The 57,671-nt window shown below is 49.5% G+C and carries 51 protein-coding genes (2 of these 51 cut by a window edge); 24 read left to right on the top strand and 27 right to left on the bottom strand.

What is annotated here, in order from left to right:
• The 4 genes from murA to JS578_10950 all read right to left on the bottom strand — a co-directional run.
• Positions 1-1,285 carry the 5' portion of a UDP-N-acetylglucosamine 1-carboxyvinyltransferase gene (gene murA, locus JS578_10935; GenBank protein ID QRX63366.1) on the bottom strand. The gene continues 23 nt to the left of window position 1, outside the view, so only the first 1,285 of its 1,308 coding nucleotides appear in the window; its start codon is at positions 1,283-1,285; its stop codon lies beyond the left edge, outside the window.
• A gap of 38 nt (positions 1,286-1,323) precedes the next feature.
• Positions 1,324-2,322: a UDP-N-acetylmuramate dehydrogenase gene (gene murB / locus JS578_10940; GenBank protein ID QRX63367.1), complete on the bottom strand. Its 999-nt coding sequence runs from the start codon at positions 2,320-2,322 to the stop codon at positions 1,324-1,326.
• On the bottom strand, positions 2,319-3,032 hold the full coding sequence (locus tag JS578_10945) for an SAM-dependent methyltransferase (GenBank protein ID QRX63368.1): 714 nt from the start codon (positions 3,030-3,032) through the stop codon (positions 2,319-2,321). The genes murB and JS578_10945 overlap by 4 nt, the downstream gene beginning before the upstream one ends.
• A 67-nt stretch (positions 3,033-3,099) precedes the next feature.
• Positions 3,100-3,660: an NUDIX hydrolase gene (locus JS578_10950; protein ID QRX63369.1), complete on the bottom strand. Its 561-nt coding sequence runs from the start codon at positions 3,658-3,660 to the stop codon at positions 3,100-3,102.
• Between the two features lie 130 nt (positions 3,661-3,790).
• Here JS578_10950 and JS578_10955 point away from each other — a divergent pair, with 130 nt between their 5' ends.
• Positions 3,791-5,215, top strand: coding sequence for an rRNA cytosine-C5-methyltransferase (locus tag JS578_10955; protein QRX63370.1), 1,425 nt, complete (start codon positions 3,791-3,793; stop codon positions 5,213-5,215).
• A 27-nt stretch (positions 5,216-5,242) separates the two neighbouring features.
• Positions 5,243-6,376, top strand: a complete 1,134-nt coding sequence (locus JS578_10960; protein QRX63371.1) for a HAMP domain-containing histidine kinase — start codon at positions 5,243-5,245, stop codon at positions 6,374-6,376.
• 14 nt (positions 6,377-6,390) lie between these two features.
• On the opposite strand, the gene JS578_10965 is transcribed toward JS578_10960, so the two are convergent.
• Positions 6,391-7,074 carry a hypothetical protein gene (locus JS578_10965; GenBank protein ID QRX63372.1) on the bottom strand — a complete coding sequence of 228 codons (684 nt, stop codon included), beginning with the start codon at positions 7,072-7,074 and terminating at the stop codon, positions 6,391-6,393.
• 249 nt (positions 7,075-7,323) lie between these two features.
• Between JS578_10965 and JS578_10970 the strand changes: the two genes are divergently transcribed.
• The 3 genes from JS578_10970 (at position 7,324) to rny (ending at position 9,721) form a co-directional block, all read left to right on the top strand.
• Entirely contained in the window at positions 7,324-7,614 is a 291-nt protein-coding gene (locus tag JS578_10970) for a hypothetical protein (GenBank protein QRX63373.1), read from the top strand.
• A gap of 19 nt (positions 7,615-7,633) precedes the next feature.
• A complete protein-coding gene (locus JS578_10975; protein QRX63374.1) occupies positions 7,634-7,936 on the top strand; it encodes a cell division protein ZapA in 303 nt (100 codons plus the stop codon).
• A 255-nt stretch (positions 7,937-8,191) separates the two neighbouring features.
• Entirely contained in the window at positions 8,192-9,721 is a 1,530-nt protein-coding gene (gene rny, locus JS578_10980; protein ID QRX63375.1) for a ribonuclease Y, read from the top strand.
• Positions 9,722-9,794: 73 nt separating this feature from the next.
• Here rny and JS578_10985 read toward each other — a convergent pair whose 3' ends face one another.
• The 3 genes from JS578_10985 to JS578_10995 are packed head-to-tail and all read right to left on the bottom strand — an operon-like array spanning position 9,795 to position 14,407.
• Positions 9,795-11,135, bottom strand: coding sequence for a glycoside hydrolase family 57 protein (locus JS578_10985; protein QRX63376.1), 1,341 nt, complete (start codon positions 11,133-11,135; stop codon positions 9,795-9,797).
• 20 nt (positions 11,136-11,155) lie between these two features.
• The gene (locus JS578_10990; protein ID QRX63377.1) at positions 11,156-12,412 is read right to left on the bottom strand and encodes a glycosyltransferase family 4 protein; all 1,257 of its coding nucleotides are present in this window, start codon (positions 12,410-12,412) and stop codon (positions 11,156-11,158) included.
• A gap of 54 nt (positions 12,413-12,466) precedes the next feature.
• On the bottom strand, positions 12,467-14,407 hold the full coding sequence (locus JS578_10995; GenBank protein ID QRX63378.1) for a glycogen debranching enzyme family protein: 1,941 nt from the start codon (positions 14,405-14,407) through the stop codon (positions 12,467-12,469).
• A 176-nt stretch (positions 14,408-14,583) separates the two neighbouring features.
• Between JS578_10995 and JS578_11000 the strand changes: the two genes are divergently transcribed.
• The 5 genes from JS578_11000 to JS578_11020 all read left to right on the top strand — a co-directional run bounded on the left by JS578_11000 (position 14,584) and on the right by JS578_11020 (position 19,320).
• On the top strand, positions 14,584-15,237 hold the full coding sequence (locus JS578_11000; GenBank protein ID QRX63379.1) for a rhomboid family intramembrane serine protease: 654 nt from the start codon (positions 14,584-14,586) through the stop codon (positions 15,235-15,237).
• Between the two features lie 96 nt (positions 15,238-15,333).
• Positions 15,334-16,233, top strand: coding sequence for a diaminopimelate dehydrogenase (locus JS578_11005; GenBank protein ID QRX63380.1), 900 nt, complete (start codon positions 15,334-15,336; stop codon positions 16,231-16,233).
• A gap of 35 nt (positions 16,234-16,268) precedes the next feature.
• Positions 16,269-17,168, top strand: a complete 900-nt coding sequence (gene lgt / locus JS578_11010) for a prolipoprotein diacylglyceryl transferase (protein QRX63381.1) — start codon at positions 16,269-16,271, stop codon at positions 17,166-17,168.
• 91 nt (positions 17,169-17,259) lie between these two features.
• Positions 17,260-18,495 carry an FprA family A-type flavoprotein gene (locus tag JS578_11015; GenBank protein ID QRX63382.1) on the top strand — a complete coding sequence of 412 codons (1,236 nt, stop codon included), beginning with the start codon at positions 17,260-17,262 and terminating at the stop codon, positions 18,493-18,495.
• Positions 18,496-18,510: 15 nt separating this feature from the next.
• Entirely contained in the window at positions 18,511-19,320 is an 810-nt protein-coding gene (locus JS578_11020) for a glucosamine-6-phosphate deaminase (protein QRX63383.1), read from the top strand.
• 94 nt (positions 19,321-19,414) lie between these two features.
• Here the strand turns inward: JS578_11020 and JS578_11025 are convergent, their stop codons facing one another.
• Both JS578_11025 and JS578_11030 read right to left on the bottom strand, forming a co-directional pair.
• A complete protein-coding gene (locus tag JS578_11025; protein ID QRX63384.1) occupies positions 19,415-19,990 on the bottom strand; it encodes a DUF4126 domain-containing protein in 576 nt (191 codons plus the stop codon).
• Between the two features lie 45 nt (positions 19,991-20,035).
• Entirely contained in the window at positions 20,036-20,371 is a 336-nt protein-coding gene (locus JS578_11030) for an N-acetyltransferase (protein ID QRX63385.1), read from the bottom strand.
• Between the two features lie 175 nt (positions 20,372-20,546).
• Between JS578_11030 and JS578_11035 the strand changes: the two genes are divergently transcribed.
• Positions 20,547-21,365 carry an esterase family protein gene (locus JS578_11035; GenBank protein QRX63386.1) on the top strand — a complete coding sequence of 273 codons (819 nt, stop codon included), beginning with the start codon at positions 20,547-20,549 and terminating at the stop codon, positions 21,363-21,365.
• A 27-nt stretch (positions 21,366-21,392) separates the two neighbouring features.
• Here the strand turns inward: JS578_11035 and JS578_11040 are convergent, their stop codons facing one another.
• The 6 genes from JS578_11040 to JS578_11065 all read right to left on the bottom strand — a co-directional run bounded on the left by JS578_11040 (position 21,393) and on the right by JS578_11065 (position 29,521).
• Positions 21,393-24,647, bottom strand: coding sequence for a UvrD-helicase domain-containing protein (locus JS578_11040; protein QRX63387.1), 3,255 nt, complete (start codon positions 24,645-24,647; stop codon positions 21,393-21,395).
• The gene (locus JS578_11045; protein QRX63388.1) at positions 24,625-24,963 is read right to left on the bottom strand and encodes a translation initiation factor; all 339 of its coding nucleotides are present in this window, start codon (positions 24,961-24,963) and stop codon (positions 24,625-24,627) included. Before JS578_11045 ends, JS578_11040 begins: the two co-directional genes overlap by 23 nt.
• A gap of 5 nt (positions 24,964-24,968) precedes the next feature.
• Positions 24,969-26,786 (bottom strand): Na/Pi cotransporter family protein, encoded by a 1,818-nt coding sequence (locus tag JS578_11050; GenBank protein ID QRX63389.1) that lies wholly within the window; start codon positions 26,784-26,786, stop codon positions 24,969-24,971.
• A 143-nt stretch (positions 26,787-26,929) separates the two neighbouring features.
• A complete protein-coding gene (locus tag JS578_11055; GenBank protein QRX63390.1) occupies positions 26,930-27,385 on the bottom strand; it encodes a hypothetical protein in 456 nt (151 codons plus the stop codon).
• A 26-nt stretch (positions 27,386-27,411) separates the two neighbouring features.
• Complete coding sequence (locus JS578_11060) at positions 27,412-29,100, bottom strand: bifunctional metallophosphatase/5'-nucleotidase (protein QRX63391.1); 1,689 nt, start codon at positions 29,098-29,100, stop codon at positions 27,412-27,414.
• A 58-nt stretch (positions 29,101-29,158) separates the two neighbouring features.
• Positions 29,159-29,521 carry a hypothetical protein gene (locus JS578_11065; protein ID QRX63392.1) on the bottom strand — a complete coding sequence of 121 codons (363 nt, stop codon included), beginning with the start codon at positions 29,519-29,521 and terminating at the stop codon, positions 29,159-29,161.
• A gap of 159 nt (positions 29,522-29,680) precedes the next feature.
• Between JS578_11065 and JS578_11070 the strand changes: the two genes are divergently transcribed.
• The 5 genes from JS578_11070 (at position 29,681) to JS578_11090 (ending at position 34,826) form a co-directional block, all read left to right on the top strand.
• Positions 29,681-31,351 (top strand): nucleoside kinase, encoded by a 1,671-nt coding sequence (locus tag JS578_11070; protein QRX65000.1) that lies wholly within the window; start codon positions 29,681-29,683, stop codon positions 31,349-31,351.
• 5 nt (positions 31,352-31,356) lie between these two features.
• Positions 31,357-32,742, top strand: a complete 1,386-nt coding sequence (mnmE, locus tag JS578_11075) for a tRNA uridine-5-carboxymethylaminomethyl(34) synthesis GTPase MnmE (GenBank protein QRX63393.1) — start codon at positions 31,357-31,359, stop codon at positions 32,740-32,742.
• A 125-nt stretch (positions 32,743-32,867) separates the two neighbouring features.
• A complete protein-coding gene (locus tag JS578_11080) occupies positions 32,868-33,143 on the top strand; it encodes a beta-lactamase family protein (GenBank protein ID QRX63394.1) in 276 nt (91 codons plus the stop codon).
• A gap of 337 nt (positions 33,144-33,480) precedes the next feature.
• A complete protein-coding gene (locus tag JS578_11085) occupies positions 33,481-34,002 on the top strand; it encodes a transposase (protein QRX63395.1) in 522 nt (173 codons plus the stop codon).
• Positions 33,921-34,826, top strand: coding sequence for an IS3 family transposase (locus tag JS578_11090; protein QRX65001.1), 906 nt, complete (start codon positions 33,921-33,923; stop codon positions 34,824-34,826). The genes JS578_11085 and JS578_11090 overlap by 82 nt, the downstream gene beginning before the upstream one ends.
• 357 nt (positions 34,827-35,183) lie before the next feature.
• Here JS578_11090 and JS578_11095 read toward each other — a convergent pair whose 3' ends face one another.
• Positions 35,184-36,359, bottom strand: coding sequence for a 3-phosphoglycerate dehydrogenase (locus tag JS578_11095; GenBank protein ID QRX63396.1), 1,176 nt, complete (start codon positions 36,357-36,359; stop codon positions 35,184-35,186).
• Positions 36,360-36,594: 235 nt separating this feature from the next.
• Here JS578_11095 and JS578_11100 point away from each other — a divergent pair, with 235 nt between their 5' ends.
• From JS578_11100 to JS578_11125, 6 genes are all read left to right on the top strand, one after another.
• Positions 36,595-37,446, top strand: a complete 852-nt coding sequence (locus tag JS578_11100; protein QRX63397.1) for a LytTR family transcriptional regulator — start codon at positions 36,595-36,597, stop codon at positions 37,444-37,446.
• Between the two features lie 182 nt (positions 37,447-37,628).
• On the top strand, positions 37,629-38,741 hold the full coding sequence (locus tag JS578_11105) for a nitronate monooxygenase (protein QRX63398.1): 1,113 nt from the start codon (positions 37,629-37,631) through the stop codon (positions 38,739-38,741).
• Between the two features lie 267 nt (positions 38,742-39,008).
• Positions 39,009-40,118: a pyruvate dehydrogenase (acetyl-transferring) E1 component subunit alpha gene (gene pdhA / locus JS578_11110; protein QRX63399.1), complete on the top strand. Its 1,110-nt coding sequence runs from the start codon at positions 39,009-39,011 to the stop codon at positions 40,116-40,118.
• Positions 40,115-41,092: an alpha-ketoacid dehydrogenase subunit beta gene (locus tag JS578_11115; GenBank protein QRX63400.1), complete on the top strand. Its 978-nt coding sequence runs from the start codon at positions 40,115-40,117 to the stop codon at positions 41,090-41,092. Before pdhA ends, JS578_11115 begins: the two co-directional genes overlap by 4 nt.
• An 11-nt stretch (positions 41,093-41,103) precedes the next feature.
• Positions 41,104-42,414, top strand: a complete 1,311-nt coding sequence (locus JS578_11120) for a 2-oxo acid dehydrogenase subunit E2 (protein QRX63401.1) — start codon at positions 41,104-41,106, stop codon at positions 42,412-42,414.
• 154 nt (positions 42,415-42,568) lie between these two features.
• Positions 42,569-43,228, top strand: coding sequence for a DUF4919 domain-containing protein (locus JS578_11125; protein ID QRX63402.1), 660 nt, complete (start codon positions 42,569-42,571; stop codon positions 43,226-43,228).
• 245 nt (positions 43,229-43,473) lie between these two features.
• Here the strand turns inward: JS578_11125 and JS578_11130 are convergent, their stop codons facing one another.
• From JS578_11130 to JS578_11165, 8 genes are all read right to left on the bottom strand, one after another.
• Entirely contained in the window at positions 43,474-45,024 is a 1,551-nt protein-coding gene (locus JS578_11130; GenBank protein QRX63403.1) for a 4Fe-4S dicluster domain-containing protein, read from the bottom strand.
• Positions 45,025-45,131: 107 nt separating this feature from the next.
• Positions 45,132-46,070: a DUF362 domain-containing protein gene (locus JS578_11135; protein QRX63404.1), complete on the bottom strand. Its 939-nt coding sequence runs from the start codon at positions 46,068-46,070 to the stop codon at positions 45,132-45,134.
• A gap of 78 nt (positions 46,071-46,148) precedes the next feature.
• Positions 46,149-48,035: a TonB-dependent receptor gene (locus JS578_11140; GenBank protein ID QRX63405.1), complete on the bottom strand. Its 1,887-nt coding sequence runs from the start codon at positions 48,033-48,035 to the stop codon at positions 46,149-46,151.
• Positions 48,032-48,433 carry a phosphoribosyltransferase gene (locus tag JS578_11145; protein QRX63406.1) on the bottom strand — a complete coding sequence of 134 codons (402 nt, stop codon included), beginning with the start codon at positions 48,431-48,433 and terminating at the stop codon, positions 48,032-48,034. The genes JS578_11140 and JS578_11145 overlap by 4 nt, the downstream gene beginning before the upstream one ends.
• A gap of 4 nt (positions 48,434-48,437) precedes the next feature.
• A complete protein-coding gene (locus JS578_11150) occupies positions 48,438-48,947 on the bottom strand; it encodes an ECF transporter S component (GenBank protein ID QRX63407.1) in 510 nt (169 codons plus the stop codon).
• Between the two features lie 157 nt (positions 48,948-49,104).
• Positions 49,105-52,491, bottom strand: a complete 3,387-nt coding sequence (locus JS578_11155) for a DUF1080 domain-containing protein (GenBank protein ID QRX63408.1) — start codon at positions 52,489-52,491, stop codon at positions 49,105-49,107.
• Between the two features lie 16 nt (positions 52,492-52,507).
• The gene (locus tag JS578_11160) at positions 52,508-53,761 is read right to left on the bottom strand and encodes a Gfo/Idh/MocA family oxidoreductase (GenBank protein ID QRX63409.1); all 1,254 of its coding nucleotides are present in this window, start codon (positions 53,759-53,761) and stop codon (positions 52,508-52,510) included.
• Positions 53,762-53,980: 219 nt separating this feature from the next.
• Positions 53,981-55,339 (bottom strand): Gfo/Idh/MocA family oxidoreductase, encoded by a 1,359-nt coding sequence (locus JS578_11165; protein QRX63410.1) that lies wholly within the window; start codon positions 55,337-55,339, stop codon positions 53,981-53,983.
• A gap of 415 nt (positions 55,340-55,754) precedes the next feature.
• Here JS578_11165 and JS578_11170 point away from each other — a divergent pair, with 415 nt between their 5' ends.
• Together JS578_11170 and JS578_11175 are read left to right on the top strand one after the other, a co-directional pair.
• Entirely contained in the window at positions 55,755-56,240 is a 486-nt protein-coding gene (locus JS578_11170; protein ID QRX63411.1) for a DUF4230 domain-containing protein, read from the top strand.
• Between the two features lie 272 nt (positions 56,241-56,512).
• The gene (locus tag JS578_11175; GenBank protein QRX63412.1) at positions 56,513-56,839 is read left to right on the top strand and encodes a hypothetical protein; all 327 of its coding nucleotides are present in this window, start codon (positions 56,513-56,515) and stop codon (positions 56,837-56,839) included.
• Between the two features lie 18 nt (positions 56,840-56,857).
• Here JS578_11175 and JS578_11180 read toward each other — a convergent pair whose 3' ends face one another.
• The gene (locus tag JS578_11180) at positions 56,858-57,403 is read right to left on the bottom strand and encodes a GNAT family N-acetyltransferase (GenBank protein QRX63413.1); all 546 of its coding nucleotides are present in this window, start codon (positions 57,401-57,403) and stop codon (positions 56,858-56,860) included.
• A gap of 4 nt (positions 57,404-57,407) precedes the next feature.
• Positions 57,408-57,671, bottom strand: the end of a protein-coding gene (locus JS578_11185; GenBank protein ID QRX63414.1) for a DsbA family oxidoreductase. 468 nt of this gene lie beyond the right edge of the window; the window shows 264 of its 732 coding nt (coding positions 469-732); the start codon falls outside the window, past its right edge; its stop codon occupies positions 57,408-57,410.

A 57,671-nucleotide genomic window follows, 5' to 3' on the forward strand; every position in this document is an offset into this window, starting at 1 on the left:
CTCCCAATGCATTCAATCGGCGGTCTATCTGCTGATAACCTCTGTCAATCTGGTCGATGTTGTGAATGGTGCTTTTCCCTTTTGCACTCATTGCTGCAATCAGCAGGGAGATACCGGCACGGATGTCGGGCGAGGTCATGGTCGTCCCTTTCAGGTAAAAAAGGTTGTCCAGGCCAATCACCACTGCCCGATGAGGGTCGCAGAGGATGATCTGCGCACCCATGTCGATCAGCTTGTCGACGAAAAAGAGACGGCTCTCGAACATCTTTTGATGGATCAGCACGCTCCCTTTGGCCTTGGTAGCCACCACCAGCATCACACTCAGCAGGTCAGGGGTTAATCCCGGCCAGGGGGCATCTGCGATAGTGAGGATGGACCCGTCGATGAATGACTCAATGGTATAACTTTCCTGACGGGGGATGAAAAGATCATCTTCCTGTTGTTCAATGGTGATGCCGAGTCGGCGGAAACTATCCGGAATGATTCCCAGGTTGGCTACAGAGGTGTCCTTGATGGTGATCTCAGAGGCGGTCATGGCTGCCATGCCGATGAAGCTGCCAATCTCAATCATGTCCGGCAGAAGACGGTGGCGGCAACCTGACAGTTGTGAGACACCCTTTACCGTCAACCTGTTGGAACCGATACCCTCAATGCGTGCGCCCATGCGCACCAGCATACGGCTCAGTTGCTCCACGTATGGCTCACAGGCCGCGTTATAGATGATGGTCTCCCCCTCTGCCAGTACAGCTGCCATCAGTAGGTTGGCGGTGCCGGTCACCGATGCCTCATCGAGCAGGATATAGGAGCCGTTTAGTTTTGATGCGGTGAGGGTGAAGAGTTTTTTTTGCTCGTTGTAGATCATGTGAGCTCCCAGTTTCATGATACCATTGAAATGGGTGTCGAGCCTACGGCGTCCGATCTTGTCACCACCCGGTTGGGGGACTACCGCCTCTCCAAATCGGGCGAGCAGGGGACCGATGATCATGATGGACCCGCGAAGAGAAGCACTCTTTCGCATGAAGTCATCAGACTGGATGTAGGCGAGATCGATCCGATCGGCGCGGAAAGCGTAGGCGCTCTCGTTGAGCCTTTCTACATTTACACCCATCTCCTGCAGCAACCGTATCAGGTTGTTGACATCCAGGATGTCGGGAATATTTTCAATTATGACCTCTTCACTTGTGAGCAGTGTTGCGCAGATCACTTGTAACGCCTCATTCTTGGCTCCTTGCGGGGTGATGGTTCCGCTTAAACTGTGTCCGCCTTCAATGATAAATGATGCCATATTCAATCGTTTTTTTCTGTTCTTCTCTGTTCATCCGGTTAAAAAATCCATACTTCAGGCACCAGCATCACTCCATACTGCCGGAATACCTCCTGTTGTAGCTCTTTTATGAAAGCTGCTATCTCTTTGCCGTTGTCGGTCCCATAGTTGACAATGATCAAGGCATGCTTTTCATAGACTCCCACAAGCCCTTTTCGCATCCCCTTAAAACCTGCTTTTTCTATGAGAAAAGCTGCCGATGTCTTGTATTGGTTGTCGCCGAACGTATAGAGTGGCATGTCGGGCAGTAATTGTAACAGGGCATCCTTTTCCTGTATCGTCAACAGTGGGTTTTTAAAGAAACTACCGGCATTGGGCAATATCTCAGGGTCAGGCAGTTTACGGGTGCGGATACGGATGATTGCTTCCCGTACCTGAGTGAGGGTAGGGTTTGTAATACCATCAAGCTCACGGCTCAGGTCGGCATATCTCTCGCGGTAGGAATAACTCTTTTCCAGACGAAAGCGTACGGAGGTGATTAGGTAGTGTTGCGTCTGTTTGAAGAGACTGTCACGGTAAGAGAAGTTGCACTGTTCCGGGGTGAAAGATTTCATTTTGCCTGTCTGCAGATCCACCGTGTTGACCAGTGTGATGCACTCACTTACCTCCCTGCCGTACGCTCCTATATTCTGTACAGGACTTGCCCCAACGGAGCCGGGGATTAACGACAAGTTCTCAAGACCTGCATACTCTCTTGCAACAGCCCACTCAACCAGTTTATCCCAATCTTCCGCAGCACCTGCCTCCAGCTCCACCTTCTCTTCATCCTCATGAACAAGGTGAATGCCTTTTATGGCAGGTCTGATGATCAAACCATCGAAATCTTGGGTGAAGAAGAGGTTGTATCCGGCACCCAGGACCAGCTTTTTTTCCAGAGGAAAGCGGTTAAATATCACAGACAGCTCTTCTGAACTCTCCGGTTCAGCGAAAAGTCTGGCAACCGCTTTTGTCTTGAAAGAGTTGTAGGGCTGTAACTGTATGTTTTGCTTAATATTCATGATCCTTTATAAATCAGAAAGACACAGGGCTTTTTATGCATCTCAGGTAGTTTACCTTTCCATTCTTTCACACTTCGTGTGACAATGTATTCATCTTTACACGAAATATTCATTGCAATACAGAGTTTCGTTGCCGGATTACAGTGCTGTAGAATGTCTGCAGCCATTTTATGGTTCCTGTAGGGGGTCTCAATGAATAGCTGTGTCTGATCTTCACTGTAGGAGCGTGCTTCCAGTTGCTTGATCCTTCGGGCTCTATCATTTTGATCGATGGGCAGATAGCCGTGAAAAGCAAAGCTCTGACCGTTGAAGCCGGATGCCATCACCGCCATCAGAATGGAGGAGGGGCCTACCAACGGAACAACCTTATATCCTTTTTGCTGGGCAATAGCCACCACATCAGCTCCTGGATCCGCCACGGCGGGGCATCCCGCCTCGGAGATCACGCCAACACTTTCACCTTTTTTCAAGGGTATCAGGTAGTCTGAGATGCTGTCTTTGTCAGTGTGCTTGTTCAGTTCATAAAAGGTAAGAGCGTCAATCTCTATGTCAGGGTTGCACGCTTTCAAAAAGCGACGTGCCGAACGCACATTCTCCACGATGAAATGTTTCAGATGAGATATCACCGTCATGTTGTAGGATGGGATTACTTGATCAACTGGGGTATCACCCAGCATCACCGGTATCAAAAAAAGTGAGGGTTTGTCCATTTCGCTTGCAGACCTTTTGTCTACAAAAATAGACAAAATAAGGATAAGAAACGAGGCTCAGCCTATTCTATTTCTCTTGCATCGCTATATATCTCCACAATGGTGCTGCCATCGTTGCCTGGATGATCTGATCGCTTACAAGAAGTGCCTTCACCTCATCGAATGAAAAGAGATGCACCGTGATGTCTTCCGACTCTTCCAGTGCCTGATCGCCGGTTTTCTCCACACCTTCGGCGATAAAACACCAGGAGTAGTTGTTGGCAGCGCTGGCATTGGGGGCTACACGCATAAATTCCTTCCAGTGGCCCCCGCTGTAACCGGTCTCTTCCAGCAGCTCTCTCTGTGCAGAGGCAAGTGGAGAGAGATCATCCTCTTCACACACACCGGCACACAGTTCAAAGCAGGTTTTGCCGATACCGGGGCGGTATTGTTCCACCAATATAAACTTGCCTTTCCTCGTGATGGCGATGATATTTACCCAGTCGGGGTATTCCAGAACATAGTAATCCGGTACCACATTGCCGTTGGGCATTTCCAGTTTCTCTTTTCGCACAGTGAGCCAGGGCCTCTTGTGCAGGTATTCACTTTCCAGCACTTTCCAGGGAAGGGGGGATGAATTCTTATTCATTGCACACAATTTTCAATGATGATTGGATAAGATGAGACAAAGATAGCTTTTATTGACGACGTGTAATAGGGAATCATTTCAAAACGATTCTGCAAAAATCCTTTATCTTTGCAGGTAAAAGATCTGCTCAATGAAACTCCCTGAAGATTTCATTCTCTCCATGCGGTCGTTACTAGGGGATGAATCGGCGCAGCTGTTTGAGGCACTGGAAAGCGAAGCACCAGTAACCATTCGGCTGAACCCGTACAAGTTGAAAAGAAATCCATTGGATTTCAATCTGGCTCTGCAACCGGTACCGTGGTCGGATTGGGGCTTTTACCTGAAGGAACGTCCGGCCTTCACCTTCGATCCACTCTTCCATGCCGGCTACTATTACGTGCAGGAGGCCTCCTCCATGTTCGTGGAGCAGGTGGTGCGGCAGCTGGTAAAGGAGCCGGCAATTTGTCTGGATCTTTGTGGTGCTCCAGGCGGAAAGTCGGTCAGCCTGTTGTCGGCATTGCCGGAGGGAAGTCTGCTGGTGAGTAACGAGTTGGTCAGACAACGGGCAAACATTTTGTCAGAGACATTGACGAAGTATGGAGTCTCGACCAGTGTGGTTACAAATAACCATCCCCGTGATTTCAATGCTTTTCCGGAACTGTTCGATCTTATTCTGGTAGATGCTCCCTGTTCGGGAGAGGGTATGTTTCGCAAGGATCCAGTAGCCATCGAGGAGTGGTCGACGCAGAACGTGGCGATGTGTGCTACACGGCAAAGGGATATCCTCGCTGATGTGTGGTCCTCACTGAAACCGGGAGGGGTGCTTGTGTACAGCACCTGTACCTTTAACAAATTCGAGAATGAGGAGAATGCACTCTGGGCGGCACACAGTCTGGGTGCATCGTTTGTTGAGGTAGAGATTAAAGAGGAGTGGGGAATCACTCCCTCCTTTGTTCACGATGCGATCTGTTATCGTTTTTTTCCGAACAGGACAATCGGGGAGGGGTTGTTTGTTACCCTCTTGCGAAAAAGAGATTCAGCTGAACCTGAAATTGATCAGAAGGCTCTTCACTCCGTTAAAAAAGGAAGACAGAAACCTTCTCCATTTATGAAAGATATCACTGACTTTGCCACATGGGTGATCAATCCGGAGCGGTTCAGATTCATAGAGTCCGACAATCGCATCTCAGCCCTTCCCGTGACTCATGTGGAAACAATGCTCCAGTTGAAAGAGCGCTTAAAGGTTCTCTCCATGGGTATTTCAATCGGAGAGAGGAAAGGAAAAGACCTGATTCCCTCTCATTCACTTGCGATGAGCAGTGAGCTGAATCGAGAAGCATTTGTCTGCTACGAACTGTCATACAGCCAAGCAGTGGCTTTTCTGCGAAAGGAGGCCATCACACTTTCGGATGCAACGAGGGGATTTGTTCTGCTCACCTATCACCATGAACCAATTGGATTTGTTAAGAACATCGGAATCAGGGCGAACAACCTTTATCCGAACGAGTGGCGCATACGAAGCAGTTACTTGCCGGAGACGAAACCGGAAATATTGACCGACCGTTCAGCTAACTGAAATTATTGATTATTGATTTAAAACGCGATGGTTCCCCGGAAAACTCTTACTTATCTTTTTGTGATCCTTGCAACGTTTGTAGGGGTACTCTCCCTGTTGCTGTCAGGTATGCTGGTAAAGGAGTTGTCGCAGGAAGAGAGGCAGAAGATGGAGGTTTGGGCCAAGGCTGCGGAGTCGATTTCACGTGATGAGCCTGACGCAGATATGTCGCTGGTGTTGAGTATCCTGCAGGGTAACAGCTCCATTCCTGCAATACTGCATGATGAGCAGAGTGACAGGTTGGTGTCTCACAACATCCGTTTACCGAAAGAGGATACTGCTGCCGTGCTTCGTGAAAGGATGGTACAGTTTAGCCGCAGACATGAACCTGTGAAGCTTACAGAGCTGAATCAAACACTCTATTTTGATGACTCCTATACGTTAAAGCAGTTGCAGCTTTTTCCCTATATACAACTTTTTGTCATTGCCCTTTTTGTAGCCCTCGCCTTTTTTGCGTTGAACCGCTCACAGCGGGCCGAGCAAAACAGTGTATGGGTGGGATTGTCGAAGGAGACAGCCCATCAGCTGGGAACACCCATCTCTTCACTTGTGGCATGGACGGAGTATATGAAACTGAAAGAGATGGATGCAGAGCTGTTGGCCGAGATTGAGAAAGACACAAACCGTTTGCAGATGATTGCGGAACGCTTTGCCAGGATTGGCTCCGCAACCGACCTGCAGGTGACAGACGTGCGGGAGGAGGTGAAAGAAACACTCTCTTACCTTGGAAAAAGGTTGTCAGATAAGATCACTTTTTCGTTGTTGTTTCCCTCAGAACCTGTTCTGGTATCAATCAACAAACCACTTTTCGGCTGGGTGATTGAAAATCTCACGAAGAATGCAGCGGATGCCATGAGAGGAGAGGGAGCAATCACATTTAGTCTCACTGAGAAGAAAAACCGGGTTATGTTTGATGTCACAGACAGTGGCAAAGGTATCCCACGAGCAAATCAAAAAAAAATATTCACCCCCGGTTACACCACCAAAGAGCGTGGGTGGGGACTTGGCTTAGCGCTCGTGAAAAGGATTGTGCAGGTGCAGCACAAAGGTGAAATATTCGTGTTGAAATCGGAGCCGGGAAAAGGTGCTACTTTCAGGATCATCCTTAGAAAAACAGAATGAACCCTAATCCTTGATCATGGTTTCATCTCAATTGAAGCGAATGTGACTTCAACAGATGTTGCATCGACAAACCTATTCAGGAGGTTGATGGAATATGCCACCGCCTCCTGCAGGCCCTCCTTACCGGAGTAAGCGTTAATGATCATCAAGAGGTGGGCCGTGTTGGTTGTGATTTTTGTGCGCTCTTCATCACTTGTGGGTGTGCCGATACTGCCCTTGTCGTCGCGGTAAACCGGCAACCCTTCAATATTCAGCAGACCACGGCCGATAGCCTCGAACCGTTCATTGGCTTCACCCACACCGAGTATCAGGTTACCTCCAATCCTGTCAAGATCGAATCCGCCAATCGAGTAACCTGTTTTCAGGGAAACAAGGTTAATCAGATCCACTAAAGTGTTGATCTGATATAACTCCTGTCCTTTCAAAATGCGTCTGCAAAGTGCTTCCGCAGAGGGGCGGTAGCGATTGGGGTCCTTTCCCAATCGCTTGTATGCTTCGCGGGTGGCACGAATGGCAGGGTGTAGCTTAACCTTTTCCATACTGTTAGATGAGGCAAACTGTGCTGAATAGTGATTGATCTCTTTCCACAACTCCTCGTTGTAGTCATTGTTCTTCACCTTGCAGGAAATCGCTGCCAACCGAAAATCAGGACAAGCTCGAAGAATTGCGTCGCTGATCTCAAAAACGATTTTTCTCATGTTTTTCTTATTTGCATCTATCCTTAAAAGAAGACCAAAGATACAAAATCTCAACCACAAGAGCAGAAAATGGCCATAAAGGGATGAATGTTTGAAAAATAAAAAGATTTCACTTGTAAAATTCTTTCACAATTCTTATATTTGCCTGAATTTTTGTTTTCATGCGATTATTTCATTTGTTCACTTTTTGGTGTTTGGAACTCGCAGGCATGATGTTCTGTAGTGGAATAATTTAGAGGCACGTTTCATATGACAGATGATAATAAGAAGCTGCTGGTCGATCTGGAAGTACGTATCAAACAGGTGATGTTCTTGTGTGATTCGCTGAAAGAGGAAAACGCTTTGCTGAAAACAGAGCTGAAAACCAGGAAACAACAGATCGATGAAGCTGTCTTTGATCTGAATCGCCTGAAAACAAAATATGACAGTCTGAAGGTTGCACGAACAATCACAGCGGCTTCAGTTGATGTGAATGCTGCCAAACAGAGACTGTCAAAACTGGTGCGAGAAGTTGATAAATGCATAAATTTATTGAAATAACCTTTTAAAAATTTATGTGATGGGCGACGAAAAGTTAATATTGACATTGGAGATAGCCGGCCAGAGATATCCCTTGAAAATCAGGAGATCCGAGGAGCAGGCTTATCGTGATGCCGCCGCCAGGATAAACAGAAAGATAAACCAATACCGCGTTGCCTACGGAGGAGAAAAATCCGGAATGACGACACAGGACTTTGTGGCGATGACAGCCATACAGGCATTGGCTGAGAATTTTTCTCTCGGTGATAAAAATGATACGAAACCCTTTGAAGAGAAGATTGGGTCGTTGATCAACGACCTGGATCATTATCTTAAGCATTGACTCATCTTGCTGTTTATCAGAAGTCGACAGACGCACCCTTTCTGGTTGGATGGACGATCCGCCCGGATGAGTGCGTTTGATGTTTTTAGTGAATGGGTAAGGTTTCGCCGTTAACTCCTAAGATGGAATGTGGTGGTGATGACCAATGGAAAAGAAGAATTATTGAGACAAGTCATATAACAAGAGAACAGAACATTTCCGAAAGGCAACGGATTGTTGCTTGGAGGAGAATATTAATCATTAATAAAAATTTGTATGGAAATAGTTATAGGGATTATCGGACTGATTGCCGGAGCGGTGATCGCCTGGTTCCTGACCGGTAAGGCTGCTAACTCCCGCGCACAAAAAATATTGAGCGATGCGGAGAAGGATGCCGATGTGATCAGGAAGAAAATGCTGTTGGAAGCTAAGGAAGAGACCATGGCTTTGAAAGCTGAGGCGGAGAAGCAGGCCAATGCCAGGGTATCGAAGATACAGGTGACAGAAAACAGGCTTAAACAAAGGGAAATGTCGCTCAACCAGAAGCAGGAGGAGCTCAACAAGAAGTCTACTGAACTTGACGAGATCAAGCAGAACATCGTCAGTCAGCAGGAGTTTCTGGAAAAGAAAAACAGCGAAATGGAACGTCTCCATCGTCAATCTGTTGAAAAGCTGGAGACAATCTCAGGACTGTCGGCCGAAGAAGCAAAAGAGAGACTGGTTGAATCGCTCAAAGAGGAAGCCAAGACCGGAGCCCAGTCCTATATCAACGACATCATGGAAGAGGCCAAGATGACTGCCAACAAGGAGGCAAAGCGCATCGTGATCCAGTCTATCCAGCGTGTGGCCACTGAGACCTCCATCGAGAACTCAGTCACTGTCTTCCACATCGATTCGGATGAGGTGAAAGGACGTATCATCGGTCGTGAAGGACGTAACATTCGTGCATTGGAAGCAGCTACAGGCGTGGAAATCGTGGTGGATGATACTCCTGAGGCGATTGTTCTCAGTGGTTTTGATCCTGTGCGACGTGAAATCGCCCGTCTTTCACTTCATCAGCTGGTGGCTGATGGACGCATTCATCCCGCACGTATTGAGGAGGTGGTGTCGAAGGTGAAGAAACAGATTGAAGAGGAGATCATTGAAACAGGAAAGCGAACAGTGATCGATCTGGGCATTCATGGCCTTCACCCCGAGCTTATCCGCATGGTGGGTAAGATGAAGTATCGTTCTTCATATGGCCAGAATCTCCTTCAACACTCCCGTGAGGTAGCCAATCTCTGTGCCATCATGGCTTCCGAACTGGGACTCAATCCTAAGAAAGCGAAACGTGCCGGCCTGCTGCACGACATCGGCAAGGTGCCTGATGATGAACCTGAGTTGCCGCACGCGGTGCTGGGTATGAAGCTGGCAGAGAAGTACAAGGAGAAACCGGATATCTGCAATGCCATTGGTTCGCACCATGACGAAGTGGAGATGAACACCTTGCTGGCTCCCATTGTTCAGGTGTGTGATGCCATCTCTGGTGCACGCCCCGGAGCGCGCAGGGAGATTGTGGAGGCTTACATCAAACGTCTGAATGACCTTGAGAATCTGGCGCTCTCTTATCCCGGTGTGGTGAAGACCTATGCGATTCAGGCTGGACGTGAGTTACGCGTGATCGTAGGTGCTGATAAGATTGATGATCAGGATACTGAAAAGCTGTCTGATGAGATTGCACGTAAGATCCAGACCGAGATGACCTATCCCGGCCAGGTGAAGATCACTGTGATCCGTGAAACCAGAGCGGTCAGCTATGCAAAATAAATGGTTTGCACAAGATTCAACCAATCAAAAAAAGGAGCTTTCGGGCTCCTTTTTTTGATTGGTGATATTTACTCTATTTTTCTTTTTCAGCTTTCTGACTTTTCCCTCTCGCCACCAGGAGATCCTCATTGCTGCCAATCACGGTCTTCAGCTCCAACTGAAGCCGTTTAATTTCCATCTCCTGATTGTGGATGGTGGTGAGCAGCGCATTCAGTTCTTCATTGTCGACCGTGTCGGGGTACTGTGCCCTCACACGGGCAATGAAATCGCTCAGCACATTCATGTAGTTGTTGAATGCGTCGTAGGGCGACATGTAGGGACTGAATTGGCTCTGCCCCGTGCCAAAATGTTTGGTCGACATGTAGTAGAAGTGATCGCTTGACTGGAGGTAGATCCAGTCTTGTTTGAGTCGCCTGTCGGTGCAGAGTCTTACCCTTTCGCCCACCTCGTAAAGTGATTTGAGCGCACTCTGTTGTAGCTTGTTGCCCAACCAGGCACTCACATCACGTTCTTCGTCCGACCAGGAGATGGTGTTGGGTACGAGCATGGTGCCAATGGCTTCGTGACTGTCAAGGGCTTCACCCGGTGTGGTGAACCCAATGCCGTTCTCTATCGCAAACCGAGGAAGTGCTTTGAAAAACTCAAAGATACCGGTGTGTGCCGGCTGTAGATTGCCCAATGTCTCATAGTTCATGAAGAGGTTGATCAGTTCCTCGTCGGGAGGAGTGGCTGCAATCCACGAAATGAATTTCTCTGCAGTAAGCGGATACTCGTTCCAACTGTAATTGGAGAAGCGATAGGTGATGTCATCGCTGAAACGGCTGTTCTTGAGCAACAGCTTCATCTCCGGACGAGTGGCAGCCTGATAGACGTAATTGGGACTCTTCCATCCCAGCACATGTTTGGCTCCTTCTGTGATCATCCTGGTATAACCCATGTCGTAGACCATTTCGGCAATCTCGTCGGAATAGATCAGTTCCGTATTGCGTACCACTGTGGGCTTTATACCAAAAAGCATTTCGATGCGTTGAGCATGCTGTTGTACCTGATTGCGAAATTCCTCCGGATCGAAGAGGCTCGAGAGTGAGTGGGCGTAGGTCTCGGTCAGGAATTCCACATGACCGGTTTTTGCGAGTTCACGGAAACCATCTATCACCTCGGGTGCAAAGATCTCCATTTGTTCCAGCGCTACTCCGGAGATGGAAAAGGTGACCTTGAACTTACCCTTGTACTGATTCACCAGATCCAGCAACATCCTGTTAGCCGGTATGTAGGAGCGGGCAGTAATTTGTTGGAGGATCTCCTCATTGGCATAGTCGTCGAAGTAATAGTGATCTCTGCCAATATTGAAAAAACGATACCTCTTCAACCGGAAAGGCTGGTGAATCTGAAAGTAAAAGCAAATATTTTTCATATGATGTTGTATTTGTTTGTCTACATTAGACTGTCGTAGATGTGACGAATCTTCAGTCCGGCATCTTCCCATTTGATGTTGTCCACCTCAATCTTTCCTTCTTTCTTGAGATGTTCCGCCATGGCGGGATAGGTGCAGATCGAATAGATGGCGTCGGCCATCGCGTCTACATCCCAGTAGTCGGTTTTGATCACATTGTGCAGGATCTCAGAACAGCCTGATTGGTATGAGATGATGCTCGGAACGCCACATTGCATCGCCTCGAGGGGTGAGATGCCAAAAGGTTCAGATACTGAGGGCATCACATAGACGTCGCTCGATTTAAGCATCTCATACACCTGTTTGCCACGCAGGAAACCTGTGAAATGGAACTTGTGGGCAATCCCCCTATCGGCTACCAATCGGATCATCTGATCCATCATATCCCCGCTGCCGGCCATCACGAAGCGGATGTGATCAGTCTTGCGGATCACCTGGGTGGCTGCATCCACAAAAAACTCCGGCCCTTTCTGCATGGTAATCCTTCCAAGAAAGGTTACGACCTTCTCCGATACGCCTGATTGACGTTCAATGGCATCTATCTCAGGACTGAGGGGGTCTACTGCATTGTGTACGGTAGTTACCTTCCAGTAGGGTTGGTGGTAGTTTTCGATGACGGTCTTACGCGTCAGATCGCTCACACATACAATGTGGTCGCAGTTGTCCATTCCATCCTTTTCAATATTGTATACTATCGGGTTGGGTTTCCCACGGCTCCGGTCAAATTCGGTGGCATGTACATGGATGACCAGTGGTTTACCGGTTACACTTTTTGCATGCAGACCTGCCGGATAGGTGAGCCAGTCGTGGGCATGGATGATATCAAAGGCGTAGGATCGGGCAATCACACCTGCAACAATGGAGTAGTTGTTGGTCTCCTCCAGGATGTTGTTGGGATATCTGCCGGAGAACTCAAGACAACCCAGATCGTTGGTGTGCATGTAGCTGAAATCTGCATAGATATGGTCTCGCAGTTGAAAATAATCTTTCGGATCCATGAACTTCTCCAGGCGTGCTTGTGCTCTTTCCCAGTTAATGTCGTGCCAGACGATGGGGGTGTTGTTTGCCCCTATGATTTTAAGGAAGCTTTGGTCTTCATCCCCCCATGGTTTGGGAATCACGAAGGTGATCTCCATATCCTCTTGTTGTGCCATCCCCCTTGTAAGCCCGTAACTGGCTGTTCCGAGGCCTCCCAATATATGTGGCGGAAATTCCCAGCCAAACATTAATGCCTTCATGCGTACTTTTTTTATGATTGTAGAAGTCGTTGCCGACTCAATCTGTTCGGTTCTTTACTTGTATTTATTGATGATTCTTTGTGCTCTCAACAGTTCCGCGACACTCATAGCAAATGAATATCCACCGTGTGCCATGAAGGGCGGGTTGGAGTCATAAAACTCGGAGATGGTGCCGATGCAGTCGTTTTGCATCTCTCCCTCCATCTCCACCATGATCCGGTCTGCCAACGACAGGCCACTCCTTTGGAACAGCTTGAGATAAGCTTCTATGTAATGGCCCACTAGCCAGGGAAAGGCCATCCCGTTGAAATAGGCTGTTTTTTTCTCCTTCTCATTTCCCCGGTAGTGAGGGTGAAAACGAGAACTCTTGGGGGTCAGTGAGCGGATGCCACAAGGAGTAAGAAGCTCCTTGGTGACAAAATCGATTACCGATTTCTTTTGGTATCTTTCCAGTGGTGAATAGGTGAGAGAGATGGCAAGAAGCATATTGGGACGTACATCCGGATCCTTGAAGTTGCCATCTACGTAATCATAAAGATATCCCGCATCGTTCATGAATTTCTCCTTGAACGAGTTGCCCGCAAGCCGTGCTTGCTCTTCCAGTAAAGCTGCCTCTTCCTCGTTACCGGCATTGCGTGCGATCTCTTCGGCGAACTTCAGGGCATTGTACCATAGTGCGTTGAATTCCACCAGAAATCCCGATCGGGGTATGACAGGCTTGCCATCATGTAGAGCATTCATCCAGCTTACTGCGACATCCCTTCCGTAGGTGCTGAGCAGTCCTTCCTCCTCTTGGTATGCCAGGTTGGGATGCTTTCCTGCTGACAGATAATCAATGATCTCGAATAGAAATGCTGAATACTTTTCTCTGAAACTTTCTCGCTGCTCATTGTGGTATTGTTGAAGCGCCCATACTACCCACAACAACACATCCGGATCATCTATCTGCTTGAGGAAGCTTTTGGAAGGTTTGTTATTCATGAAGTTCCTGAGATGTGGAATCGCGGTATCCATGATTTTCTCAAAGTCATCAGATTTGTCAATTGCCAGCGTGCAGCCGGGAAGAGCAATAAACTGATCCCGTGCCCGTACTTTGAACCAGGGATATCCTGCCAGGAGGTAATGTTCATTCTTGCCGGGGATATAGTAAAACTGGTGACTTGAATTTTTCAGGCAGTTGAAGAAACTTGATCTGGGTGTCCGTTTCTGGATCTCGAATTCATATTCACCAGCCAGATTGGCAGGATCTACCATCATATCTCCTGCTGAGAAGATGATCGATTCGTTCTTCTCTATCGACATCTCAAAATATCCCGGTACATAAAGATCTTCCTGGTAGGTATCCCCGTTAAGCAGGTCCTGCAGGTATTCAATATCCTTGTACCAATCGGGATGATATACAAATTCCGGTTTCTTGCTGAACTGCATGTATAATTCAGGGTATCCGAAATACATGCAGGTGCTGATGCCATTCTCTACCTCCCTGAAAGAGCGGTCCACCTGGTCGTTCTCCCGTGTAAGCTGTGATATCTTGCGGAACGCCAGGAAGGGGCGAAAGCGGATGGTGGTAGGAGAGTGGGCATCCAACAGGGTATAACGGATCATTATCCGGTTCTCCTTCGAGGAGAACATCACCTCTTTCGAGAGAATCACCCCCCCGATGCGGTAAATGGTCTTTGGTATACTGTCAGAGTTGAACTCCCTGATATATTTATGCCCCTTTGGACTGTAATTATCGCCGGCATACCGGTGAATGCCCAGGTTAAACTCAGCCCCGTGCTGGATCACTGTTTCGTCGAACGAGGAGAGGATCAGATGGTTCTCATCGTCCATGTAGGGTACAGGCATCACCAGTAATCCCTGGTACTTGCTGGTATTACACCCCGAAATCGAGGTGTTCTGGTATGCGCCTTTACGGTTGGTCCTTAATATATTCCGGTAGAGGGAATATTCAAGGTTAATCATCAGCTCTTTGTCAAATTTAAGATAACTCATCGCCAGTAACAATTTAGGGTAGGGTGCCTTCCGTTGAATTCCTGCGAAAGATAATAAAATTGCCTCTATCGAACAAACGAAAAAAAGAATTAATTGATTAATCCCGGTCTAATTTACTCAACTGCGGAAATGTTAGTACTTTTGTTGCTGATCAGTTTGAACAAGAACCATTGAAAATGGAGCAGCTGGAAACAGATAAGGTGACACTGGTAAAGAGACGGATATGGCTTGCATCAATCCCGGCCATCCTTTTTTTGGCTCTTTTATGGTTGATATTCCTGGTAGGTCAGACCCTCCTTGACCAGCATGAAATCATGCAATTGGGAGTCACACCCGGAGAAATGAGAGGTCTTTGGGGAATCTTCTTTTCCCCTTTGCTACACACGTCATTCTCTCACCTTTGGTCAAACAGCCTTTCATTGTTCATCCTCACATGGTTTCTCTTTTATTTTTACAGCAAGATAGCCTTTAAAGCCTTTGTAGCCATGTGGTTCATCAGTGGAATGATCACCTGGCTGATTGGCAGGAATGCACTCCACGTGGGTGCCAGCGGACTCATTTTTGGGATGCTTTTCTTCCTGTTCTTCAGTGGCATCATCCGTAAATATACTCCGTTGATAGCGGTATCCCTTATTGTGGCTTTTATTTACGGAGGCTCTGTTTGGAGCATCTTTCCGGTTACAGAGTTGGTCGATCCTTCAATATCCTGGGAAGGCCATCTCTCCGGGGCACTCACCGGATTGATCATGTCAATTGTTTATCGCAAGGAGGGACCTCAAAAACCGGAGGTGGTATGGGATGAGGAAGAGGAGATTGAAGATGATATTTGATTTGAGAAATGGGATTTAGGAATAATGCACATTTTTCCCTATTTTTGCAGGATTAAGATTGACAATCAAAACAACAATTACAAATATTTGATCAATATGTCAGAAAAAATCAGAGCTGCCGTAGTAGGTTACGGTAACATCGGAAAATATGTGGTGGAAGCACTAGAGACAAGCCCCGACTTTGAAATAGCGGGCGTGGTAAGACGTGATGCAACAGAAATACCGGTTGAGCTTCAATCTTACCCGGTGGTAACGGATATTGCCCAATTGGAAAAGGTGGATGTCGCGCTTCTTTGCACGCCTACCCGTAAGGTGGAAGAGTATGCCAAGAGCTGTCTGGCGAGAGGTATCAACACCGTTGACAGCTTCGATATCCACAACCAGATCGTGCCGCTGCGAAGTGCTCTCGATCTCACGGCTCGCAAACATAACGCCGTCTCGGTAATCGCGGCGGGCTGGGACCCCGGTAGCGACTCCGTGGTGCGTACGCTCCTGGAGGCATTGGCCCCGAAAGGAATCACCTACACCAATTTCGGCCCGGGCATGAGCATGGGACATACTGTGGCTGTGAAAGCCATTGAAGGAGTGAAAGCGGCACTCTCCATGACCATCCCCACCGGTACCGGCGTACACCGACGCATGGTTTATATTGAATTGCATGAGGGTTTTGATTATTCATCCGTTGCAGATGCGATCAAAATAGATGACTATTTTGCACATGATGAAACCCATGTCTTCCAGGTTGAAGATGTGGAAGCCCTCAAGGATATGGGGCACGGGGTTCTGATGGAGCGTAAGGGGGTGTCTGGCATGACTCAGAATCAGCTTTTCAGTTTCGATATGCGCATCAACAATCCCGCATTGACTGCACAGGTGCTGGTCTCCGCTGCCCGTGCCTCGATGAAGCAGCAGCCGGGTGCCTATACCCTGGTGGAGATTCCCGTTATAGACTTATTGCCGGGTGATAAAGAGGAGTGGATCAGAAAGCTGGTCTGATTTTTTATTATCTTTGTCAAAAATCTGAATCACGAATGGACTTACTATTATCTGTTACCTGGGATGTGGACCCCACACTGTTCACCATTTTTGGAAGGGAGATTCGCTGGTACGGCCTACTCTGGGTTGTGGGACTGATTGTAGCTGTATCAATGGTGCAGCGCATCTTCAAACATGAGGATCTGCCCGAGAAATGGTTCGACTCACTCTTCGTTTATATGATGGTGGGCATCATCGCCGGTGCACGCCTGGGGCACTGTCTCTTTTACGAGCCTGGCTACTACCTTGCCAACCCGGTGGAAATCCTCAAGGTGTGGGAGGGCGGTCTGGCCAGCCATGGTGGTGTGATCGGTATCATCATTGCAGTGTGGCTCTATTCGAGGAAGGTGACAAAGCAAAGCATGCTCTGGACCTTCGACCGGGTGATGGTTCCTACCGGCTTTACTGCCGCCATGATCCGTCTGGGGAATCTGATGAACCACGAAATCTACGGGGGGCCAACCGACCAGCCCTGGGGTTTCCGCTTCGTAGATAACATTTATCAGTGGATGCAGGGTGCTGAGCCGATTTTCACCGAACCGTCGCATCCGACACAGATTTACGAAGCTGCGGCCTACCTTGTGGTATTCGGCATCACTGTCTGGCTATATTGGGGCACTGATTCCAAAGACCGAAAAGGGTTGATCACCGGGGTGGGGATCCTGATCATCTTCCTCTTCCGCTTCTTCGTAGAGTATATAAAGAATGTACAGGTGGACTCCGAAAATGCCATGCGGGAGAGTACCGGTCTGATTCTCGGTCAGTGGCTCAGCGTACCATTCATCATCTGGGGACTCTGGCTCATTGTTGCAGCACTGAGACACCCGGCAGTGATGGCAGACACGCCCCGCCAGTCGGAGATGGCAAAGCCCTACACACCGAAAAAGAAGAAATAAGCTTCCGACTTTCAGCTATATTCTCTCAGCGGGACACTTAATAACGTACAAACTTACCAACTTAATAACTTCGAACCTCGAACATTTTCCTATGTCCAAACCACTTGAAATTGCCAAAGATGTCTATTACGTGGGAGTGAACGACCGCACAAAGCATCTCTTCGAAAACCTTTGGCCGCTGCCCTACGGAGTCTCTTATAATTCCTACATCATTGACGACGAAAAACGGGCTCTGATTGATACGGTAGATGTCTGCTACTCCGATCAATTTTTTCAAAAAATTGTGACTGCAATAGGCGATAACCCCATCGATTACCTGATTGTCAATCACATGGAGCCGGATCACTCCGGCTCGATCGGATTGTTGCTTAGCCGCTACCCCGATATTCAAATCGTGGGGAACAAGCACACAGTGAAAATGCTCAAGGGATATTACGGCATATCAAGAAATGTGATCCAGATTGAGGATATGCAGACACTGAACCTCGGCCGCAATACTTTGCAGTTTTACCTGACGCCAATGGTACACTGGCCGGAGACCATGATGACCTACCTGCCCGAGAAAAAGATGTTGTTCAGCGCCGATGCGTTTGGCACATTTGGAACGCTTGACGGTGGTGTGATGGACAGTCAGTTGATGCCCGAGCGCTACCGCAGTGAGATGATTCGGTACTATTCCAACATTGTGGGTAAGTTTGGTTCACCTGTCCAGACAGCCCTGAAGAAGCTCGCGGAGGTGCCAATCGAAGCAATCTGCTCCACCCATGGGCCCATCTGGACAGTGAAAGAGAACATCGCGGAGGTGGTCGGTCTTTACGACAGATTGAGTCGCTATGAAGGGGAAAATGGACTGGTCATCGCCTACGGGAGTATGTATGGCCATACCGAGCAGCTGGCAGAATTGATAGCTGCCGAAGCGGCTGCAAATGGAATCCGGAACATCGTGATGCACAATCTTGCCAAAAGTCACATCTCTGATGTCATCCGTGATGTTTTTACCTATAAAGGGTTGATCGTAGGATCTCCCACTTATAACAACAAACTTTATCCCAGCGTGGAAAGCCTCCTCTCCGCCCTGCAAAACAGATCCCTCAAAAACCGTTTCTTCGGCTATTTCGGCAGCTTCACCTGGGCCGATGCCTCGGCCAAGCAGCTGGCAGCCTTCGCGGAAGAGTCGGAAGTTGAGTTGGTGGCCGATCCGGTTGTGATGAAGCAGGCGATGATGGATGAGGTGGAAGAGAAAGCGCTTACATTGGCCAGAAGCATTGCCTGTAAGCTGTTGACGGGTGCAGCCGTTACATCCGGCAAGAAAACCGATTGTCACTAAATAAGATATTGCAACATGAGACTGATTATTCAACCCGATGCCACTCAGATGGCACAGTGGGCAGCGAACTATATCGCTGCAAAAATCAATGAGGCGGCTCCTACAGCCGAGAAACCTTTCAAGCTGGGACTTCCCACCGGTTCATCTCCCTTGCAGACCTACAAGGGCCTGATTAAACTCTATGAGGCAGGAGTGGTGTCGTTTGAGCATGTGATCACCTTCAACATGGATGAGTATATCGGATTGCCGAAGGAGCATCCCCAGAGCTACCACACCTTCATGTGGGACAACTTCTTCCGGCATATTGACATCGTGAAAGAGAATGTGCATATCCTGAATGGGATGGCGGACAATCCTGAGGCTGAATGCGCCGCCTATGAGCAGGCGATTGCAGATGCCGGCGGAATTGATCTCTTCCTTGGAGGGATAGGCCCTGATGGGCACATCGCTTTCAATGAGCCCGGCTCCTCCCTCAGCTCACGTACACGCATCAAGACACTCACCACCGATACGGTGATAGCAAACTCACGATTCTTTGACAACGATGTGGACAAAGTACCCAAAACCGCACTTACTGTTGGTGTAGGGACGGTGCTGGATGCCAAAGAGGTGTTGATCCTGGTGAATGGCCACCACAAGGCCAGGGCGCTCTATCACGCGGTGGAGGGTGCAGTCACACAAATGTGGACCATCAGTGCTCTGCAGCTGCATGAGAAAGGGATCATCGTTTGCGACTATGATGCCTGTGCCGAACTGAAGGTGGGTACCTATAAGTATTTCCTGGATATTGAGCATGACAACCTCAACCCGGATTCGCTATTGTGACATTCGTATAGAATTAGTTGCCACCACACGATCTGTCGATGTGGCATCAAGGTGAGTAAGAATAGAGAAAAAGAGTGTGAGCGGTTTATGCCGCTCACACTCTTTTTCTGATCAATTTCCTATAGGCGTAGCGAAGTAGCAGGATCATCACAACCACCAACAGCACAGCAACCAGGATGGGGGTGAAGAGCGACATGACGGAGAACCCGGTTGCTGCCACCCCCTCACCGGTGGAGACAACCGGATTCCCAAATCCGGCTGTGAGGCTTGTCGAGGTGAGACGTGTCATGGAGCTGGCACTTTGGATGGTGGCGGCAGCACTACCCCCCACCACAAATCCCATGACCCAGCGTATCCACTCGCTTTCAGCGGGGAAGACAGATGTCATCAGCAATGTACCGGCACCTACCGACAGGGGGGTGGCAATGCTATCCAGCAGGTTGTCTACAAAAGGAATGTAGTAGGCCATCACTTCTACGATGGCTGCTACACCGAAACTTATGATTGCAGGCATGGATCCCATCCATGCAAAACTTTCACCCAGTGGGATGAGGCCAATGCGTGATGCGATGCCCGCTACCAACAACGGGATAAAAACCCTGAAGCCGGTACTGGCACTCAGGCCGATGCCCAGGGCAATGGCGCTGATGGTTTCGATGTTCATCTCCATGTGATGTTTTTTTTGATGTCGCGATTTTAGCTGTAAGACAGTTTGCTACCCTTTAGGTTTAATACCGCAGGCCTCGCCGGTTGGTTCATCATCCAGGCGTTGCCAGATATCGGCATACTCTTCGGGACGTCTTTTGAATTTCACCATGATATAAGAGCAGGAGGGGATCACTTTATATCCCTCTTCGCGGGCAAAAGTGATCATCTTGTCGAAGAGACGGGCAGCGATGCCCTGTCCTTCCAGTTCAGGGCGTACCCCGGTGTGATAAGCATTCAGAAGCTTATCCTTTACTTCGAAGTCCAGCTCTGCAATCTGTCGTCCATCTTGTTCAATAAAGAAACTACCCCGTTTCTTTTCATCCATCTTGAATTGTATTTCCATTATTTTGCTTGTTTACGTTTGATTTGTTTAAAACGTTTTTACCCTCTGAATTGTTGTGTCAGGTTGATGGTCACCAATGAAAGTCAAATCTCATACAAGTAAATGGACCGATATTGTTTGCAGAAACAGTACTGTTTTTTTGTAACTTTGCACAATAACACAAAAAATCGATCCTATGAAACGTTTTTTTCTTTCGACACTTTTGGTTGTCAGCACCATCCTGGGCCTCTTTTCTGCAACTGTCGATACCGTAAAAGTATTCAGCCCTTCCATGAAGAAGGAGATCAAAACGGTGGTGATTAAACCAACCAATACAAGCGAATCAACAAAATTCCCAGTGCTCTATCTGTTACACGGTTACAGTGGTCGCTATGATGGCTGGATCAACGAAGCACCCCACCTTGCCGGTCTGGCTGACCGTTACGGCATGATGATTGTGTGTCCCGATGGTGGTTACGGCAGTTGGTACTGGGACAGTCCGGAAGATCCTGCGTTCCGTTACGAAACCTTTGTTGCAGGGGAGCTGATCAGGTACATTGACAGCCATTACAACACCATCCCTGCCCGCGAAGGAAGAGCCATCACAGGACTGAGCATGGGTGGGCACGGAGGGCTCTACCTCGGTTTCCGCAACCAGAATGTGTTTGGAGCTTGCGGGAGCATGTGTGGAGGCGTGGATATTCGTCCCTTTCCTGAAAACTGGGATATGGCTGATCGTTTGGGGAAACTGAGTGATCATCCCGAGAGATGGGAGGATTACAGCGTTATGGGACAGTTGCATCTACTCAGACCGGGAAGCACAAAGATCATCTTCGACTGTGGTACGGAAGATTTCTTCCTGGAGGTAAACCAATGGCTCCACAATGAATTGCTCTATCGGAATATTCCGCATGATTTCATTGTTCGTCCGGGAGGACACAACCCTCATTACTGGGGAAATGCGGTGAAATACCAGATCTTGTTTTTTCATGATTTCTTTGCGTCAGCGAAGTAAGACAAGCGACCGGCTCCTCTTCCCACATTACACGGGGAGCAGGTGCCCTGTTTTCATGTAGAAGAGATAACCCTTTACATTCCCGAATCCCATTTGGCGGATTGTTTGGAGGTAATGCTGTACCTGTCGGATATGTTTTGAATCCTCCAGCTCGCCGAACTTGTAGTCGGCAACAATCACTTCACCATTCCCGATCATCACTCTGTCCGGACGGCGAAACCCCCATTGGGGATGCAATAGTTGCATTTCATTTAATACCGTGTACCTGCCATCAAACCAGTCAGCTACCTCCGGCAGTGACAACATGGCCTGCAGCTTGCGGAGGGTTTCATCGCGATTCGCTTCCGGCAGCTCACCTTCCGACACCTTCTTGTCAACGGCCAACGGCAAATCGGACAATGTCACCACGTCGCTGACGATGGCATGCATCAACTTGCCATAATCACGACTGCCATCATCGGAGAAGTAGCCTATGCCATTAAGACGTAGCTGCAAACGATCTTCAATGGGTATCGATTGCCACTTGCCAGTTTTGGTTACGGCTACCGGGTGAATCCCTTTTTTGCTGAATGGTGTGGCATCGCCATACAACAGGGTTTGCTCATCAGCCGAAAAATAATCCCTCAGTTGCACCTGTTCCCTCTTCTCATCTGAAGGAAGAGGGTCCTCGTTGATGCACCTCCAGAGAAGGGTCGCCACATCAGAAATGGACTCAGATTTCCCGGGCTGCGGGGCAAAAGCTATCAACCGGTGTTTGGCTCGGGTGAAAGCCACATAAAGCATGTTGAGGTTGTCAATGTATGTGAACAACCGCTCTTCCAGGTATTCCTCCCGGAAGATGGTCTCGGTCAGTCTCTTTTCATATTTAAGTGGCGCGATGCGCAACCTGTCAAAGGGAGCCACTTTGGGTTTGCACCAGATGATGTTGGTGCTGTTCGCTGAATGATCGGTGTTCCAGCTGAGAAAGGGCATGATTACCGCTCCGAATCCGAGCCCTTTCGATTTGTGAATCGTAATCAGTCGAATCGCATCCTGGCTGTCGGGTGAAAAGAGTGCTTTCTCGTGACCTTTCTCATCCCACCACTCCAGAAAGCTGTTGAGGTCACTCGAACGACTGGTGCCAAAGCGGAGAGCGATATCGAGGAATGCCTGCACATGGGCGTTTTCCATCTCATCTATGGCATCAACAGAGAGCGCGAAGAAAGACTCTATCATCTCATACAAGGGGAGTGTTGCCAGTTCCTTGAAACGAGCCTGTAACTCGTCTGGAAATTCGCCGTTGGTTTCTTCCGTGTAACTTCTGATTGCCTCTTCGGGTGTTGTCCGTTCATGAAAGCGGAGATACTCATAGTGGGCCATCATGCGACGTGTGTTGTCGTTTGGATGTTGAAAATGACGCATCATCGCTATCACCGCTTTCACTGCCTGCGCCTTCCCAATCTGTAATGCTTCGTTAGAGATGATGTCGTAGCGGTAGGGGCTCTCAGGATGTTGTTCCGCGTAAGCCAGCAATCTTTCGGCTACCTCTGCTGCTTCCTTGTTGGTACGCACCAGGATGGCAATATCCTTCAGCGCAAAACCCTGCTCCCGGAGCTTATCGATCTCACCCGGAAGCTGTTCCAACGCTTTCTCTTTCCATTTTTGATCCTCATCGTTGTTCAGAAATTGCACCTTCACCTGGCCACCGCTCCCCAGTTTGTGAGGAGGCTGCTCCTGATAAACCTCTGCGTAGGCGTCAATGATCTGTCTGTTGGGAGTTGCATCCGTGTTGGCTTCACTCCCTTCGCGTATCAGGTTGTTGACCTCCTCTTGCAGGATAGTTGCCGCGGTGGTGAAGAATGCATTGTTGAACCGGATAACATGGGTGTCGCTCCGCCAGTTGGTATCGAGCAGGTGATTACGGATATTCTCTCCATGAAGATCCACTTCCACCGTTTCTTCCAGCAGGCGCCAATCGGAGTTGCGCCAGCGATAGATGCTCTGTTTCACATCTCCCACAATCAGGTTGAAGTTGCCGGAGGCGAGACTCTCACGGATCAGCGGCATGAAATTTTTCCACTGCATGCGTGAAGTATCCTGAAACTCATCAATCATGTAGTGCGAGAGAAGGGTTCCGGTTTTCTCAAAGATGAAAGGTGCATCGGCACCGGCAATAATCTGATTCAGTAACTCGGTGGTGTCGGAAAGGAAAAGGGTGTTGTTCTCCTGCTGGAGGTTGCGCAAGCGATTTTTGATGTCACTCAGGATGCCGAGGGTGTAGAAGTTCTGCAGGATCGCCTTGGCCGTATTGTAAGCAATATTCTCCTTGTAGAGTCGGATCACATTCTTGATGGTCTCATTCAAACCGTTGTCATAGGCTGCCTGAATTTTGGATACCCTCTCAGGTTTACAATTCTTCGCACTCCATCTCTCCGGTTGGTCTGGAAAAGACAAAAATGTGGGAGTCAACTTAGGCAGCTCTCCCTGTGCCATCTTCGTCAGTTTGAAAAATTGGGATTTGCTGCCCCCGATGAATTCGGATGGTTCTAAACCCTCTTTTTGCATGATGGCAACAGCTTTGGCCCCTTCTTCCCTGACTTCGGCCTCATATTGTTTGATGATGCGGAGCAGCATCTGTCGGTACTCCTCCAGAAACTTTTTGTCGCGGATCATTGCAAACTCTTCCGGTGTCAACGACTTGTAGGTCTCATTCGACAGCTCCCCGGCAAGTTTATACACCTGGCTTTCAATCTTCCACTTTCCTCCCTCCTCGATGCTATCCTTCATGAATCGCAGCAACCAGTCGGAAAGGGATTTGTTCTCCGGTTTGTCCAGTTCGGAAAGCATCAGGTCCACCGCCTCTATCAGCATGGCAGATTCCTCCACCTCGATGTTGTAACCACCGGCCAACCCGATTTCACGGGTGAATGCCCGCATGGTGCGCTGGAAGAAGCGATCGATGGTGCTTATGTTGAAGGCTGAATAGTCATGCAGGATTGTCTCGAGGATACTTCTCGCGAGGCCCCGGACACGCCCTTCATTCATCGTGAACTCCTGCATCAGATCCTCTAGGTAACCTGAGGGATCACCGGCGCTGAGGTGGTACAACTCCTCCACGATGCGTGACTTCATCTCTTCTGTGGCCTTGTTGGTGAAAGTGACCGCCAGGATGTGAGAGTGATTGTTGGGACGGGAAAAGAGCAGACGCAGGTATTCACCGGTGAGGCGGTGTGTCTTACCCGATCCGGCGGAGGCTTTGATCAGATGGAGCAGCTCCCGTTCAGATGATGCGTGCCTTGGCATATCCCTCATTCTGGAGAATATCCAACACCTTCGTGCGGTGGTCGCCTTGGACGATGATCTCTCCCTCTTTGGCCGAACCTCCCACGCCGCATCTCATCTTCAACAGCTTGCCCAACTCCTGCAGATCCTCATCACTTCCCCTGAAACCGGTGACCAGTGTCACTGCCTTCCCCTTGCGGTTTCGCTTGTCAAGGCTGATACGCAACAACTGTTTTTCCTTCGGCAGGGTGGTTTCCGTCTCTTCATCCTCTTTCTGATAATGGTAATCAGGATTGGTTGAGTAGACAATGTCGAGTCGTTTCTTCCAGTCGTTCATGGCTGCTAATTCTGTTTCTTCTCAAGCGATTCAATCACGTTGATGATGTAATCACCCATTCGTTCACACTCCGAAACGATGTCGATGTAGAAGACTCCGTTTTGGTAAGAATAAAGTTTTTGGTTCAGGTTTTCCACGTTCTCCCGTTTCAGCAGGTTTCGCTTCTCGTTGATGCTGCTTTCGATGTGCCGGCTGTTCAGCAGATCACTCTCGGTGAGCTTGTGTTCTTTCAGCAGTGCCTGCATGTTGTCGAGGGCTTTCTCTATCTCTGCATACATTGAGTTGATGTTTTCAACGATGCTCACCTCAAACTCCACACCTGCTTCCATCTTTCGCTTCAGGTGACGGGAGATGTTGCAGATTGAGTCGGCAATGCTCTCGATCTCTGTCACCGCGCGCAGAATGGAGCGTACCCGCTCTTTGCTCTGGTTGCTCAGCTTACCCTCTGCCACCTTGCTCAGGTAAGATCCAATCTCCACCTCCATCCGGTCGCAGATCTCTTCATATTTTTCGGTGCGATTGTAGAACTTGAGAAACTTCTTGTCTTTGTTTTTCAGGTTGGTCATCTTCTTCACGAAGCCGAACATCTTCTTCACGCGGGCAGCATATACCTCTACCTCTTTTTCCGCCTGCAGGATGGAGAGCTCATCGGTTGAGGCCATCCCGGTGGAGATATACTGCAGGATGAATTCTTCGTCCTCCTCTTCTCCCTTTTTCGGGTGAATCACGGTAAGACATATCTTTTCATAGAGCTTCACAAACCAGATCATCAGGGCCACGTTGGTGATGTTGAAGAGGGTGTGGAAGAGCGACAAACCGTAAGAGGTTGCTGATTGATAGCTGTGATACTGATCCTGCAGTGCTGCCAGTTCCGGAGACAGTTCTGCCCTTGAGAGGGTGGTGATCTGTGAGTAGGTCTCCGGTGAGAGTGAGGTCACAAAATTTGTGATGCCGGAGGGGGGGACCGATGCAAAGCTGGGAACAATGTTATCGACCAGCTGTACAAAATATTTGAACACGAAGAGCATCCAGATCACCCCCAGCACGTTGAAAATAAAATGGGCAAAGGCGGTCCGCTTGGCGGAGAGGTTGGCCGGAATGGCGGCCAGGTTGGCGGTGATGGTGGTACCGATGTTTTCTCCCATGATCATGGCTGCGGCACTGGGAAAGTCAATCCAGCCCTGTACCGCCATGATCAGCGTCAGCGCTACAGTGGCACTGGAGGACTGTACAATGATGGTGAGCACGGTCCCCACCAGCAGGAAGAAGAGGGTGGAAAGGAGGCCCATGCCTGTGAAGTTCTGTACGAAGGCAAGTACTTCCGGATTGTTCTGCAGGTCCGGCATCGCCCCCTTCAGGAAGTCGAGTCCCATAAAAAGAAAGGCAAATCCGAAGATGAATTCGCCCAGCGATTTGTTCCTGCTCCTGGAGGAAAAGATCAGCGGCAATGCGACCCCCATGAGCGGGATGGAGAGGGCGCTGATGGAGAATTTACCAAAGCCGAAAAAGGAGATCATCCAGGCGGTCACCGTGGTACCGATGTTGGCGCCCATGATCACACCGATCGATTGGATAAGGCTTAAAAGCCCCGCGTTCACGAAGCTCACCACCATCACCGTGGTGGCGGAAGAAGATTGTACCAGGGCGGTGATCAGTATGCCGGTGAGAACCCCCATCAGCCTGTTTTTTGTCATCGCCGACAAGATATTCCTCAATTTGTTGCCTGCCAGTTTCTGCAGACCTTCGCTCATGATCTTCATCCCGTAGAGGAAAAGTCCCAGTGAGCCTACAAGCTTTAAGAAATCAATGATTCCGTACTCCATTTTCCAAATTTTTACATAAAAGAGTCTACAAACTTAAAAAAAATAAGTGAGAATGGAGGCAGTGAGTACCAAAAAAAAGAGGATACACCTCCCAAAATTTGGGTAAGGTGTATCCCCCAACGCAATGAAATATCTATTGCCCCTTACAAGCCAAGCACCTCATAACCGGCAAGCTGTTTCGACAAAGCATAAGCAATACCATTCTCTACCACCTCAATTTGCGGTGGAAGCTGGCTGCGATCCACTTTTTGACCATTCACTGAGAATCCGCAGGCTTTCACCTGCAGGTTGGCATCGGCAACTGCTTGTAGGATTGGTTCCATCACTTCTGGCTTGGTAAGTTCAGTGACTGTCTGTCCGCATATCACCACCTCCATGCTGTTGAATTGATACTTTTCATCCTGTTGCATCAGGCTTACCGCATGAGCGATGGCTCTGATCTGTTGCACATTGCTGGTCAGGGTAAGGTAGTCTTTTTTCTTCACTTCGGCTGTCTCAGCAGCTGCAATCGGCTCATTGTTTTGTTCAGCTGTCTGTGTGCATGCTGCGAGCAGCAGGGCTGAGATAGCCACTATCATTAGTTTGTTTATTTTTTTCATAATGCTTTTTTTTTAAAATTGTTCATTTAGTTAATGCTTCTTCTCATTTTTAGAATCTCCGAATGCTCAATTCGATGGATTCCCCGGAATTGATAATGGGTCCCCGGAAGGGAGGAGAAGGTGAAGGGTCCCTGGTCGTTGGCGATTGCCCTGCCGTCGAGGGATGGCTTTACGGGTGAGAAACGCTCCAGGTACTCCATCACCGCATCATGCATGGTGAATGGTTGCGTTTCCACATCCTCTACATCGCGCATACGGCAGAGCATATCCTCCGGATCTCCCTCACGGGTGCAAGCCGAGATGGTGTAAATCCGCCCGGGCTCCAGTGGTTCGCCATTGATCCGCACAGACTGCACACGACTTCCTTTTTCAGCGGTGCTGTTGAACTTCACCTCCATGCCTGAAAAACGAACAAACCAACCGCCAAATCGTTCCGTTGGATTCTCTGCAAAAACATTGTGGGCCTCCTTTTCCAACCACTCCATCAGCTGGCTCCCCCTCACCTTGCCGGTCTTCACGTAATCATCGATGGGAAGCATGTTCCATAAGTCGTTGCGCGTGATGAGTGCCGGTTTGCCCTGTTGTGGCACGATGGGATTGCCGAAGCGGAAACCATTGGAGAAGGAGATATCCACCCCTGTCTTCCACCGCATGGCATCGGTGATCATGTTGTCCATCGCATTTTCCACCACCAGATAACGGTAGAGGGGCTCAGCCGTGGAGCCAATCACTCTCTCCAGTTCAGCACTGTATGGTGCCTTCTTCTCGTCGATAAGCGCCTGTAGCCCTTTGTCGGCAGGGTACCGATGCGGGTCTGTTTCGATCAACTCATATTGATCCTCCACCAGTCGGCCCTGTTCGAAATGAAGCGTCAGCTTGCCCACGAAGGAGCCGAAGGCACCCGGCTCCACCACCTTGGCATACTTGCCCTCGATGGGTTTGCGCACCCGTTCATGGGTGTCGTTGCCAAAGATGTAATCGGCATGCCGGCTGATGGTGTTGTTGGCCAGCGCCACCTGTTTGGCCAGCCCGATATGGGTGAGCAGGATCACGAAATCTGCCTGCTCATCGAACTTCACCTTCCTGATAACCTCCTCCACGCTCTTATCCAGGTCGTTGAAGAGGATCCCATTGCTGTAACTGGGCGCTTGCCGGAATGGGATGTCCGGGTCGTTGATGCCTATGAACCCTATCCGGATGCCGTCGATCTCCCTGATCCAGTAGGGTGGGAAGAGCTGTTCACCGCTCTCCTTATGACGCATGTTCTGCGCGATCACGTTGGTATGGTAGTTGTTCATCACCTCCATCATGATCTCCTTGCCGTAGACAACCTCCCAGTTGCCGGGCAGCAGCAGGTCATAGTTCATCTCCCGGACAATATCGGGAAAGATTTTGCCTTTTGAGGCAGCAGCGTAACCGCTCCCCTGAATCAGGTCACCCCCGTCCACGATGATGGTACGACCGGGATTGGCTGCCCGCTCCTCCTCGAAGATGGTTTTGATGACAGCCATTCCTCCCCGTTCACGGAAAACCGCTTCTCCGTTTTCCACGAAAAGCTCCTGGTGGGTGTCCAGCTGCCCGTGGATGTCGGCTGTCTGAAGGATGGTGATGGTGGTGCGCTCGTTCATTGTTCTGTTCTCATTGTCTATTGTAGCTGCCTCTACTGTGACAAACATGGTTGACACAGCAAGTGCAATGAATAATATCTTTTGCATTGTTGTTTTTTTTTCGGGTGAAAAATGAATTGTCTGTAAATGTGTGGATGTGGAGCCGTTAAGCCCTGGGAGGACGCCCTGCATCCTCAAACCAGACATCTTCCCGATGGAATGTGTAGCAGGTAAAGTGAAAAGGAGTTGGGTTGAGCAAGGAATGGTAAGGTGCCAGTAACTGTGGTTCTGCAAAGGTGCAGAACTTGGTGAGTTGCAGTCGCAGGCTCTCAGTCTGGTCACCGTCAGCATGAAAGAAACCCTGGTCGGTATCACCCTGGTTTTTCTGCGCCCGCTTGCAACTTCTTGTTAGGGTAACCGTCGACTGATCACCTTTCCTGATCATGTCCCAGGCATGCATTTCGCTTGCCGTGAGGCTGACCAGGAAAGTGATCAGTAAACCTATGGTGATGCTCTTTTTTCTCAGCAAAACAGTTTCTTTCGTTTGTTGTTCCTGTACACTTAACAAGAGTCTGCATGAAATGTTTCCCTTCTCATGCTTTTTGGGAATTTTTCACAGTCACTTCCCTAAAAAGGAGTTCCATCTGCAAAAAATGGCGTATATTAGTCTCCCCAAAAATGAATGGATATGACGAGTGATACCGTAAAAGTTTTTTGTCGCAATACAGGTGAAGAGAAAGAGGTCCGCATTGGTACACCTCTCACTGAGTTGATTGCTCATTTCGGAGTGAAGATGCCCTACCTGATTGCCAACGCCAAGGTGAACAACAAAACAGAGTCCCTGGAATACCGGGTCTACCGGCCCAAGACCATTGAATTTGTCGACCTGAGCGACTCCTCAGCCATGCGTACCTACGTGCGGTCGCTCTGTTTCATCCTGGCCAAGGCGGTGGATGACCTGCTGCCCAACGCGGAGATGTACATCGAGCATGCTGTCTCCAAAGGATATTATTTCCAGATCGAGTCTGATCTGCCGGTAGGTAAGCCGGAGCTGGATGCCATCCGCAACCGCATGCATGAGATTGTGGCGGCAAACATCCCCTTTGTACAGGTGGAAGAAGAAACCGGAAAAGTGGTTCAGCTCTTCCGTGAACGGGGTATGGAGGACAAAGCCTTGCTACTGGAGACCTCCGACCTGCTCTATGCCCGTTATTCGAAGCTGGAGGAATACATCGACTATTTCTACGGTTGCCTGACCCCCTCCACCGGTTACATCACCATGTTCGACATCCAACCCCATAACGGCGGATACCTGCTGCGGGTCCCCAACCGGGAGAATCCCGTAGAACTGGAACCGGAGATCAGGCAGGAGAAGCTGTTGAACGTCTATCGGGAACATTTAAAATTTCTGAAGATCAGCCGCCTCGACAACGTGGGAGACCTGAACAAGGCCAAACGGGAAGATCGCATGTCACCGGTGATCCAGGTGGCGGAAGCATACCAGGCAAAGCAGATCGCCGATATCGCTGAGGAGATCACCCGCAGGTTCGCCGAGGGGGTGCGTGTGGTACTGATATCGGGACCCTCCTCCTCCGGGAAAACAACTTTCCGCAAACGCCTCGAGGTGCAGCTGATGGTGAATATGCTGAAACCGGTGGGTCTCTCGCTCGATGACTATTTCATTGACCGCGACAAGACTCCACTCGATGCCTATGGCGAGAAAGATTATGAGTCGCTTTACGCCCTCGACCTGCAGCTGTTCGAGGACCATATGCTCCGGCTGATGCAGGGAGAGGAGGTGGAGCTGCCCTCCTACAATTTCGTGACCGGCACCCGCGAGTACAAGAAGCATTTCCTGAAAATGGAGGAGAACAGCATCCTGATCGTGGAGGGAATTCATGGTCTCAATCCTGAGCTGACAGCCCATATCCCTAGCGAAAAGAAATTCATGATCTATGTCTCGGCGCTCACCTCCATCTCGCTCGACGACCACAACTGGATACCCGCCTCCGACAACCGACTGCTGCGGCGCCTCGTGCGCGATTATCGCTACCGTGGCTACTCGGCTGAGCAAACCATCTCCCGCTGGGAGAGTGTGAGACGTGGTGAGGACCGCTGGATCTTCCCCTATCAGGAGAATGCAGACGTGATGTTCAACTCGGCAATGATCTATGAGCTGGCTGCCATCCGCCGTCACGCCGAGCCAATCCTGATGCAGGTGCCCCGCACCGCTCCGGAATACTCCGAAGCCTACCGCCTGCTCAAGTTCCTCAGCTATTTCAATTACATCACCGACAGGGAACTGCCTCCCACCTCGCTGTTGCGCGAGTTCCTGGGTGGCAGCAGCTTCAGATACTAAAAACAATGTCAGAGGTTATTTGTGCCATCTCTACCCCTCCCGGCATGGGAGCCATCGCCGTGATCCGTCTCTCGGGTGAGGGATCGGTTGCCTTGGTGGATGCAATCTTTCAGGCTGCTTCGGGGAAAAAACTGGAAACAGAGGCATCCCATACCGTCCATTTCGGACGGATCAGCGATGGGAAGGAACTGCTGGACGAAGTGCTGGTGACCCTTTTTCGCGGTTCTCGCTCCTTCACCGGGGAGGAGAGCGTGGAGATCTCCTGCCACGGTTCGGTATACATTCAGCAGCGGATCATGGAGTTGCTGATAAGCCGCGGGGCACGAATGGCTGCGGCGGGTGAGTTCACACGGCGCGCTTTCCGCAACGGGCGCTTCGACTTGAGCCAGGCAGAGGCGGTGGCCGACCTGATCGCCTCCTCCTCGCGGGCCTCCCACCGCGTGGCAATGAATCAGATGCGGGGTGGATTTGCCCGTAAGCTGGCTGAGCTGCGCGACCGGCTGCTGCAGTTCGTCTCCCTCATCGAGCTGGAGCTGGACTTCTCGGAGGAGGATGTAGAGTTCGCCAACCGGGAGCAGCTCTCCCTGCTGACCGACACCATCGAACAGGAGATCAGCCGCCTGGCAGGATCCTTCCGCCTGGGAAACGCCATCAAGAGCGGCATCCCGGTCGCGATCATCGGTGAGACCAACGCCGGCAAATCAACCCTGCTCAACCTGCTCCTCAACGAGGAGAGAGCCATCGTGAGCGACATCCACGGCACCACGCGCGATGTGATCGAGGACCTGGTCAACATCGGGGGTGTCACCTTCCGCTTCATCGATACGGCCGGCATTCGCCACACCACCGACACCATCGAAGCAATGGGCATCGACCGCACCTACCGCAAGATTGAACAGGCCTCCGTCATCCTCTGGGTGATCGACCTTCTCACCCCTCAGAAGCAGTTGGAGTCAATGGCGGCAACGCTGATCCCACGCCTTACGGGTAAGAAGGTGATCCTACTCTTCAACAAAGCCGACCTGGTCGCAGACAGTGAAAAATCTGCCGCGCTTGATCTCTTCCCCCACCTGGATGCGAACCGCCTCTTTATCTCGGCGAAAAAAGGTGAGAACACCGAACAACTGCAACAGCTGCTGGTAGAAGCAGCTGCCATGCCTGAGATCGCGGAGGAGGATGTGATCGTGACCAACCTGCGGCACCTGGAAGCACTCAACCGTGCCCACGAGTCGATCCTCCGCGTGCAGGAGGGACTGGCCATCGGCATCACCAGTGATTTCCTCTCGCAGGACATCCGCGAATGCATGTTCCACCTGGGTGAGATCACCGGCCAGATCTCCAACGACGAGATCCTGGGAAACATCTTCAGCAAGTTCTGCATCGGGAAATAACAGAATAATCTAATCATAATCATAAAAACATGAAGAAAACGTTTTTTTAGCTGATAGCTGTGTTCTGTTTATCAGCTACAGCCAAGAATGAGCCAAAAGACTCCAGGACAAGTTATGCAAAAACAGTGCTGCAACCCTATGTGGATAGTGGTCAGTTGGCCGGTGCCATTAGTGTATTCTACAAGGACGGCGTGCAGGAAACCTGCTGCATAGGCTATGCCGCCGCATCGCCCATCATGTTCGAGCCCGGTACCCGCGAGCTTTATTCTAACACAGGAATTGACATTGGTGCTGCTGTTGTTGAGGTAGTCACAGGGATGAAGTGGGAGGCTTATCTCAAACAGGAGGTGCTTGATCCCCTGGGAATGAAGTCCACATGGTTCTGGCCTACCGACGAATAGCTTAAGAACAAGATAGAGCTCTATTTGAGCAAAGAGAATGCTCCAGCCGAGTGGGTTGCCGAAATCGACAAAGCTGCCGAGAAGTTCTTCGCACAGCCATTAAGCAAATCTGGTGTTGATGTATATACCGGAAGAACTGAGTAATTCATTTCATGAGCCATACCCACGTTTATCAGGGACTTTTAACATACTGTCTCATCCTGAAAGAACGTTACGCCAAATAGTGAACATGTTCCAATATATTGGGAAGCTCTTGTTATATTCTAAATTAATGAGGCTGTCTCAATATTGAACCGACCCCCAAAAGTTAGACAAAATACTTTTGGGGGTTATTTTTATGTCTAAACACACGTTTGAAAAGAAATTATCAATTGTATTCCGGGTAAGGAACGGAACGCCCATATCTCACCTATCCAGAGAATACGGTATTAATGAAAGGATGATATTGGAATGGGTGCGCAAACATGACCGTTTTGGGGATCAAGGTCTGCAAAAGCGGCCAAATGTTCGTGCTAACGGTGAGTTTAAAGAGGCAGCAGTAAGACTCGTAATTGAAAATAAATTATCTTTACGGGAGGTTGTTTTACAGTATGGTGTAAGTATGACTGCGCTGGAAAGCTGGGTAAGGGCCTTCAGGAAAGAGGGTTATCAAGTACTGCACGTACAGAATAAACAGGGACGACCGATAAAGGATATGAGTCGAGCAAAGAAGCAGGAACCGAAAACAGAACTGGAGAAACTTCAGAGCGAGAATGCCAGGCTGAGAGCCGAGAATGCATTATTAAAAAAAGTCAAAGCTTTAGTCGAGGAAAGAGAAGCCCACGAATGCATGACTGGGCGGAAGCCATCGAAGGACTAAGGCAGGAACATGATCTTACAATCCTGCTGGATTGTAAACAGATGGCACGTTCTGTCTTCTACTATCACCGTAATCGGCTGAATTCCGCCGACAAATACAAGCGTGAGAAAATGGAGATCAAGAACATATACGACCTGCACAAGGGCAGGTACGGTTATCGACGCATCACGGCCGAGATGAGGAATAGGGGGTATGTGATAAATCACAAGACGGTACAAAAATTAATGGGGATATTGGAGCTGAAATGCAGGATTAGGAAAGTCCGCTACCGTTCATACAGGGGCGAAGTTGGCAGAATTGCTCCCAATGTGCTTGAAAGGAACTTCAAGGCAAGCCGGCCCAACCAGAAATGGACTACGGATGTTACACAAGTAAAGATTGGAGATGAGAAAATATATCTGTCGCCAATACTTGACATGTTTAATGGCGAGGTAATATCCTATAGTATATCCAATAGTGCGAATATGAGAATGATAAATGAAATGTTGGACAAAGCCTTTGGTAAAGTGCGGAAAACCAGTGGGATTATCTTTCATTCTGACCAGGGGTGGCAGTACCAGCAATATAGTTACCGCAAGATCCTTGAAGAACATGGGATTATCCAGAGCATGTCCCGAAAAGGAAACTGTCTTGATAATGCAGTGGCAGAAAACTTTTTTGGAATCATGAAAACCGAATTGCTATATGCGGAAAAGTTTGAATCGTCCAAAGAGTTTATAACAGCTTTAAAACAATACATTAATTACTATAACAATGAAAGGATAAAAAACAGGTTAAATGGAAAGAGCCCGGTGCAATACCGAGCTCTGTTACAAGAATCTTAATTTAAAATCTTGTCCAACTTTTTGGGGTCACTACATATGCTAATGAGATGTTTTTTTTCATCCCACACACTAAGATTCGCCTTATATGGCTTTTTACTGCGTATCAATTCAGTCGTAACTGACTCTAATCTGGTTCGAATCTATTAGAACCATATTAGAACCATATTAGAACGAGATTAGAACGAGATTAGAACCAGTAACGAAGAAAATAGGCTGTCTCGTCCTGAAATAGGGTACACAATAAGTAAATTCAAAACAGAAAAAGAGACCGTCTCACGTGAAATGATGAGACGGCCTCATGAAGCTATTGACGCACCGGAATCAGTGATGTGAAGTGGCATCACCGTTTTGGTTCGCTCAGATTGCAGGCAGGATGCGCACCATGCAGACTCCGTCGATCGCTTTCAGCTTTTCGCTGATTGACGCGTCTACTGTTTTCTGGGTGACATCAATGATGTTGTAGGCAATGCCATCGTATTTGCGGTTCAACATGCTGTCGATGTTGATGTGTTCGGAAGCCAGGATGCTGGAAATCTGGCTTACCATGTTGGGTATGTTCTTGTTGGCGATTGTGATGCGGCAGCCGTCGTGCCTTTCCATCGCGGCAGCCGGGAAGTTTACCGAGTTGGTGATGTTGCCGTTTTCCAGGAAATCCTTGACCTGGTTTACCGCCATCACGGCGCAATTGGTTTCCGACTCTTTGGTGGAGGCGGCCAGGTGAGGGATGACAATCACCTTCTCCATCTCCAGCACCTCTTTGTCGGGGAAGTCGGTGATGTATCGGGCTACTTTCCCCGATGCAATCGCCTCTTTCAGATCCTTCAGATTGACCAGGCCCCCGCGTGCGAAATTCAATATCCGCACGTTGTTTTTCATCATCTTGAGTTTGTCTTTGTTGAGGTAACCCTCCGTCTCGGGTGTAAGGGGGATGTTGAGCGTGATATAATCGGACTGTGACAACAAAACTTCAATCCCTTGCACCCAGTTCACCTCGTTGCTCAATTTCAGGGCCTGTTGCACGGAGATGTAGGGGTCGTAGCCAATCACATTCATCCCCAGAGACTTGGCGGCATTGGCCACCAACACGCCGATTGCGCCAAGGCCGATCACGGCGAGTGTTTTGCCTTTGATCTCCTGTCCGGCAAACTCCTTTTTGCCTTTCTCTACGAGTGCCGGAATTTCATCTCCTTTGCCGACCAGTGATTTAGCCCATACTGCACCGTCGATGATGTCGCGCGAAGAAAGCATCAATCCGGCAATCACCATCTCTTTTACACCGTTTGCATTTGCACCGGGAGTGTTGAACACCACGATCCCTTTTTCTGTGCATTTCTCAATTGGAATGTTGTTGACACCTGCACCCGCTCTTGCCACGGCTTTCAGTGACGAGGGTAGTTCCATGTTGTGCATTTTGAAACTGCGCAAAACAATTGCATCGGGGTTGGGGAGTTCGCTGGCAATCTCATAATTGCCCAAATGGAAGATTGATAAACCTTCAGGATCGATTGCGTTTAACGTTTGAATCTTAAACATTTGGATTGATATCTTTTGAAGTTGTTGAATTGTATTTTCCTAAAAAGAAACAAAGATCACTATTTTATCTGTTGTGGGTGCAAAATTAATGAAAATTGTTGTGAAATAGCTCTGTTTTGTGAACAATTGAAACTCAGTTCGGGGAATTGATCAGACGATTGATTTAATGAGTTGAAAAACCCTCGGACTGCTTCAATAATTATTTGTACATTTGTTGAAAAGGAAATATCCGGCAATGATAAGCGCATTACGTTTTTTGAACAAACCCTATCCCCTGAATGACGATCTGAAACACAATGCCAAGATCGTTTTGTTTCTGAGTATAGGCGTGTTTGCGTTTTTATCTCTCTTTCAGCCGATTGGCATTAGTGCTTTTTCAAGAAAAGAAATCATCTATCTGGTCTTTGGGATTGCAGCATCCCTGTTTGTGATCCTGACCTTGAATCTGATTGTTTTGCCAAGTGTCTTTCCCCGTTTTTTCAACAGCAGCAGATGGAACATAAAGAGAGAGATTGGCTGGGATTTGTGGATGTTGCTCTCAATTTCAAGTTGTGCGTTGTTGGTCTACTCAAAAATATTGGGCCCGATTGGCATTGCGTTCACTGATGTGTTGAAAGTTATTTTGATTGGTTCTGTCCCGGTGGCGTTGCTGATTATCATCAATTATAACCGTATGCTGCGATCCAATTTGAAGTCGGCACAGCTGCTCAACCAAAAGTTGATCGAAAAAAGAGAACAGATCCGAAGACTGATTCATTTTGAGTCGGAATACAAGAACGATGAGATTACGCTTAATCCTGCATCGATATTGGCGATTAAATCGGCAGATAATTACGTCGATATCTATTACGAGCGGGAGGGATCACCGCGAAGACATACCATCAGGAGCACCCTGAACAAAGCAGCAGCAACAACAGAGAACTGTGGCTTTCTCTTCAGGTGCCACAGGAGTTTCATCGTGAATATTCATCGTATCACGGAGGTACAGGGGAATCCCCAGGGATATACCTTGTACATTGACAATCTGGATTTCCCCGTGCCGGTTTCACACATGTATATCATGGAATTCAAAAGACTCTTGATTTAGTTTATTGGCCACTCTATTCCCTTTTTTCACCCCTTAATCATCCTTTCATCCCTAATTGAGCGTGAGGCATCCCCATTCTTTTGCTGATCGCAATTTCATCCCTAATTTTATTGGTGAATTATCACTATTTGCTTACACAAACTATTGTGCAAGCTCGTTTCACATTATCAAACAAAATAAAAATGGAAGAATTAAAAATAGGAGATCTGACAGCCAGGCTGCCAATCATACAGGGAGGAATGGGTGTCTGTGTCTCCATGTCGGGACTGGCTTCGGCCGTTGCAAACGAGGGTGGTATTGGGGTGATTTCTGCTGTTGGGATTGGCATGTCAGAACCCGACTACAGGAAACATTTTCGGGAATCGAACAAGATCGCGTTGCGAAAAGAGATCCGGAAAGCGCGTCTGAAAACAGAGGGGATCATCGGTGCGAACATCATGATGGCTGTCTCCGATTTCGATGAGCTATTGACAGTGGCTCTTGAAGAAAAAATCGATGTTGTATTTATCGGTGCCGGATTACCCCTTAAGATCCCTGCATTCCTGGAAAGCATCAACCAGGGTGATACCGCGACCAAGATCGTTCCCAAGGTCTCCTCCTCCAGAGCAGCAAAATTGATTTTCAGACACTGGCTGGAGAAATATAACCGGATACCCGACGCGGTGGTGGTGGAGGGCCCCCTTGCCGGAGGCCATCTCGGTTTTGGCAAGGAGGAGCTGAAGGAGAGCCGGCAATCACTCTATACGATCGTGAAAGAGACTGTCGCGGAGATGGATCTTTTTCAACAGGCAACAGGCCGGGAGATACCGGTGATTGCCGCCGGAGGCATCTATACCGGTGGTGACATGTACAACATATTGCAGTCGGGTGCCAAAGCCGTGAAGATGGGTACCAGGTTTGTAACCACCACTGAGTGTGATGTCTCAGAAAAATTCAAACAGAATTATATCGACTGTAACAAAGAAGATATTGTGTTGATCGATAGTCCGGTCGGTTTACCCGGCAGGGTGATCGTCAATGACTTTGTAAGGGAGATCCAGCAAGGTGCACAGAAGCCGGTGCGGTGTCCCTGGAAGTGTCTGAAGACATGCGACTACAAGAAAGTTCAGTTCTGTATTTCCGAAGCACTGTTCAATGCTGCACAGGGTGATTTCGCACATGGATTTTCCTTTGCCGGTACAAACGCCTATATGGCCAAGGCAATCATCTCAGTGAAAGAAACGATACAACAGCTGAAAGAAGAATATTACAAAGAAGAGGTGAGGTACCAACAGAATGCTGTTTCTGTATACTAATTTGTCGTAACCAACACCTCCATATATCCCGAGACAGAAATCATCCATTCATTTCCGGGGCGACAGGGCTCTGCCGCTTCTGCCTGTATATGCCCTTCAATCGATGTGCGATTTATTTTCAAATGTTCCTCGGCTCTAGGTGAAAGTGAATCAGCCAATTATTTTATTTGTGTCAATGTTTGTACCCCTTGTGATAAACTATTTGTGGGTGTGACTGTTATATTGAGTGCAAATAATTATTTGAACTGGTTCTAAATAGACAGATTAATGACCCAAGACGATTTACCTGCGGTTTTCAGTGACTTCAATCCACTGGAAGATAAAATGCTGCAAATCATCGACAAAGAAGGTGAAATGATCCGCAAGGATTTGATGCCTGAACTGGACGATGCCTTTATAGTTGATGCCTACCGCCAGATGCTTTACGAACGGACTGCCGATGAGATGGCGGTCTCCTATCAGCGTCAGGGAAGGATGTATACCTTTACACCCAACCTGGGACAGGAGGCGATTCACATAGCCGCCGGGATGAATATCCGGCATGAGGACTGGCTTGTACCCGCTTTTCGCGAAATGGGAACCCTTCTCTCAAAAGGGGTGACCATGAAGGAGATGTTTCTTTTCTACCTTGGCAACGAGTGGGGCGGCAGCTTTCAGCAAGCGCATCACACGCTCCCCATAGCCATCTCTATTGGTACACAACTTCAACACGCTACCGGCATTGGTTACTCGGTGAAGTACCGAAAAAAAGATGAGACGGTCTTCACCTTTATCGGCGACGGCGGTACCTCAGAGGGCGACTTCAGTGAAGCCCTCAACTTCGCCGGCGTCTGGCAGGTGCCTGTGATCTTCACCGTCCAGAACAACCAGTATGCCATCTCCGTGCCGGTACAGAAGCAAACCAACTCGATCAACCTCGCGGTCAAGTCGGTTGCCTTCGGTATCCCCGGTATCAAGGTGGACGGCAACGATTTCTTCGCGATGTACCTCGCCTACAAGACCGCAGCCGAGCATGCCCGGTCGGGCAGGGGACCGGTACTGATCGAGGCGCTCACCTACCGCCTGGGTGCACACACCACCTCTGACGACCCCTCCAAGTACCGCAAGAAGGAGGAGGAGCAGTTGTGGGGCAAGAGTGACCCGCTGATCCGCCTGAAGCGGTACATGCAGGATGCAGGGATCTGGTCCATCGATGAGGAGCAGCTTCGGGAACAGTACAAAGCAGAGATCGACCGGGAGTTCACAGCGGCGGAGGATGAGAAATCTTATCCACTGGAGGATGTGTTCAGACACATGTACAGTGACATGCCGGATGAACTGAGAAGACAGAAGAGCGAGTATGAACAATTCTTAAGCTGGAAGGAGAGGAGAGGATGAGCGTGATGACCATGGTGAAGGCGATCAACAATGCGCTGGACATCAAACTGAAAGAGGATGAGAATATTGTAATCTACGGTGAGGATGTAGGCGTGGAGGGAGGTGTCTTCCGCGTGACCGAGGGGTTGCAGCAGAAATATGGAACAGAGAGGGTGTTCGACTCGCCCCTGGCAGAGTCGGGAATCGTTGGTACGGCCCTGGGGATGGCAGTCTCGGGACTTCGTCCGGTGGTGGAGCTGCAGTTCGAAGGGTTCACCTTCCCTGCCTTCAACCAGATTCTCTCAAACGTAGCCCGCATACAGAACCGCTCACGGGGCAAATACAAGGCTCCCATGGTAATCCGCTTTCCCTACGGAGGAGGTGTGAACGCCCTGGAGCACCATTCCGACAGTCCGGAGGCACTCTTCGCCCATATCCCGGGATTGAAGGTTGTGATTCCCTCCACCCCGCACGATGCCAAAGGGATGATGATCGCTGCCCTCGAAAGCAACGATCCCATCATCTTCATGGAGCCGAAACGGATCTACAGGGCCATCAAGCAGGAGGTTCCCGATGAGAAATATACGCTTCCCCTCGACAAGGCCAGGGTGGTGCAGGAGGGCAGCGACATCACCCTGGTAGCTTTCGGCGCCATGGTCCGCGAATGCCAGAAGGCAATCGTGATGGCGGAGGAGGCAGGCATCTCGGTGGAGCTGATCGACCTGCGCTCCATCTATCCGATCGACCGGGAGGCCATCCGCACCTCGGTACGGAAGACGGGGAGGATGATCGTGGTGGCCGAGGCACATGAGTCGTTCAGCGTGGGATCGGAACTGCTCGCCATCGCCAACGAAGAGGCATTCCTCTACCTGGAGGCTCCCCCGCGCAGGGTGGGCGGCTTCGACACCATCGTACCCCTGGCACAGGGAGAGCCCTATTACATCATCTCTCCCGACCGTATTTTCTATGAGATTGAGAAAACCATTCATTTTTAAACGATACCCCTATGAACCATATTTTTAATTTTCCCGATCTGGGCGAAGGACTCGAAGAAGGTACCATCCTTGAATGGTATGTGAAAGTGGGGGACAAGGTGAAAGTAGGTGATCCGCTGGTACAGATGGAGACCGACAAGGTGGTGGCAGATATTCCCTCCCCGAAGAATGGGGTCATCGTTGCCCTCCACGGGAAGCCGGGAGATGTGATTGCTGTGGGGGCTCCTCTTGCCGAAATCGACTTGACAAGCAGTGGTAAGATTTCAACGGGTGCAAAAGTAGACACTGCAGTCGCAGCACCGGAAGCATCTGTGGAGCCGATAGTAGAGGGTGAGGATGCCGCTGCTGTTGTGGGTACCATGGAGGTGGCCGGCAGCGACGGACTTCTTGCTGCGAGCAATGAGGGAGCACCCTCAGCGAAAGAAACAGGTGAGCCGCAACGCAAAGCACTGGCCACGCCCGTGGCACGTGCACTGGCAAAGGAGATGGGTATCGATATCAACAGGGTACCCGGGAGCGGTCCCTCCGGCAGGGTGAAACGGGAGGATATCCTGCAATTTGACAGTGGTGTTGTTCCCCAGCCGAAGCCAAGTGGTGCGACAGAAAACAATGCCGCTGAGGATGTGACTTACCTGCCGCTCACGCAGATACGCAAGACCATCGCCCGCAACATGCTGCATGCCAAGCATAACGCAGCACATATGTCGGTTTTCGAAGAGGTGGAGATCTCAGCACTCAAAGCCGTGATTGCAAGATACAAGCCCCTGTATGCCGAAAGAGGGGTGAAGCTCACCTACCTTCCTTTCATCGTGAAGGCAGTGGCTCAGGCGTTGAAACACCATCCGCAGCTCAACTCTCAGATCGATGCCGAGAACAACAGGATGATCGTCCGCAACCGACGGCATATTGCCATTGCGGTGGATGCTCCCGATGGCTTGGTGGTGCCGGTGATCCGTGATGCTGACAGGATTTCAATCTTCGAGATTGCAACTCAGATTGGTACCCTGGCTGAGAAAGCCAGAAACCGCAAGCTTACCCTCGAGGAGATGAAGGAGGGTTCCTTCTCCATCACCAGCTTCGGCTCCATCGGCGGCATATACGCCACCCCGGTGATCAACTATCCTCAGGCGGGTATTCTGGGTATCGGCCGCATCATGAAAACACCCATCGTGAAAGAGGATGAGATCGTGATCGGCAACATCATGCCGCTCTCCCTCTCGGTGGATCACCGCATCGTGGATGGCGGTGAGACTACCCGCTTCCTCGCCAGGGTGATGGGCTACCTCTCCGATCCGTTGTCGTTGATGATGGATGAGTCTTGATTATTTTATTTATTTAACAAAATATCTGCTTGAAGCGCTCATAATTTTGTTACTTTTAAGGATTGAACAGGGATGATGCAGTGAAAAGAGACATTTGCTGCATTTGGGAGTATCAGTTTACCTTTTGATATTTACTCACTTAAATAACCTTATCATGAAACATGTTATGATTTGCTTCCTGCTCACATTATTTGTTTGTGGGATTTATGCACAGGCTCCTGTTACAGAGGCACCGGACTATGAGTCAATCAAAAATGAAATTGTTGACACAGCCTCCGATCATTATTATCCCCGGCTGTTGGAACGGTATGAATCTTTTGATTCCACACTGACGTTACCAGATTACCGCCATCTCTATTATGGTTACATCTTTCAGGAGAATTATGATTCCGACTGGAAATCAAGAGATGAAAAGAAGATTCAGAAATATTTTCGGGGTGCGAAAGAGGATGAAAGTAAATTAGACAAGGTGATTGAACTGGTGAGCAAGTCACTACAGGAAAACCCCTTTGATTTGCGGACCATGCAATTTCTCTGTTTCCTCTATCACCAGAAAGGAGATATGGAGATGGGGAAAAAAGCTTCTCACCGGTTTATCTCGATCATAGGGGCAATCCTTTCGTCAGGAGACGGTGAAAGCTGCGAGACAGCCTACCACGTGATCTCTCCACGCCATGAATTCAGCATCCTTAAGATTTTTCAGTTTGAATCGGCTGCACAAAAGAATGTCAACGGCTGCAATTACCTTGAATTGAAAGAAAATAAAAGGGGGATGGAAGGCATCTATTTCAAGGTGCCAACCAATCAGAAATAATCATTCAATGGAATCGACAGTACAAAATTGTGGTGACTGCCCCTTGAGGGCAAAGTATGACCGCAACCCAAAGTCCTTCGCAGGACGTTTCTGGCGATGGCACATCAATTTCTGTCCGGGATGGAAAGCTTATTTTTCCTCCCTGACACCCGAAGAAAAAGATTTGCTAAGAGATAAGTATCATTACAAAAAGCAGACTGCCTGAGGGGCAGTCTGCTTTGTATTAACCAAGTCAAATTATCTGCTTAAAATCCGAAATCATCAATCACCACTTCATCTGCTTCTACTTTTTCGAGCTCTATTCTGTTCTGTGTTGACAATCCTTCGACGTATATCGCCTTAAAGGGAATTGCCGGGCATACATACTCACATCCGCCGCAACCAACACATATCTCAGGTCTGATCTCGGGGATGGTGAGCGCTCCCTTGTAGGGAACCATGTGTACCGCCTGGGTGGGACAGTGTTCCGAGCAGGCACCGCAGCTGGTTTCATCGTAGTAGACGATGCAGTTCTCGATGATGAACTGTACCTGTCCCATCTGGGTGTGGTTCTTCTCCTCTTTGGTCAACGGCAGGATGGCCCCGGTAGGACACACCTCCCCGCAGATGGTGCAGTCGTAATTGCAGAAGCCATGGTCGAAGTAGAGCCGGGGTTGCATCATGCCCCCCAGTCCATATTCCAGGAATGCAGGTTTAATCACATGCGACGGGCACTTGGTCACGCAGAGGTGACAGGAGATGCATTTCTCCCGCAAGTGATCGAAAGTGGGGACCCCGGGAGGAGCGATGGGGATCTCTCTGCTCAGGTCCTGCTTGGGCATCAAGCCGTTGGTTGCGCCCTGTGCCAGCAATTTTCCGGCAGCCAGTCCGGTAACCAGCGATGCGGAGAGAAAACGTCGCTTGGATGGATCCTGTGGTCGCGCTTCTTTGATGTAGGTGAAAGCCGGAACCTCTTGTCTCTTTTTGTTTTGCCAGGGCAATGCAAAACGGTATTTCATGGCATCACGGTTGCAGCTCTCAATGCAGTTGAAACAGGTGATGCATCGGCTCTGGTCGATTTCCTTGTTCTTCGCGTCGATGCAGGAAGCTTTGCATTTCATGCTGCAGAGGCCGCAGGAGTTGCACTTCTCATCATCGAAAGTGATCTGGAAAAAGGAATACTTGCTGATAAAACCGAGGAGGGTCCCCACGGGGCAGATGGTGTTGCACCATGTCCTGCCGTTCCGCCAGGCCAGGATGCCGATCACCAGCAGCATGGTGAGGGCGATCAGGGTGGAGGAGATGCCCAGCAGGTAGATGCTCACCCGGTAAAATGTGTAGTTGTCGAACGATGTGAAGATGGTAGCTAGTAGGTTGTTGCCTGCAAGGTAGGCGGGACGGAACAGGTGGGTTACCATTCTGCCGTATGCGCCGTAGGGGTCTAAGAGACCCGCTAGGAAGGTGAAACCGAAGATGAAAGCGATAAGCGTAACAGTCAGGACACTCCAGCGGAGTACGGTCTTGGCTTTGCTGTAGCGATATTTTTTCTTCCTGATAAACCGTTTGGAGAACCATGCCACGATATCCTGGTAGATTCCCATGGGGCAGAGGGAGGAGCAGTAGACTCTTCCAAAGAGTAGTGTAAGGATCACCAGTCCGGCAAGGATCACCAGGTTGGCGGCCAACAGTGCCGGGATAAATTGCAGTTCTGTAAGAAATTGCAGTTGAGCAGGCAGCAGCCCCCTGAAATCAAGGAAATAGAGGGTGATCAGGGTGAAGAGAATGAGTGAGGCGATGAGTCTTGTTTTTTTCAGCATAGGGTTGGTATATGACGGTTGATCATCAGTAAATGGGCGACTGAATCCGGTGGAGGGTGCCGGATTCTGTCGCAATCATCTGTGTTGTTTGAACACGCTGCTCTGGTTCAAATACGGACTCTGCGGATCTTCAGTTTGTCGAGGTCCATGGTGCCTAAACCGTGTTCCTGCGCCTTGGCCAGGTGTCCCACCTTCTCAAGCGGCATCTCGCGTGCCTGGTTGAAGAAGTTGGCTGCAGCCGTGTCAGCAGCTACGATATCCTGTGAGAGAAAGAGCCCTTTGGAGAGTACCACATCGGAGAGTGAGCGGCCGCGGGGACCGCTGGTCTTCATCAGCCGGTAGGCATCCACCACGTTCAGCACGGGCCGTTTGGCATAAGTACATACATCGGCAATGCACTGTTGCAGGTCGTTGGCATGGAAGTATCCCCTGTCCCATACGATGCCCATGTAGTTCTTCATCGAGATGGTGAGCTGTGCACCGCCATGATTCTTCAATACCGGTACATTGATCCATTTATCGCTGTCGACGATTGCCTGATGGATCTTGGCACTTTTGAGGCTTTTGCCCTTGGGAAGGGAGACCGATTTGTAGTAAGATTCCTGGTGGGCGGGAACAACCTTTGCTCCGGCAGCTTTCGCGGCTGCTTCAATGCCGCTGTTGCTGTAGCACTTGCGCCAGTCGTCACAGGTATGGTCGAACACCGTTACCTCTGCAGCTCCGGCATCGAAGCACTGCTTGATGATTTCTGTGATCAGCTTGGGATTTGTGTTGGCAGCCATCTCCACCGGCTGGTCCCATCCGATGTTGGGTTTCACGCAGACCTTGTCGCCTTTGCTGATGAAGTTTTTCATTCCTCCCATCTCGGCGATCGCCTTGCGGAACATCGCATCCGGCTCGCCACCCATCACCGCAACCAGGTCGTATGCCGTGGCCTGTGCGGATGCGAACGACTGGGTGAGGATGCTCATAGCTTCTGTCTCTTTAACCGTAGTGAGCGCTGCTCCCGTAAGGGCTACCGCTCGTAGGAAATTACGTCTGTCCATCTGTTTATCAGTTTAGGGTTGATTTGTTATGCTGTTTCTGCAGGGCCGATGGATTTGGTTCACCGGCCGTGACAATGTTTAAAAATGAAAGTTGATACCTCCGAAGAGTGATCTGCCCGGCATCGGGTATCCGGCATTGATCTCATATTCCTCACCCAGCAGGTTTTCTCCTTTCAGAAAGAGATCAATTCCTTCGAGGAGACGATATTGTGCCCGTGCGTTCCAAAGCAGGAAATCCTCTTGCTGGGGTGTCGGGTTGAGCGTGGTATGGAGTCCTGAAACTGCCATCAATCCCGAAGAGAGACTCCACCTTTCCTGCGTGAAAGTGCCGCCTGCATACAACTTGTGTTTGGGGGCAGCGATGATGGGGTGTACCATATCCAGGTAGCTGTAATTGGCAGAGAGCTGCAAATTGGTCGTAGCTTGCCAGGAGATCTCCGTTTCCACCCCCCTGTTATCCACCTCGCCGCTGTTGCTCCATTTGCCGATTCCCGGTTCCACCTGTTGGATCATGTTGTCTCCCTTGATCCAGAAGAGGTTCAGTCCGAAACGGAGGCGGTAATGCGGAATCATCTGAAGCAGCGACAGCTCGTAATTCATCAACCGTTCCGGCTGCAGATCAGGGTTCTGCGGCGGGAACATGTACATCTCCCGGATGGTGGGGTTGCGGAACCCCTTGCTCATGATTGCCTTCAGCACGGTGGTGGTGGAGGGGGTATAGGTGAGCCCTAACTGCGGGATCCATTCCGACCCGTTTTTCTGGTGGTGGTCCAACCTGATGCCTGCATTCAGCGTGATCCTGTTGTCAAAAAGAAACTGCCTCAGGTTGAGGTAGCCGGCGGTGGAATTGAGCCGCATATCGGCCAGGGTGATGTTGTCCGACGCATCTGGATAACGGTTCCATGCTTTTCCGCCAAAGCGAAAATGATCGAAGCCGGCGGTGATCCTGTTGCCCGAGAAGAAGGCATAGGACTGATAAAGGGAAACTCCCGCCATAAAGTCGTCTGAACGGAAACGGTGTTCGAGCGGAATATACGATGCAGATGCAGGTACCCCGTCATTGATCTCGTGCGATCCAAAGTTATAGAACAACTTTACAGCGCCGGAGGTGTTTGTGTAGTTGTTCTCAATCACCGCTGATCCCACTCCTCGGGTGATATCGGCATCATTGTCGAGAATGGGATTGGAAATCTTTCCCGGATTAGAGGAGGTGCTCCGGGCGAGGTTCAGGTCAACCGAACTGTTCCAGTGGGATGAGAATTCATATCCCATCCTGGCATAGCCGTTCAGTTGTTCGAACTCCATGTTGGGCCTGTGCCCATCGGAACGGTTGTAACCGATACCGGCGTTGCCATAAAACGGTTGCTGTTTCCATCCTGTAACAGCGTCAGCCGAGAAGCTGTTGAAGCTTCCGTACATCAACCGGGCATTGTTGCGGAAACCCTCTTCACGCTCTTTTTTGGTGATGATGTTGATCACTCCTCCCATGGCGTTGGAACCGTAGAGCATGGAAGCGGGACCTCTCACCACCTCCACCCGTTCGGCCATCATCGATTGGTAGCTGTCGGCGAGTGGATGTCCCATGAGTCCCATGTACTGGGGGTGTCCGTCAATCAGCACCAGCACACCCGAGGTGGGTGCACCACCGATACCACGGATGCTCATGCCGCCTGCCGCCCCGTTGGCTACACCGTAACCCATTATCCCTCGTTGCGTGATAAAGAGTCCCGGCACCTGCTCAGTAAGCAGTGGTAAAAGGGAAGGCTCTTTTCGTTCCTCTATCTTGTTGTTTCCGATAACCGATACCGTCATGGGCAGTGTGCGCAGGGTGATGCCGGGCATCGAGCCGGTCACGATCAGCTCATCGAGCTGCACGGTGTCAACGACCGCGGGTGTTACATCGTGAGCCGCAGCAAGTGCAAATGCGAGGGTTAGGGCAACGAACAGCAGGAACAGTTTTCTCATTGTATCCAGGGAAATTTGAAGCAATCTTCGTCGTAAAGTGAATAGTCAGCCTTGCCGTTCACGGCAAAGGTTTTGATCTCTCGGGCATCATGCAGCAGGTCGATGGCAAACTGAACGGTTGCTCCTGTTTTAATCCGATCTTCCACCAGCAGAATGGTTTTCCCCTTGATGTCGAAATCGATGGGCGAAACAAGCTGTGGCCGCTCGAATTTGGGCTTTTGAGAGGGGTCCCGCAGGTTGATGCGGAGCAACTCCATGCGCAGGTTGAGCCGTTGGTTGAGGATGGCTGCGGGAATGATGCCACCGTTGGCGATGGCAACAATCAGGTCGAATTGCTCTTGAAAGGTGATCTCACGAAACCGTTGCATCACCGTTTCGAATGATTTTTGTTCACTCATCACCCTACACTTTTCTGACAGCTTTCAGCAGGAAGTAACCGCCAACAAGCTGGATCAGCATTCCGGGCAGTCCGATGCGGAAATCCTGCAGTGCTGTATAGAGGCTTCCGCTCATGGCCCACTCAAGACCGGTCCCGATTACCTGATAGGCCAGAATGGTCAAAAGCAGTGCCAGGATTGAGATCTTTCCGAAATGTTTGGCGGCCATGGCAGCAGCGATGGCGAGGATCACCGATTTCACGAGGATGGCGGGCAGCACGGCTGCGGGGGGCATGCCAAAGAGAAGATGATTGGCCAGCGGTGAGAGCAGGGCAGTAAGAATCCCCACATGGATACCGTATTTGTAGGCGGCAATCAGCGTGAAGAAGTAAATCGGCAGGAAGATAAATCCACCCTGGGGAATGAGATGTGCCAGTTGCGGCAACAAAAGATTGCCCACGACAAAAATTGCAGCAAAGAGATAAGTCTTGCTGTTGTTCAGGCTGTAGGAATAGAGTTGCGTTGTTGTAGACATAATGATGCAGTTTTAGGCTTGATATTTAGGTTTTGTTTGGATCCACCAGTAATTGGGGCAGTTTTCTTTCGCAAATATAGGGAAAAAGATCAAAAAAGCACCATCCGGATCACAACAGGATGGTGCTTTTTCTCAAATTGTGAGAAATTAACTCTCTTTATTGCAGTTCCCTGATCCTGATGTTACGGAACTTAACGACCGAACCGTGACCCAGGAAACCGAGGTGTCCCTTTTTGTTGAAGAGTCCCGGATGTTCCTTGCCATCGGCTGTCCCGTTTTTAGTGGCCTCACGGATGTTGCCGTCGAGGATGGTGGTGCCGTTGAGGATCACTTTGATGTTGTCACCGTCGGCAATCACCTCTTGACTGTTCCATTCACCGTTCGGCTTGAGGAAACCTCTTTTTGCGGGAATCACTCCGTATACAGACCCGTGGTACTGATAAACTTCAAGATTCTCATAGATGGGGGCATCGTTGTCGAGAATCTGGAGTTCCATGCCTTGGTAGGCAGCATCACCCTCCATGGGTGTGCGGATGCCCAGTCCGTTGTTGGCTCCTGGTGTGAGCATGAACTCAAAACGGAACACGAAATCGCCATATTCCTGAAGGGTGTAAAGGTTACCGCCGAAGTTTTCACTGGGGTAGAGCACGATCTGTCCTCCTTCCACGGCATAGTCCCGCTTGTTGCCGGTCCACTCATCGAGGTGTGTGCCGTCGAAGAGGATTTTAAAACCATCCTTTTCCTCTTCCTTCGACAGCTCAAAAGGTTCCGGTTTTGGTATCTCCTTGATCAGGATGTCGCGGTAAGCCACCTTGCTGCCGTGCGCCTGCAGTTCAATCTGTTCAGTGGGGAAGATGGGTATTGTTCTGTCCCAATAGTTCTCCAGGATCACATTGTCGGTCACCAGCTCTCCATTCAGCCAGACAGAGACTCTTTGCCCAGCCATGCGGATGCGGAAGGTGTTCCATTCCCCCACCTTCTGGTCAGCCACCTTGAGTGGCTTTGAAGGGTTTTGAGTGTTGTTATAGAGCCCGCCGGACCCCACCTGGGCACCCACGTCCACACGTGCGGTATCCCAAATCTGTACCTGGGGCGTTCCGCGCAGGTAGATGCCTGCATCAGGCTCGGGGCCTTCGTATAGCTTCCAGTCGATCAACATCTCGAAGTCACCGTATTGCTTCTCAGTACATAGGTTGTCGCCCTTCCCGGTGAAGAGCAGTGCACCATCCAGAACGATCCAGCTTGCAGCAGCCATCTTGTCGGCCTCCTGTTGTGCCTTGGAAAGCTCCTTCACGCTCATCTGGTTTCTCTTGATCGGGTTGGCCACCAATCCTTTCCATCCCTCCAGGTTCTTGCCGTTGAAGAGGGGGAGGTATCCACCCTCGACAGGGTTCTCCGACAGGTACTTCTGGATGGATTGACGCTGGTAACCGGCATCAGGGTTGCTGAGCGTTTCACTTACCTTTTGCAGGATGGCTGAGGTTTCTTCTCCGGCATAGGCAGGGTTGTTCAGGGCGATGGCCATGGCTGCCTGGGCAGCAGCCTCACTCAGTTGTGGGTCATCCATGAAAGGAACCACATAGCGCATTGCCTGGTATTGTCCTGTCTGACCCAATAGTTGCAGGATACGGTTCCTCTGCTCAATTGTTTGGGCAAACGGCATGATCTCCCGCAAGTAGAGATATTGTACCGCTCCGGTTTGACCGGAACGGCCAATTAGGGATATCAATGCGTCAGATACCCTCGTGAGCTCCATTTTGCTTGAACTGCTCCTGGCAATCTCCAGTAAAGGGTGGATTACTTCAAACGATTTCCAGGTGGTCAGGGCGCTTAACGCCGCTTCTCTGATAGTTCCTTCTTCCTTGTGAAAGGTGGATGTGATGCGATCCAGTGCCTCCTGCGATCCACTGTTGGTGAGAGCACTGAAGTATAACTGCTTGTTCTGCGAACGCTCCATACGGGTGGTGACCAGTGCCAACTGTTCTGCAGCAGGGAGATGGTCCAGAGCAGCATTGATTGCCTTCTGCAGCGGTGTTACAAGTCCTTGCTCTGCCTGTTCCAGCAGTGTGAACAGGTCGGAGAGGTTTTCGGCGGTGACCACATCTTTCAAACTGTTTGCAGCAGTCTGTTTCACCGTTGCATTATCGGTAAAGAGCTGGTTATAGACCAAGTTGTACTGACTTGTCATCTTGCGCCCTGCAATCAGCTGCAGGATGGCTTTCTTCCCATCATTGCTGCTCTCCTCAAATACAGATGCCAACGTATAGGATATATCACCGGGGAAAGAGGCGAGGGCCTTCGTTGCCAGTGAGACCGTTTCGCTGTCGCTGCTCTTCAGCAGGGAGGCCAATGCGATCAGGGCTTCGTTACCACCCATGCGGGTGAGTGACTGCAGTGCTGCTTTTTGTACCATTTCATTAGAAGAGGCCGAGAGACGAATGATCACAGGAAGCAGTTCTTTCCTGTTGTTTTCAGCGACCCAGTAGATCAGTGCTGTTTGCACCTCGGGTGATTGTGTGGTCGCCAATTCTTTCGTGATCAGCTGCATCGATCTGTTGTCATCCGTAAATGAAATGCTATTGAGCAGTGGGGTAAGATAGCTGATCTCTCCCGAATTAAGGGCATCCTGTAGTAAAGATGCCTTACGTAATGAGGACTGTCCAGCCAGCAGTCGGGCTGCAACTACCATCAGATCGCTCTTCTCGTTTTTTCTTGCATGGGATAGTAGTCTGGTTGCTTCTCTTCTCACCAGACCTGGTTCTTCACTGCTGAGCCTCTCCAGAAGGGTGAGGTAGGAGGCTGTGGCATGGCCCTTATGATGGGTAAACCCGGTTGCTTCTGCGGCTCTTTTCAGGGGTTTCAGCGATGCCTTACCACCAGTGTGGGCAAGTGCGTTGAGCAGTGCCTTCTCCATCTCTCCGGTAGGTTTGAAGCGGAGCAGGTCGAGCAGCGTCTTCTCGGCTTTGTGATACCCCGTTTGTGCCAGCGCATTGATCAGCTGTAGTCTGATCTCTTCGCTTCCGGAAGAGCCGACCCCTTGTAGGAGTGCATCGCAGGCCTTTTCACTGCCAATTGAGATCAGTGCCATAGAGGCAGCAGATGAGAGGTGAAGGTCGGAAAGAAAACCTTTCAATAAGGGTACCTCATCATCGCCGGCTATGGTGCGCAGGTTCCGAATCAATGTTGCCTTCACTTCATTGTGCAGAGGTCTGCCAAGTGCTTTGCCGATGGCCACAGCAGCAATCTTTCGTTGTGTTTTATCGTTTGCGACATAGTGAACCCAACCGTTGATGGCAAAATCAAGGGTCTCGTTGCTCTGGCTTCCCGGAGGGTTTAGCCGCCCGATCAGATCCAGCAGTCCCTCTTCACCGGTCGATACCAGTTCGGTCATCACCCTGTTGTACTGTTCCTGCGTATCCGCCGGTAATTGGGCCAGTGCATCGGCGATGATGGTATTTTTTGTTCTGCCCTCTGGCAGTTGCGCCTGGATACCGGATACGATTAACAGGCCCAGGAGTAATATCAAAAATCGTTTCTGTTTCATTGCTTGGGAATTGGGGTTAAATGGTCCAGGGTGCACGCATCGGTTGATCAACAAGCTTGTTGGCCTCTGCATCGTTGATAAACTCTTCCTTCACCGGATCGAACTCAAGGGTTCTGTTCAGTTGAAGGGCTACGGCACCCATGTTAACGATGGTACAAGAACGGTGACCGTTCACCTCGTTCAATGCAAACTTCTGTCGGTTGCGAATCGCTGCGAGGAAATCGGTCTGCTGTTCAACTGGCTCGGGATAGTCGGCCAGTTTCTTTTCCCAGTCCGGGATGTCACAAACAAAGTTCCTGTACACATTACCCTTGGGTCCAGCAATGTAAGGTGTGTCAGGCTCACCGTAGTCACCGCCCCAGAGGATGATCTGGCACCCATCGGCATAGGTGTAGGTGATGGAACGCCAGGTGCCTACAGCATCGGGGTGTTGTTGGGGTGCATCGACCTCCACCTTCACGGGACTGGTGTCATCCTTGCCCAGCATGTACTGTACCGGATCGATATAATGCTGTCCCATATCGCCGAGACCACCTCCGTCGTAGTCCCAGTAGCCACGGAAGGTCTGGTGGACGCGATGTGCATTGTAGGGTTTGTTTGGAGCCGGCCCCAACCACATATCATAATCCAGTTCCTCAGGTATGGGTTGTGGTTCAAGATGGTTTTTACCCACCCAGTAGAATTTCCAGTCAAAGCCTGTATGCTTGCTGATGGTCACCTTCAAAGGCCATCCCAGCATGCCACTGTCGATTAGTTTTTTCAGGGGTTTCACCGGCGTACCCAACCCGTAGAAGGGATCTTTAAAACGGAACCAGGTGTTGAGTCGGAAAATGTTGCCATGTTGGGCAATGGCTTCTCGTACACGCTTTCCTTCACCAATGGTGCGTGTCATTGGTTTCTCACAAAAAATATCTTTCCCTGCCTTCGCGGCTTCCACCGACATGATGCCATGCCAGTGGGGTGGGGTGGCGATATGAACGATATCCACATTTTTGTCGAGGATCAGATCACGGAAATCATGGTAGAGACTGATTTTGTCTTTCACCATTGAAGCTGCCTGTGAGAGATGATTCTTGTCTACGTCACACATGGCAACCACGCGTGTTTTGTCGTATGGAATATGGCTGCGACCCATTCCTCCCACACCGATGATCCCTTTGGTCAGTTCATCGCTTGGAGCAAGCATGCCATTTCCCAGCACATTGCGGGGAACAATGGTGAGCAAGGTCACTCCTCCCAGCGTTTTTAAGAATTTTCTTCTGGTGGTCATTAGTAAAATAATTAATTAAAATAGCCGTTTTAAACTCAATATATTGCAAAAGTAGTGTTTTTTTTGTGAATTATCACAATATCATAGGTTGTTGTTGAGCAGCAAGAAGAGGAGACTATTACGGAAATAATATTTCCAGGGAAAATGGTTGCGATAATTGTTAAATTTTTAGGAAAATCTTTTTCCTGAATAAGAGATAGAGGAAGAGCCAGCCAATGGCTAATAAGTGAACACTTTCCCTCCGGCAATAACCTGTTTTGTTGCCTTGTCAAAGGTCGCCCGCTGACCGGTGCGCAGGGCGGCTGTCACCATGATGTCTGCGATAGAATGGTTGTAACCGGCCTCAACGGGAGCATTGGTTTTGATGTTTTTTTCTCGTACACAATCCATCCAGTTTCTCATGTGTGCATTGGTTAACGGGTCGGCACCGGTGTCGGCACCACTCTCTGCTTTCAGTTGTGGCAGTTCAAACCGATCCAGTTCAAAAGGTTTCATCCCTATGGCAGAGGCAAATCTTTCTGTTAGGCCTCCTTCATCGGTGACCAGGTTGCTCTCCAGGTCCAGCTTGCCCCCGTTGGAGAAGTACCACTCTTTGGTGCCTCCCGATGCGTTGTGCTGCCGTGAAGAATAGATCACCTGAAAACCGTTTCCCGGCTCTTGATTGTCATGTTCACCGTAATCGAACACGGCAGTCATGGTGTCGTAGTTGGTTCTGCCGTCGTTCCACATATAGATTCCGCCATTGGCCACTACGGAACGGGGGTAATCTAGTCCGCTGAACCAGTGCACCGTGTCAATCTGGTGTGCCATCCATTGCCCGGGGATGCCAGAGGAGTAGGGCCAGAAGAGTCGGTATTCCAGATATTTGCGTGGATCCCACGGCTCATAGGGGCGGTTCATCAGGAACCGTTTCCAATCTGTATCTTTCTCTCTGATCTCTTTGGTGAGTTCCGGCAATCGCCAACGTCCCGGCTGATTGACATTCCAGGTCATCTCCACGGTGTTGATCTTGCCAAACCTGCCCGATTGGATGTAATCGTGTGCTGCGTGATAGTTGGGTCCACTGCGACGTTGTGATCCAATTTGTATTACCTTACTGGTCTCTTGTGCCGCACGCAGTGCTACATTCGCATCCTCCATGGTTTCAGCAAACGGTTTTTCCACATAGACGTCACACCCAGCCCTTACGGCCTCGGCCGTATGAAGTGCGTGCTGGAAGTCGGCCGTGCTGATGATGACTGCGTCCGGCTTCTGGCTCCATAGCTCATCGGTGTTACGGGCTGTACGAATTGAACCTCCGGTCTGTTCCTTGTACCATGCCACTCCCTCCTCCCTGCGCCGGTTCCAGATGTCACAGACTGTGAAGAGTTCAAAGTTCATATCAGGTGCGTACTTGAGAAAAGCTTTTCCCAGTGAGTTTTTGAATCGATTGGAGAAACCCAGGATACCCACCTTGACCCTATCGTTCGCCCCCATGATGTTGGCATAGCTTCTGGCTGACATGTGAAGGTTGCTGCCGAGAGTTAATCCGGCAGCTCCCATGGCTGCTTTCTTGATAAATCCTCTTCTTGTTTCCATGTAAATAGTTGTATAAATTTTTGGGATAAACTCCTCGAGTCTGTTTCTCCTCAACGAATTCAGAATTGTTTACAAACAAATTAACATCATTTTTTTTTGAAACCAAATATATCAAACCGTTTTGGGCCGTTTGAAGCAATCTTTTCTTATCTTACTGTAATGTTTGGCGACTCAATCCAGGGTGGTGATGACCAATGAACACAAAAAAAGTTGAAAACAACGAACCTAATTACAATTTTGCTATATTTGTCATTCGAGTCAGTAAGAAATGTTATTTTAAGTTGTGGATATTCCATCAAAAAAAATATCGCTCACATCCCTGTTCTTTTTTCTCACTACTCTGATTCTGGCCATCTTATTATGGGTGAACAACGTCAATAGTGATAAAAAGAGAGGTTATGACAGTTCGTCCGTGATGAACAGGATCACTTATCTGCAGGAGCTGGCACTGGTGAAGCACAATTACACCGGTGTAATCAGCTATAAGGATTACATGAAGATTCTGAATGTGAATGTACCGCTCACCGATAAGTACTTCTTACTAAAATACCATGGTTACATTAAGGCGGGTGTTGATTTCGACCGAATTACAGTGAAACCTGAGAACGACACCACTATTTTGGTAACGCTCCCAAAACCGCGCATACTGGAAACGGTGATTGATGAAAACTCCATCGAGGTTTTCAATGAAAGTGACAACGCATTCAATCCTATCCGTATTACTGATTACAACGAAGCTTTGATTCGCGAAAAAAAGGTGATGGTGAACGATGCACTCGAGCAGGGGATCCTGGAGGAGTCGACACAACAGGCTAAAACGGCAATCCGTTCGTTGTTGAGAGAGATGGGTTACCGTGACATCCGGATCACCGAACAGCTGGTGTTGCCCCAGCTACATTAGTTTGTCAGCGGAGAAATGGCTTTTTAGTCGTTTAATGACAGTTACGATATGTTTCGAATATCAAATACCAAGACATACATATGCGATTTACAATTCGTCTTTTTCTTTTCTGGGTTTCTGTTTTTCTGGTCTTTTTTCTGGCTGTGTTGGGGGTTGTATATCTTTTCTGGAGAGTACAATTTGATTTCTGGCAGGCGAGTCTCGTTTTTTTTCTGGTGGGAGTGATCCCTCCCGCTCTTATCACCGCCTATTTTTTCAGACGATTGGATTATATGGAAACAGAACTACTTACGCCTCCCTCCTTCTCTGGTCAGAAGAAAGGACGATTCAAATTCAAGGCCAGAAGTAGTTGTCCATTCGATGAGGTGTTGCAGCGTATCGACCGGCAATGGATTATATCCTTTTCAGATCGAAAAAACAAAGTGTTGAAGTTCAGGACCGATGCCAGGATGATGTCCTGGGGATTGGGAGGTTATCTCAGTATGCCGGAGGATGATGCCATTGAGGTGATCGTTTATCCGATGCACCCCAGGTCCAAGCGCGAGAATTTGATGCTCACGCAATTGCTGCGCGCGATCTCTTCTGTGCTGGGGAACTGATCATACTGCCCGGTGCTCTTACTCGACTGGTTGTTCACAGTAGCGTATCACCTCCTCATTCACAAACTGTAAAAAATCTTTGTGAGCCTCTTTTGTGATCATCCGCGGATAGCTCAAAATTAGAAGTTCCTGAGGTTGTGCCTCAAGACGGTACGGAAGATGCACAAAACGATAGGGGGTGAGTGTAAAGCCAGCCCTTTCATAAAACTGGAGCCTGCGCACTGATAACTCATTGACAAGTGGGTCTATCTCAAGGATAATGGTCTGTTCGCTGTCACGCAGGTAGCGAAGCATCTCTGATCCGTACCCCTGTCCGCGTAGTTCCGGTGTCACAGCAAGATGTTCCAGGTAACGATAACCCTTCCACTCCCAGAAGAAAAGGAGACCTGCCAGTCTGCCTCCATCCCAGGCTGACAGGGGAAAGAACCGTTCATCGGTACATGCCAGCAGATGATCTTCCATTTTCCTCCGCTCTGCAACTGGGAAACTCTCTTCGTAGAGATTCCATACACTGTTCCATCTTTCTTGTTCTTCCGGGTCGATCCGTAGGAATTCCATTCTCATCTGTTTAAATCTCACATACACCGTCGGCAGTACAGGATTTGCCCTTTGTCACCGTCAATTCATTCTCTTTTTCGGTACGGTTCTTCCAGTGACTGTATGCTTTTCTGAGCACTTTAAGGAAGAGTTCCTCCGGTTCGGATCCAATGATGGCCTGTCTGCGGTCCATCAGGAAGGTTGGTACCGTGTCAAATCCCAGGTTGGCCATTTCCTGGATGTCCTGTTTGATCTCATACAGGTAATCATCACTCTCCAGCATCGTGCGGATTGA

The organism is Dysgonomonadaceae bacterium zrk40 (assembly GCA_016916535.1).
Taxonomy (GTDB): Bacteria; Bacteroidota; Bacteroidia; order Bacteroidales; family Dysgonomonadaceae; genus Proteiniphilum.

Coding starts and splice junctions, on each gene's coding strand:
- murB (QRX63367.1), bottom strand. CDS start 2,322: ATGAATATTAAGCAAAACATACAGTTACAGCCCTACAACTCTTTCAAG.
- JS578_10945 (QRX63368.1), bottom strand. CDS start 3,032: ATGGACAAACCCTCACTTTTTTTGATACCGGTGATGCTGGGTGATACC.
- JS578_10950 (QRX63369.1), bottom strand. CDS start 3,660: ATGAATAAGAATTCATCCCCCCTTCCCTGGAAAGTGCTGGAAAGTGAA.
- JS578_10955 (QRX63370.1), top strand. CDS start 3,791: ATGAAACTCCCTGAAGATTTCATTCTCTCCATGCGGTCGTTACTAGGG.
- JS578_10960 (QRX63371.1), top strand. CDS start 5,243: ATGGTTCCCCGGAAAACTCTTACTTATCTTTTTGTGATCCTTGCAACG.
- JS578_10965 (QRX63372.1), bottom strand. CDS start 7,074: ATGAGAAAAATCGTTTTTGAGATCAGCGACGCAATTCTTCGAGCTTGT.
- JS578_10970 (QRX63373.1), top strand. CDS start 7,324: ATGACAGATGATAATAAGAAGCTGCTGGTCGATCTGGAAGTACGTATC.
- JS578_10975 (QRX63374.1), top strand. CDS start 7,634: ATGGGCGACGAAAAGTTAATATTGACATTGGAGATAGCCGGCCAGAGA.
- rny (QRX63375.1), top strand. CDS start 8,192: ATGGAAATAGTTATAGGGATTATCGGACTGATTGCCGGAGCGGTGATC.
- JS578_10985 (QRX63376.1), bottom strand. CDS start 11,135: ATGAAAAATATTTGCTTTTACTTTCAGATTCACCAGCCTTTCCGGTTG.
- JS578_10990 (QRX63377.1), bottom strand. CDS start 12,412: ATGAAGGCATTAATGTTTGGCTGGGAATTTCCGCCACATATATTGGGA.
- JS578_10995 (QRX63378.1), bottom strand. CDS start 14,407: ATGAGTTATCTTAAATTTGACAAAGAGCTGATGATTAACCTTGAATAT.
- JS578_11000 (QRX63379.1), top strand. CDS start 14,584: ATGGAGCAGCTGGAAACAGATAAGGTGACACTGGTAAAGAGACGGATA.
- JS578_11005 (QRX63380.1), top strand. CDS start 15,334: ATGTCAGAAAAAATCAGAGCTGCCGTAGTAGGTTACGGTAACATCGGA.
- lgt (QRX63381.1), top strand. CDS start 16,269: ATGGACTTACTATTATCTGTTACCTGGGATGTGGACCCCACACTGTTC.
- JS578_11015 (QRX63382.1), top strand. CDS start 17,260: ATGTCCAAACCACTTGAAATTGCCAAAGATGTCTATTACGTGGGAGTG.
- JS578_11020 (QRX63383.1), top strand. CDS start 18,511: ATGAGACTGATTATTCAACCCGATGCCACTCAGATGGCACAGTGGGCA.
- JS578_11025 (QRX63384.1), bottom strand. CDS start 19,990: ATGGAGATGAACATCGAAACCATCAGCGCCATTGCCCTGGGCATCGGC.
- JS578_11030 (QRX63385.1), bottom strand. CDS start 20,371: ATGGAAATACAATTCAAGATGGATGAAAAGAAACGGGGTAGTTTCTTT.
- JS578_11035 (QRX63386.1), top strand. CDS start 20,547: ATGAAACGTTTTTTTCTTTCGACACTTTTGGTTGTCAGCACCATCCTG.
- JS578_11040 (QRX63387.1), bottom strand. CDS start 24,647: ATGCCAAGGCACGCATCATCTGAACGGGAGCTGCTCCATCTGATCAAA.
- JS578_11045 (QRX63388.1), bottom strand. CDS start 24,963: ATGAACGACTGGAAGAAACGACTCGACATTGTCTACTCAACCAATCCT.
- JS578_11050 (QRX63389.1), bottom strand. CDS start 26,786: ATGGAGTACGGAATCATTGATTTCTTAAAGCTTGTAGGCTCACTGGGA.
- JS578_11055 (QRX63390.1), bottom strand. CDS start 27,385: ATGAAAAAAATAAACAAACTAATGATAGTGGCTATCTCAGCCCTGCTG.
- JS578_11060 (QRX63391.1), bottom strand. CDS start 29,100: ATGCAAAAGATATTATTCATTGCACTTGCTGTGTCAACCATGTTTGTC.
- JS578_11070 (QRX65000.1), top strand. CDS start 29,681: ATGACGAGTGATACCGTAAAAGTTTTTTGTCGCAATACAGGTGAAGAG.
- mnmE (QRX63393.1), top strand. CDS start 31,357: ATGTCAGAGGTTATTTGTGCCATCTCTACCCCTCCCGGCATGGGAGCC.
- JS578_11085 (QRX63395.1), top strand. CDS start 33,481: ATGTCTAAACACACGTTTGAAAAGAAATTATCAATTGTATTCCGGGTA.
- JS578_11095 (QRX63396.1), bottom strand. CDS start 36,359: ATGTTTAAGATTCAAACGTTAAACGCAATCGATCCTGAAGGTTTATCA.
- JS578_11100 (QRX63397.1), top strand. CDS start 36,595: ATGATAAGCGCATTACGTTTTTTGAACAAACCCTATCCCCTGAATGAC.
- JS578_11105 (QRX63398.1), top strand. CDS start 37,629: ATGGAAGAATTAAAAATAGGAGATCTGACAGCCAGGCTGCCAATCATA.
- pdhA (QRX63399.1), top strand. CDS start 39,009: ATGACCCAAGACGATTTACCTGCGGTTTTCAGTGACTTCAATCCACTG.
- JS578_11115 (QRX63400.1), top strand. CDS start 40,115: ATGAGCGTGATGACCATGGTGAAGGCGATCAACAATGCGCTGGACATC.
- JS578_11120 (QRX63401.1), top strand. CDS start 41,104: ATGAACCATATTTTTAATTTTCCCGATCTGGGCGAAGGACTCGAAGAA.
- JS578_11125 (QRX63402.1), top strand. CDS start 42,569: ATGAAACATGTTATGATTTGCTTCCTGCTCACATTATTTGTTTGTGGG.
- JS578_11130 (QRX63403.1), bottom strand. CDS start 45,024: ATGCTGAAAAAAACAAGACTCATCGCCTCACTCATTCTCTTCACCCTG.
- JS578_11135 (QRX63404.1), bottom strand. CDS start 46,070: ATGGACAGACGTAATTTCCTACGAGCGGTAGCCCTTACGGGAGCAGCG.
- JS578_11140 (QRX63405.1), bottom strand. CDS start 48,035: ATGAGAAAACTGTTCCTGCTGTTCGTTGCCCTAACCCTCGCATTTGCA.
- JS578_11145 (QRX63406.1), bottom strand. CDS start 48,433: ATGAGTGAACAAAAATCATTCGAAACGGTGATGCAACGGTTTCGTGAG.
- JS578_11150 (QRX63407.1), bottom strand. CDS start 48,947: ATGTCTACAACAACGCAACTCTATTCCTACAGCCTGAACAACAGCAAG.
- JS578_11155 (QRX63408.1), bottom strand. CDS start 52,491: ATGAAACAGAAACGATTTTTGATATTACTCCTGGGCCTGTTAATCGTA.
- JS578_11160 (QRX63409.1), bottom strand. CDS start 53,761: ATGACCACCAGAAGAAAATTCTTAAAAACGCTGGGAGGAGTGACCTTG.
- JS578_11165 (QRX63410.1), bottom strand. CDS start 55,339: ATGGAAACAAGAAGAGGATTTATCAAGAAAGCAGCCATGGGAGCTGCC.
- JS578_11170 (QRX63411.1), top strand. CDS start 55,755: ATGAACAGGATCACTTATCTGCAGGAGCTGGCACTGGTGAAGCACAAT.
- JS578_11175 (QRX63412.1), top strand. CDS start 56,513: ATGGAAACAGAACTACTTACGCCTCCCTCCTTCTCTGGTCAGAAGAAA.
- JS578_11180 (QRX63413.1), bottom strand. CDS start 57,403: ATGAGAATGGAATTCCTACGGATCGACCCGGAAGAACAAGAAAGATGG.